Here is a 57,671-nt window from a genome sequence, read left to right as displayed (position 1 = left end):
AACCAAACTACAAAATTTAGTAAATGACATTCAGAACGATTATGACCCAAATGCAAGTACATATAGTCCAATTAACTGGTTCATTTCAAGGGCTTCTTTGTATGGTCAAAACTCTGGAGGAAGTGATAAGGTAAATTCCAATATTATCGGGGCTCAAAATTCCGCTTCATTCAATACCTCTTCTAAAAAGGATGGTATTTTTTCTGATATTATTACCTCTGCTCAGAGAGCACCAGTCCAAAGGGTACATTTCCATGACGAAAGCCTAAACACTGCCGCTGAATTATGGAAAAACAGACTCAGTTCGTCAATTATAGCTGGAACAAGTCCTAAAATACCAATGCAAGCAATTGGCCGGATAGCTTTCTCTAATTTAAATAATGGTTACATACGTTTAACTCGCGAAAATGACTTTCCCATAGATGAAATAAAATGGGTTAAAAATGAAGAGGGTATTTCGTCGGCAGTGGGAAGCGGAAACTCTATTGATGTACCCGCACTTCTTTAAAAACCTATTATACTGCCTATGTAAAACCAACAGTAAAGAAATATTACTTTATAACTTTTCCATATATATTAGCCAATGACGAGGATAGAAATCCGTTCGTGTCAATCAGAGGCGAAAAGTACAGTATCAACAGTACACCTCAAGCCCAAGTCAAAAATGCAGAACTCTTTTCTCAGAATATGCCTTGGTCGGCTTCGGTAACTAGTGGTCAAAGCTGGGCTTCTATTGTTCAAAATCCAAATGGTTCATCCGGAACTTATGAACTAAAGTTTCAACTTGCTGAAAATTCTACAAACTCATTAAGAACCGCAGAGGTCACCATCGTAGGAACCGGTGCAAGTAATACAATGACTAAAATAGTTCGCATCCATCAAACTGGTAGTTCTTCGTCGGGTGGTGGAAACAATGATCTAGCCTTAACATCCCTAACACCCGTATCCTATTCCCAAAGCTATCTAACAACTAACTTTAATGGAACAAATATCGCTGGCAATGATATGTATATTAACGGAATTCAATATACGCAAGGCATAGGAACTTCTGCCCAAGGTAGTGTTGTCTATAATATTCCTTCTGGCTATAGTTTTTTTAACGGTAAAGTTGGAAGAGATGATGGTTCTGACGATTGTGCTTGCGGGCCTATGAACTGTAGCTTTCAAATTAAACTGAATGGTTCTATAATTTGGTCTAGTGGAATACACAGTATAAATTCTGCTGCAGAAGATTTTTCAGTTAATGTATCTGGTGGCGGTACTTTAGAATTAATTTCTAATCAGACAGGAGATGGCCAATGGGGTGATTGGGCTGATTGGGCTAACGTCTATTTGAGTGGTTCTGGAGGAGGGGGCTCAAACAATGTTCCCGAACCCACTAATTATTTTGCAAATCCCACTTCTGTAACGGCCAATTCAGCCTCCGGTTTATCAGCCACATGTAGCCAAGGGACTGTAACATGGAGCACTAACCAGACAGGTTCTCCTGTGACTGTATACCCTAGCACAACTACAAACTATACTGTCAAGTGTGTAAGCGGTTCTCAACCAAGTGCCAATAGAACTGTAACCGTTACCGTTACCAATTCAACCAATTGTGCTCCTTTATCAAATAATCTTCCTATGGGAGTTTGGAATGTAACTGGAGATTCTTTCTTCGCTCGATATTTCAATAATCAGTATTGGTTAACCCAAAAGGTAAATGTGAATGGTTCACAATACGACGAGTTTGTTGTACGAGGTTCAGAAATGCTAAAGAGGACTTATGATTTTCAAACTTCGTACGCTGGTGAGTTTAATAACCCTTGTTGGGGCATGATTTATTCCCAATATGATGGACTTGAAGGGCCCAATAACGCTAATACGCCAACGTTTAATACGCCACCCGGCTACTATTTATATCAATCAAATGGCACACATTACTATTCTACGTATAACAACAACAGTTCTGGCCCAATAACGAATGGAGCATGTTACACAATTAAATCGACCATTAACAATAAGTACTTAACGGCCATTGGAGGTGATTTTAATGAATTTCAATCTGGAAATTCAGGTAGTACTAAAATCTGGAAATTTACCAGTTCGGACAATGTAAATTGGAAGGTGACTTCTGGTGAAGGAAGCGGCAAGTTTCTTTACGCTACAGACATGTATTGTGGAGCAAGAATTAAACGAACAACCTCAAGTGGTCAAGCCAACCAACTATGGCAGTTTGACATGAACGGAAATGATTTTAGGTTCTATGCTTCAAACGGTACTACTTGGGATCATGAAGGAGCTGGTTCTTTGAACAATCTTCAAATGTGTGGAGATAATACACAAGGGTTTCAGACTTATCGTTTGTTTTCTTTAGCAAGTGCGAGTTGCCCTTCTGGTGTAAGAATGGGCAATTTGGAAGAGGCTAGAGAAACAGAGGAGGAGGAATTACCTTTTATTACCGTAAGTCCGAATCCAAATTCAGGAAGGTTTAAGGTACATATTAACTTAGAACAAGAAGAGCTGGTTACGCTTAACCTATTAGATCTCCTTGGAAGAAAGCACTTTGAGCATGCCTTTATCGGACAAGCCGGACTGACTGTAGAGGATTTAAATATTAAAAACATTAATCCTGGGACTTATTTTATTCAAGCTGTTACAAATAGTAAAACAGGAAGTACAAGAGTGGTTATAGAATAAGATTGTAATTTAAATAGGTGAAAAGGACTACCTATTTTGAAAGAGTATTCAGAATATAATCTGAGCAACAAGAGGCTGTCTCTCTATTTTGAGGCAGCCTTTTGTTGTTATATACAACAACTACATTACTAGCCTTTTTACTCTAGCCATTTCTCAGCTAGTTCGTAAGAATATGGCTCTAAAATAATTAGTCTATTTAGCTACTAAGAGATTTGAACAAAAGTGGACATCGCCATTAACCGAAGTTTGACCATTCAACAATTAGCTAATAATTTTGGGTAGCGAATGACTTAAGTCTTGACTGACTGCCCCCGCTGGCTGAGCCCCTCTACAGAGTTTAATTTAGACTCTCGTTATTACCGTTTACAAAAAGACCTTAGACTTCCAAAGAAAGGCACTTCACCCTCGAGTTTACTTACCATCTTGCTTATTCAATTCCCACTATATTATCTAGGACTAAATATTCCCGTAAACCTTCACCTGGCACTTGTTTTCTTTCAAAACTTCCATTAACCCAGAGCACTACAGATCTATTAAAATTGTAATTAATATAATTAAAGTCCTCCTTTAAATTTGCCTGGTCAATCTTTGCATATAAAATATCATGATAGATTTGACCGTCTATTGAAATAGAATCTCCCTCACTGAATATTTCCTTACCTAGCCCACCCTGAATGCTAGAACATTGAATTAGATAATATTTGTCCTGTGCTTCTTTTAAGTAATATCCGAAAACAGTCAGGTCATGTTTAGGTGGTTTTTCAGCTTTGTCACAGCTAATCAGCATTATACTTATTAACACCGACACAATTAACTCTTTCATTACTCAATTATTAAATGATGTGAATCCCGATGATCAGAATAGATTACCTCAACTATGTACTTTCCAGCCGGGATCTTTTCCAACGCAATGTTAAACTTATTATTCTCTTTAATTAAATAAGAACTTACAATACTTGAGGAATAATGTACTCTGCCCTTGGAAGCTGAAACTATCTGTACCTTTCTGACTTCATCCCAATTAATTCCTTCAATAAGTGCTAAATTAACAGATCCCCTTGCTGTGTTAGGATATATTGTACTTGATTTAGCAACTCTATAGCTTCCTCCAGAGGGGTAAAAGAAAGTAGAGTTAGAACCACACGAGTTAGTTGCAGTAACACTGAAAGAATTACTTCCAGACCATGAGTAAACATTGACATCCGAGCCACTTGTACCACTATAACTCCAACCGATCGGAAAACTCCATGAAATAGAATTCACATAAGAAGTATTATTAAAATGAAAAGAATTCGTTCCCGTAGTATTTAAGTTTATTGAATAACCGCTACTTGTATGATTTGTTGTTTGATTTGTAACAGAAATAACTGGACCTCCTTGCCAAATGTTAATGCTATTTGAGACAGAATGTGTGGTGTTATTTTCAGCGTCTCTTGTAACAGTATATGTAGCAATTAGTGTTCCAGAAGTATTCGAGCCGTTGGCTTTAACCGTAACACTTTGTCCGGTGTTGCTTAAAATTTGGAGCCCCCCAATAACGCTCCGGTTACCGTTTCTCCAGCAAGTAAATTTGGCATTGTATATATCGAAGTAGAATTAGTACAAAGTATATCAGGCCCATTAATTTGCGTCGGCATTAAAGTTTCGAGCGAAGTCAAATTTTGACTATTAGATAAAAATGGTTTTAAAGGCCCACTTCCGGTTGACCATGCATTAGAAAGTTTAAAAAATTTATCAGGGTTTGTTCCATAGGATAAGCCACCAAGAATTTTATGTTCTCCGGTTTTAAATAGTGGACCTCCCGAAGCACCTTTAGGAGTTTCACCTATGTTCCAATATACGTTATATTTATCGGCTCCTTGCCCTGTAATATTTCCACTGCTGTAGTGTTGCCGGCCTTGGTAAACACCCCCTGGATGACTAAGGCTATAAATTGGAGTATTAGTCGAAGCGTCGAGCCGATTCCAACCCAAATAATTGATACTAAAAGGCAGAATATCATCTAATTCGACCAATAAATGATCGCTTGGCCATTGTGAAGCCAGGTACGTCGCCCCCGTACCCGTCCATCTTAGAGTTTCATTTGTAGTTGAACCACAATTGTATCTAATTGCAATTTGAAAGTTAGCATTCTCAATTGCTGCAATATCATTTTGTGTCAAGGGTGTTGGATCAATGCCATAGATCCCTGTAATACAATGACGAGCTGACAAAAGAAGAGGTCTTCGATCGTTATCTTCATTATTGATCACGCTGAATGAACAATTAAGTCTGTCATCAGTATAGAATTTTCCAACGGCAAAAGCTTGAGGATTTAACTCTGAATAACAATCTGAAGAGGGGGAAGTGCTTGAAACTTTTAGCTTCGCCTTTCCCTTGTCCACTTCTTTATATTTAAGGGCTGAGATATGAATGTTACTTTTTATTTTATCTGAGTCATTTTTTTCAATAAGGATGATAAAAATACCGGAAGAAGAAAATGTCGATGAATGCAATAAACGTTTTACACCTTCTTTGAAATTAGCCTAGGTAATAGGGCCTGCAAATTCATTAAAATCTTTAGACAAAAAATATAAATCCGAACCATCTGAAAGTACGACGTTATCAAGTACCAGATCAATTTCTTCAGTTTCTTCAGACTCAAACAAATATGCAAAAATATTCTTGTTTTTGAGTTTTTCCAACTTTACACTTTTGAAATCAAAATCGATCGTGTCCTTTTTTAGTTCAAATTTCAAGGAATCTTGTTTCTTGTAAGATTCGCTTTCCTTGTTTATATTGTGTTTGTAAGAATCAATTTTTGCGAGATCAATGGAATATTTTTCTATTAAATTTTTCGATAAAGAATCTGCCTTATTACCAGAAAGTACCCAAAATTGGGAATAACTTGAAAATGATAAAAAAAAGCAGAAAACTAAGAAAGCGAAACGGGCAGAGAGACAGAATGTGCTTCTGAAAATGGATTTTTTCATAATTGTAATGTTTTAGCAAATTTAGATTCGAAGACTATTCGAAATTAATCTTTTACCAAGAACTTGGCAACTAAAGTTATTTAACGGCGATTTATACAAAGTGCTCAAAACCAGGTAATTAAGAGGATACTTATCAACGAAAGAATGTTTCATGCATATGAAAAACCCGTAGTCTTGTGCCAGAATTTAAACAAGCACTTTGATACATTTGGGTTTGTCGAAATTTGCTCCAAAGGAAGAAGCTTTAAGAGCTCTGCCATACCTCCAGATATAGCTAAGAGCTTTGTAGTATGGCTAAAGAATAATTACTCAAAAGGTATACATGGCGACCCTGTAAGTTGGAAAGAACATCTTGAATAAGCAATGGGTAGAGTACCATTCAGTTCAATATAAGTTTCAATTAACTCTCAAAACCCATCAACAAACCCTGTAAAACACTCTCTATAAGATATATACGGACATTACATCTCAATTTACTTCTACTTATAACCTGTCCCAACCTCTGAAAAAATAATTCCATCAGTCCCAAATCCGAAATCAAATAAAATTTGAGAAAGAACAAATTCCGTCCTTACAAAGCAAACAACTATTTCACCTATTAAACAGTGTAATTTCATTACAATTTTTGATAAACCTTTGCTCTTAAAGTACTACTTATTCATCAAGTCTTTGTTTGAAAATTGTTTGAAAACAAAAAGACGTTAGAAAGTTAAACCTCCTAACGCCTTCTTTACTAAGTGATCCCAGCACGATTCGAACGTGCGACCGTCTGCTTAGAAGGCAGATGCTCTATCCAGCTGAGCTATGGGACCCTCAGGACTCAAAACAAACTTGTTTGCCTCAAATCGGAGTGCAAAAGTAGCACACTTATTATTTTTATGCAATAAGCCACCCCAAATAATTTTAAAAATATTTCAAAACGCTCTAAAAACCTCAGAATTTAACCTTTCACGTGATTAATTCAGCTATGAATGCTAGATTTGCATATCATCAAGCTAAAAAATATGAAACTATTCCCAAGTCTAACATATATAAACAGAAGAGCAAAACTAAAATCTTCTATGGGTTCTGGATTGATCTTATTCATGGGGAACAATGAATCTCCAATTAATTACCCAGACAATCATTTCAGATTCAGACAAGATAGCAGCTTCTTATACTTCTTCGGAATTAGTCAAACCGGCTTAAATGCCATTATTGACACCGATTCGGGTGAAGAAATATTATTTGGCAATGAATTTACCATTGAAGACATTATCTGGATTGGACAGCAAGAAACCATTAATGCCAAGGCCGAAAAAGTGGGTATTAGTGAGTTAAGACCTAGCTCCGCCGTATCTGGAATCATTGAAAAAGCGATAAATACCGGTAGAAAAATCCATTTCTTACCAATCTACAGACACGACAACATTATTCAGCTGTCTGAATGGTTAAAAACCTCTATCGCTGAAGTAAAAACTGGAGCATCAAAAGAACTTATAAATCAGGTCATAAACCTACGTTCTTATAAATCTGCTGAAGAAATAACCCAGATGACTCACGCTGTGAATATTTCGAGAGAAATGCACATTGCCGCTATGCAGAACGCCGCTCCTGGTAAAAAGGAATTTGAGGTGGTAGCCGAAATATATAAGGTAGCTAAAGCAAACAGCTGCTATCTGGCTTACCCAGCAATTTTCTCCATCAACGGCCAAACCCTCCACAATCATGGTCACGACAATACCATGAGCAGCGATCGAATGCTTTTAAATGATTCGGGTGCTGAAAATCAAATGTGCTATTCGGGCGATATAACGAGAACGATGCCTGTATCTGGGAAATTTACAGCTAAACAAAAAGAAATATACAATATCGTATTAGAGATGGAAGAGTCTTCCATTAATGCCTTGAAACCTGGAGTAAGCTACAGAGAAGTACACATTGCCAGTAACACACTTATGCTGGGCCGACTAAAAGACTTAGGCATCATCAAAGGAGATGCAGAAGAGCTTAGTCAGCAAGGGCTTGGAGGCCTTTTTATGCCACACGGTCTAGGTCATATGATAGGTATGGATGTTCACGATATGGAAGATTTAGGTGAAGATTTAGTAGGCTATGGAGAAGGCTTGGAAAGAAGCAAACAGCTCGGATTAAAATCTTTACGTTTGGCGAAAAAGCTAGAAGCTGGCTTCGTAGTTACTGTGGAGCCAGGGCTTTATTTCATTCCAGAACTGATAGAAAAATGGAAAGCCGACAAAATGTTTGCGGACAACATTAACTATGCTAAGCTGGAAGAATATTACGATTTCGGCGGCGTGCGTATTGAGGATGATGTTCTTATCACAGAAACGGGTCATCAAATTTTAGGAGATAAAATTCCTAAAACCGTATCCGAAGTAGAAACAACCATGGCTAAATAAGGAGATTTCCATACCAAGGTTTCTTTTCATCTTGGTATGGATTAACTTTAAAATCACAAATGACCAATAACGATATACTTAAACGCGTTAGATACGCTTTCGATTTCTCTGACGACGCCATGATGGAAATCTTCAAACTAGGTAACTACAGAGCCAGCAGAGCTATGGTGAGCGACTGGTTAAAGCATGAAGAAGAAGAAACCTTCGTCCCTATTGACGATTTTCTATTGTGCACTTTTTTAGACGGTCTCATCATTAAAAAAAGAGGTCCCAAAGATGGCCCAATCATTAAGCCTGAGCGATTATTAAGCAATAATAGTATTCTGAGAAAATTAAAGATTGCCCTTGATTTAAAATCTGATGAGGTTATGGCCATTTTCAAACTGGCAGGGGCTAACCTAAGTGAGCACGAAATCTCCGCTTTTTTAAGAAATCCTAAACAAGGTCAATACCGTCAAATGAATGACCAATACCTAAGAAATTTCCTAAACGGCATGCAAAAGAAATTTCGTCCATAATATTGGTTAGGCACACTTATACACCCTTGCTTCCTTATTATAGACCAACAGGTAAGTTCCATAATCTTGTAAGTCGTCGCCTACAAATAGTGTCAACTTTAGGTTACCGTTTTTTAAAATTTCACCAGAAACCCTAGCCTCAATGGCAGCATAAAAGGATTCATCGTCAAAGTACGCTCCAGATTCTCTAAAATACAGTGCCGCCACTTCAAATTTATTGTCCTTTAAATTTTGGGGATTTGGGAAGGTAGCATGGGCACAGTCAAACTCTAAATAATTACCGCTGGACGCCACCGTGAGCCAGGCATGTTCTGTTCCCCAGTTTCCAAAACTAAGACTTGTAACAGATTCTTTTTTGCAAGAAAAGAGGGATAAAATCACTAAAATGTAAGCTAGTTTCATCATCGTTTTTGTTTGCCATCTTATCAATAAACGTATATTAGTAACGACTTTATATACCTTTAAATAAGTATTTGTTTTCTTCAAAACCTTAAACCTTACAAATATGGATTTCTCGAACATTAACTTTCTAGCAGTTTTAGTAGGTGCTTTAGCCGGATGGATGTTCGGCTCGCTTTGGTACAGCCCCATTCTTTTCTCAAAAGCATGGCAAGCAGAACTTGGCATGACCGAAGATGACCTTAAAGATGCCAACATGGTCAAGATTTTTGGTGGCAGTTTTGTCATGATGTTAATCATGGGGTTTGGTATGGCCATCATGCTGCGTGGTCATGAAGATGGCGATATCAACTGGCAAGTTGGAGCCATGCATGGTCTTTATGTCGGTCTCATGTTTCTTGCTACTTCCATGGGTATCAATATGCTCTATGAAAGAAAATCCATCAAACTTTGGCTTATCAATGCAGGATACCAGATAATTATGTTGATAATTATGGGTGCCGTAATTGGAGCTTGGGCGTAGGATTTGACGTAAAAAGCCCCAAAACTGAACCGTTTTGGAGCTTTACTTTGAAAAATAACTCTACAGCTCAAACAATACCTTCCCTGCAGACATTTGGGTGGTATAGGTTTCTATTGCTTTGGCAAAATCCTTAATGTTAAACTTAGCATTAATATCTGTTTCAAAGCCATCTTTTAGCATCGCCTGTACTTTTCTGGTATCCATCAAGGTCTGAAAAAAGCTTTTTCTAGAAGCCGTTTTACTCAGCCAATATCCTGAAATCTCGTATTCCTTGAATATAAAATCACGACCATCTATAATATTATCATGCTCCAAGTCTAACTTTCCATAAATTACCATTTTTGACATGATAGGAAGCGTTCCTAAAATCTGACTTGGCAACATTCCTCCGCCAACTGCATCCAAAAAAAGCATTTTCCCCTGTGGTTTTGCCCAGTCAGCAAGTCCCTTTTGCCAATCTTCCTCGGAGGAGTTAGCAATATAGTCTACTCCTCTTTCTTTTAATTTATCTACTTGCTCTTTCCTACGTACTACGCCCGCAAAGCTCAAACCTTTTTTATTCGCTTGATACTGTACCATGCCACTTAAAGCACTGGCAGCGGCAGACATCACAATACCTTTGTATCCACCTTTTAAAGCATTTTCGGATAATTCAACGGCTGTAAGTGGATTTACGAAAGACATGGCTCCCTGTTCCATAGCTACATTTTTACCCAAAACCACACATTTGGTAGCGTCAGTTAACATGTACTCAGCATAGGTACCATCACCTTGTTCAGAGGCCACACAAGCCACCTTTTTCCCTTTAAGATAATTAGCGTAAAAACCTCCACCTGAAGCTATCACCTCACCACTACCTTCAAAACCTGGTACCACAGGAAAAGGTTTTTGAATACCATATTGACCCGTCAAAAAGGCTAAATCGGCTGGGTTTATTGGCGAATACGCCATTTTAATTAAAACCTGACCCTTTTTAGTGGCTTTCGGCGTTTCTAATTCCACCAATTCTAAAGTGTTCGGTGCTACTAAATGTAGTGCTTGCATGTTTTATTGTTTATTGAAAAGTGCTATTAGTTCTTCGTGAATCATTTTAGGATTTTGACGATTGTCAGTTAACGTGATAATCTCAATTTCTCTTCCCTTAATTCTGTAGTACTAGGTTGTTCTCCGAGTTACGACGCATTTATAAACTCCTGAAAAGCTAGAAAGTTTAATGGAAGACTCTGGCAAACGCTCTATTTTATCGAAAGAGACATATAACTTTTTTAAGAAGTTATTTTTAGTGGAAATACCCCAATTCTGTTCGATAAAAGGAATCAATCTTTCCAACTTCTCTGAAGCAAAAACAGAAAAATATACCCTGTATTTCATTTAAGAAAATTTCTGTAGAAATTCTCTTGCAGGTACTCTCATACCCTTATCTAATTGCTCTATCCCTATTTGAATTTCTTTTTCCTCAATTTCTGTCAATTCGAAAGCATCCTTTTCTTCTGACTTAAGCAAATCAAACATGCTTTGAATTAAAGATGGATTCTCAATATTCATGATTTCTTTGACCAATTCGATTTTTGATTTTGTATATCCATATTCAAAGCTAACAAATAATTTCGGTCAATCAGCTATACAAATCGCTGCTCAAATAACGGTCTCCTCTGTCGCAAACAATGAATACAATATTACCGTGTTCTAATTCCGAAGCAAGCTCAATGGCCGCTGAGGCTGCACCTCCACTGCTCATTCCAGCAAAAATAGACTCTATTTTTGCCAAGTCTCTTGCTGTTTTGGCAGCAATTTCCGTAGAAATATCAAAAACTCTATCAACACGTGACTCATCAAATATTTCAGGCAGGTATTCTTTTGGCCAACGTCTAATTCCAGGAATAGAAGAACCTTCTGTTGGCTGACAACCTACTATCTGGATATTTGGATTTTGTTCTTTCAGATACATAGAAGTACCCATAATGGTACCTGTAGTACCCATAGCACTCACAAAGTGCGTCACCTTACCATCCGAATCTCTCCAAATCTCAGGCCCAGTAGTCTTATAATGAGCCAAGTAATTATCAGGGTTAGCAAATTGGTTAAACTGAAAATAGCCATCTTCTTTGCCCTTTTCATCGGCATAGTCGCGGCATGTTTCTATACCGTCCAGCAGTGTAACTTTTGCTCCGTAGGCTTCCATGGTTTTGGCACGTTCCACAGTACTGTTTTCTGGCATCACCAGCTCTATCTCTAAATCATATTGACAGGCTATCATAGCCAAAGCTATTCCAGTATTGCCACTGGTGGCTTCTATCAACTTATCTCCAGGCTTTATGTCTCCTCTTTCCAAAGCAGACTGAATCATATTTAATGCCGCTCTATCCTTAACAGAACCGCCAGGATTATCACCTTCTAATTTGGCATAAATCTTAACCCTAGGATTCTCGCTATTTTTATAATGTGGGTTGAGCCTTTTTAACTCTACCAAAGGGGTGTTTCCTACTAAATCTACTATCGTAGCCATAATTAAACTAATTCTCTTTCTTTAACTTCTATTTCCGGTTTGTGGTAAACTATGCTGTTGGCTGGGACACTTTTCGTGAGCCAAACGTTACCACCAATGATACTGTTGGCACCTATAACCGTTTGACCACCTAAAATAGTGGCATTGGCATAAATTACTGTCCCGCTTTCAACCGTTGGGTGCCTCTTAACGTTAGCCAAGGCTTTGTCTACACTTAGTGCTCCTAAAGTTACACCTTGATATATTTTTACATTCTCCCCTATGACCGACGTACCTCCAATCACGATTCCAGAACCATGGTCAATAAAAAAATTCTCACCTATCACTGCTCCAGGATGAATATCGATTCCCGTTTGAGAGTGCGAGAACTCCGTCAAAATCCTTGGGATTAAAGGAATATCCATTTTTAAAAGCAAATGAGCCAACCTGTAAAAGGAAATGGCATGAAATCCTGGATAAGCTCTGATAATTTCAAACTCACTGGTAGCAGCAGGGTCACCAGCCATAATGGCTTTCACGTCCGCACTTAAAAGTCTGAAAAGTTCTGGAAGAGATTCTTTGAAAATATTTGCTCTTTCTCCATTATCACAATCTTTGCATTTATCTGTAGCATTCAAAATGAGTTTTAGTTCATTTCCTAAGTTCCAGATTTCCCCCTCTATCTCGTCAATACTTGGGAAGAAATCTTTTGCTTGTTCTGGAAATAAAAGATGAAAAACCTCCGTTGCCCACGCCCCTATTTTCTTGGTTTGTGGCACAGCTTCCGTTTTTTGATGCTTTTCGTAAATATGTTGCAAAAACTGCTTTTCCATTTATTTAGATTTTCATTTAACTTTTAACGAACAATTTGCCTGCCACGTTCAATTCCTAGGCCACCTTTTCAATAAAGTTTTACTTACTCAAAGGTAAAATTATACGCTAGAGAAACTATTGGAGCACCTAATATTTGAAGCTTATAGGCTTTTGTTTGGCTGTCCTTTGTCTTGAAATACACCGAATAAACATTTTTCTGGCCATATAAATTATATACAGAAAAAGCCCATCTGCCTTGCCACCTTTTTCCCTTCATAGAAGGATTGTAAATATTCCATGAGAAATCCAGACGGTGATAATCAGGAATCCTTTCATTATTCCTTTGATCATAAAAAGGATATAAACTATTCAAATAACTCACGAACCCCACCGCCTGTGTGTACGGTCTACCCGTACTGTACACAAAATTAAAGGAGAAGGAATTATGTTCGTCTACATGAAATTCTAATGAAGTATTAAATGTATGGGGTTTATCATAATTTGCGGCATACCAGTCGCCTCCATTAACCAATTCCAACTGATGCACACTAGCATCTACTCTATTAAATGTTCTGGCATAGGTATAATTTGCCCAACCAGTAAGCACTCCTTTTTTCTTGGACACCATAAGCTCTAAACCATAAGCTTTGCTTTGCCCCTGCACTAATTGGGTTTCCGGAAATTGCTGAAGCAAAAAATCCGCCCCGGGCTTATAATCCATGATATTTTGGGTAGTTCTGTAATAAGCCTCCATGGTAGCCTCGTAAATATCATCTTCAAAAGCATAATAATAACCTGCCGTAAAGAGATTACTGATTTGAGGTTTAATGTTGGTATCTGCCGTTTTCCATCTTGAAGTCGGAATAGGCGTAGTGGTGTTTGACACTATTTGAAGGTACTGTCGCATTAAATTATAACCAAATTTAATAGACCTCTTAGGACTGATAGAGTACCGCAGACCAAATCTCGGCTCTAAGCCGCCATAGTTTTCAATCTTTTCCCCTTTTCCATACTGCGTTACTTTTGCTACAGAAAAATCATCGCGAGGTTCCCCTGCTATATAAGTACGAACCTCAGCAGCCCCATAATTATAAAAATAACTATATCGTAAACCCATAGAAACAGCCAAATCATCATTTATAGCATACTCATCATCTAAATAGGCGGCTAGTTCATTGCCTTGCTCTGATGGCGTCACAATCTCATTGACACTGGTACTATTTCCTGGATTTAAGCGACCTGGATTAAGGGCATAATTGGTAAATATTAGCCCTCCCTCTGTCTTGTGTTTTTGATACTGATAATAGAGGTTTGTTTTGATTTGCTTTTGTAAAATGCCCGACTCTAACTTAATATCATTTTGGGTAGCGGCTTCTTTCGTAGCGATATTCGGTTGATAATCTGCCACAATGACCGCTGCTTGCAAGTCTAGCTTGTTATTGAAAATATGGGACCATTTAGCACTCCCGTTTAAAGTATTATGTTGAAAATAGGTGGTAGTACCGACTACGTTAGGCAAATTCGCCAACAAATCTGTTTCGAAATAATCAGTGCTATAATATCCCATTGCGGTAAATGTATTTTTATCACTTACCCTCCAAAATGCTTTCCCTACCAATTCTCCAAACTTGGTTTTGATATGCTCTAAATCATCTGAAATGATGGGCAAAATAACATCGTGATTAGAACCTCTTCCTGCCACATAAATACCCAATCTATCTTTTATTACAGGTACATTAAGCATCAGTTTTTCCGAAATCAGACTGATGCCACCTTTCGCAGTAAACTTTGTTAAATCTGGATTAAGTAAAGCCACATCCAATACAGATGCGGCTCTTCCGCCATACCTCGCAGGTACATTTCCTTTATATAAATCAAGATTTCGGACAGCATCAGGCGGTGTTACAGAAAATAAACCAAACATGTGCGTAGGATTGAACACTGGCGTATCGTCAATCAAAATGAGGTTTTGGTCGGTAGTTCCGCCTCTAATATTGACGCCATTGGATGCCTCTCCAACGCTTGTCACACCAGGCAACATTTGAATACTTCTAAAAAGGTCCACCTCACCAAAAGCCGCTGGAATTTTCTGAAGTGTTTTCATATTGATGCTATTGGCACCCAAAACGGGTTTCCGTACGTTTTGATCAAAACCTTTAGTGGACACAATAACCTGCTCCAGCGTATTAGAAACCTCCTCCATCCTAATAATTCCATCTATAAGGGACACACCTTTATCCAGATAAATCCAGCTTGACACATAACCTGTGTATCTAATCTGAATGGCATTATCGGCGTAAGGAAGTATAATATTGAATCTACCTTCGGTATCAGAAGTCATGCCGCTCTTTTTTCCTTCATGATTAAGGATAATGGACACCCCTTCTAGCGGTTGGCTTGTCAAAGAATCTAAAACCTGACCCGAGCAAAAAATCTGTGCGTAAGTACCCGAAAAACTACCAAGAAACAGGATTAAAAGTTGCACTTTTCTCATATTCCAAATTGCCAATTTCTCGGTGCGTCTGAAGTTCTAGTCGTAGCTGAAACACAAGGAGCTAGCGGCACCAAAGACCTAAATTCACCGTCTGACTCAAAAACCGTATCCCTATTATTTAAAATGCTAAAAATCCTATTAGGCAACAAATCCGGAACATCACTCCGGCTTAACATATGTCTTATTTCTTTTACTGCAGAAGCCGTAAAGTAGCCAAGCACTAACTCTTCTTTGGCATTCACGTTTAGAACATTACTTTTAATTGGAGCAGGCGGCGTATCCGCCAGCGAGCCCGAATGGACCGATTGGTCTTCTATTAGTTTCAAATACCTGAAGGCCCCAGCCGTAAGTGATTTCTGCTGTATGGCCACCAAGCAGCTATTTGATTGAAAAGCGGGAACTTGAGCTATTAATTTGTTTTTCTGAGGCTGCCCATTGGTAAACACATCCGAAAAAATAATGATATCATCGCCTTTATATATCTCCCAGCATAAGCTTTGACATTTATAATCATACTGGGTATTTACATTCAAACTGGTATTGGTAATACATCCTCCTGTGCTTCCAGCAGACTCATCCGCGGCATAATATAAACCTTGTTTACAAGTATGACATACATTCTGAATCTCATAATCTGTCCACGACCAACTATAAAAATTAGCCTCGTCTGCAGGATCATTAAAATCTAAATAGAAGTCATGTGAGGGTGTTTGAATATTGAAAAGCCTAGGTTTCGTCACACCCTCTGGATTAAACTTGATATTATAATTTGCAACATCTGCTACAGGTTTCATCCGTTCATTGCTAGATGCGTATGACTTGCCATCGCTCGTCTTAAAATTCAATTTATATTCATTGCCCACTTGAGCTAAGAAACCATTTGGCATTTTATAAATACCTGGAAAAACTTCTTTCAAAACATGAACTATATGATCATTCTCAATCACCTCTACTTTGGCATTTGAAACCGGAACAGCCTCATTATTTTTAGAAAAAATGGTTTTGGTAAAATCCGTACTAATAAAATCACTTTGGTCGTCCGTTTCAAAGATTCTGATTGTTTGTTCTTGATCAAAAACGTTTGTGATAGTTCCTTCTACTATGAGGTACTTCATGTTACTTTTTATACTTACGTCATAAGTATCTACACAAGCCAGAAATAGAAAAGCTAGGAAAAAAAACTGCCATGAGATTACTTTCATGAGGTGAGACCGTCTCTATTAACGGTAATTATTAGTACACGCGATATGACATAAAAGTACTCTTATTTTAAATAAATCTTATCTCCACAAATCAAAACTGTCAATCTGTCAGCCTTTTGGCAATTGGAATATCCTTTGTTCAGCCTTAAATGCCGAAAGGCAAATCACAAATAAGATTGTTTAAAACAAAAATATAAGATAACATGTCAACTGAAAAAGGTAGTATTTCCATTAATACGGAAAACATCTTTCCGATAATTAAGAAGTTTTTATACTCAGATAACGAGATCTTCCTAAGAGAACTTGTTTCTAATGCGGTAGATGCCACTCAAAAAATCAAAAAGCTCTCTTCAATGGGCAAATTTGATGGTGAACTGGGAGACTTAAAAATCAAAGTATCAGTAGACAAAGAAGCTAAAACCATCACCATTTCCGACAGAGGTTTAGGAATGACCGCTGATGAGGTTAAAAAATATATTAATCAAATAGCTTTTTCTGGTGCTAAAGATTTCCTAGAAAAATATAAAGATGTAGACGATAAGAATCCTATTATTGGTCAATTTGGACTTGGCTTTTACTCGGCTTACATGGTCGCTAAAGAGGTAGAAATTCATACAAAGTCTTACCAAGATGCTCCAGCCGTTAAATGGCTATGTGACGGTACCACAGAGTACGAAATCTCTGACATTGAAAAAACAGAAAGAGGTACAGATATTATCCTTCATGTGGCGGAAGACTCTGAGGAGTTTTTGGAAGATGCTAGAATTGAAACCATTCTTAATAAATACGGAAAATTCCTTCCTGTTGAGATTGAATTCAAAGAAGAAATCATCAACAATCCGAATCCAATATGGGTTAAATCTCCTTCTGATTTGACAGATGAGGATTACGTGAGTTTTTATAAAGAGCTTTACCCAATGGGCGAAGACCCACTTTTCTGGATTCACTTAAATGTAGACTATCCTTTCAACCTGACAGGCGTACTTTACTTCCCAAAAATCAAACAAGATTTCCAGCTAAGCAGAGAAGGCATTCAATTATATAGCCGTCAAGTTTTTATTACGGATAATGTGAAAGACATTGTTCCTGAATTCTTGCAATTACTTCACGGGGTTATTGACTCTCCAGATATTCCTTTAAACGTATCTAGAAGTTATTTACAGGCAGACGGAAATGTTAAGAAAATCAACAGCCACATCACTAAAAAAGTAGCTGATAAATTGGGAGAACTTTTCAATAATGACCGCAAGTCTTTTGAAGAGAAATGGGATAGCATTGGCCTGTTTGTGAAATACGGAATTATCTCTGACGACAAATTCTACGACAGAGCTCAAAATTTCCTATTGTTCAAAAACACAGAGAACGTGTACTTCACGGCCGAAGAATACAAAACTAAAGTAGAGGCTCTTCAAAAAGACAAAGACGAAAACACCATTCTTCTTTACACCACGGACACCGAGAAACAAGACGCCTTTATTAAAGGAGCTAAGAAAAGAGAGTTTGATGTATTGGTTCTTAACGATGTCTTGGACGCTCACTTCATTAACACTATGGAGCAGAAACTTGAAAAAGTAAGCTTCAAACGTGTGGATGGCGATTCTTTTGACAAATTAGTTGACAAAGGTTTAACGACAGAGTCTGTTCTTGGCGAAAAAGAAAAGGAGAAAGTAGAAAGTCTTTTCAAAGAATTAGCTGGAAATAACGTGGTTCAGATAGAAGCTCTTCCTGCCGATGACGCCCCAGTAAGTATCGTTCAGCCTGAATTTATGCGTAGATGGACGGACATGAACAAACTTAACGGCCAAGCGGGCATGATGGGCAATATGCCAACCATGTATAATTTGGTAGTAAATGGAAACAGCCCAATCATTGCGAAAATGCTTAAAATGAAAGGTGAAGACAGAAGACAAGTTTATGCGAAACAATTGCATGATTTAGCTCTTCTTTCTCAAGGAATGCTTTCAGGAGGTCATTTGACAGACTTTGTGAATAGAACTTTTGAGGAGATGGCTTAATTCTTATCGATATTATTTTTTTTGATATTGGATATTAGTTATTGTTCTTCTATAACTGTAGTTCGATATTAGGGGCTTACGCCTTTTTATTAGACCTCGTGGATTTGTTCTGCGAGGCCTTTTTTGTTCTACATACATGGAGCGTTATTTCATCAAAATTATCTACTCCTTCAACAACTCCACCTCAACTTCATAATCTTGATACTGATTCACATATTGAAATGCCTCGTTATACTTTTCGTCTGAAATCCAGGCTTTGTTCTTCTCTAAACCTGCCAAGAATAAGCGATTTATCTTGGTCTAACCTTAACATTTCTTCGTTCACTGTTTTTACCTTAAACAATTCAAATTCGGTATGTCCTTCCTTCTCCATTTGGAGCTCTAATATATCTCCATTTACAGTATAGGCTCCTGCATAATTATTTTTGGAGAAAAAATCAAAACTGGCTTCTGATAGTCCTAACTGCCTCAAACTACATGAACCAACAGCATTTAAAGTAAGGAATCTTCCATAAGTTGAGTTAATAGATGCTTGCAAAGGGCTTATGCCTGCTTTCTCTTTATTGGTATAAATAAAGTCTAATTGCCAGTTACATCCTTGGCAGGAGTGGACTCATCAGAATCGCCGCCACAAGCAAATGGAAAAGATGCATAAACTATAACGCTAGATTCAGGTTAAGACTAAACTAGTTGAAATAATAATCGACCAAGTTTCCAAGCATTACTTTTGTCATGGGTTTGTTTTCTATAACCTTCACAAAAGGATTAGATTTGGCTTTTTCAAAATCATCTGGATTTTGAGAGGTGGTTAGAATAATAATAATCGTTTCCTTCTTTTCTTCATTATCTATTTTGCCGTAGGCTTCTAAAAACTCCCAACCATTCATTTTGGGCATATTAATGTCTAAAAATATCAGGTTTGGAAACCCTAACGAGCTTTCTAAAATTAAATTTATAGCCTCTAAGCCATTGTTAGCTACTTGTACCTCTTCTGCACAGTCTAGATTGCTAATAATTTTTTTATGTATAAAGTTAGTGATGTGGTCATCATCCACTAGCAAAATACTGTTTACCTTCTTTTTTTTCACAAACTCATTAGTTAAGGTTCTTATTTATCGTAAAATAAAATGTAGTGCCGACGCCCAATTCTGATTCGAACCAAATGGTACCACCATGTAGTCTTACTATTTTCTCGCAATGGGCTAATCCTATCCCTGTTCCTTCAAAATCTCTTTTATCATTTAATCTAGCAAAAATGGCAAAAACTTTCTGGCTATGCTCCGCTTCTATTCCTATGCCATTATCAGCTATCTTAAACTCCCAATAATCTAATTTATCTTCTGCTGAAATCTTGATTTCAGGTGTTACTCCTTTCCTGTTAAACTTAGCAGAGTTACTGATAAGATTTTGCAACAACAGCCTAAACTCTACGGGATAAACCTGTAAAACAGGCAATTTTTCTACTAAAACATTCGCTTTATTCTGACCAATAACATAAGAAAGGTCATCAAAAACCTGCGATACGACTTCCTTTGTATTTACTTCTAACAATTCCCCATCCCTCCCTAATCTAGAATAATCCAACAAGCCTTTTATCAAATCCTCCATTCTAGTAGAAGTTTGGGTCATAAACTCCATGTACTTCTTAGCATTATCGTCTAGTTTATCTCCATATTCTTCCTCCATAAGACCTAAAATTGACCTGAGTGTATTTAACGGCTCTTGAAGATCGTGTGAGGCTATATATGAAAACTGCTCTATCTCGGCACTTTTAAGTTTTAGGTTTTCATAATCTTCTGCGAGAACTTTCTGCGTGGTAATGTCCTGAAGAATGGCTAAATTCTGATAGTTATAACCCATGTCGTCATGAAATGGTATTATAGCGGCATGAACCCAATAGATACTGCCATCTTTGGCTCTTCTCTTTATCCCTCCATACCAAACTTTTCTATGCTCCAATTTCTTCCTGATTTCTGCATAGAATTCTTCATTATAAAAGCTCGTTGACACGTTGCCATAATGCCTCCCTATAATCTCTTCTTTAGAATATTGAGACACCTCACAAAACTTATCATTGGCGTATTTGACTATTCCATCGCCATCAAATATGGTAATCAATGAACTTTGGTCTAAGGCATACTTAAACTGTTTGAGTTCCTGATTTGAATCCCTAAAAAACTGTTCAAGTTTCTTTTTTTTGAAATCCACCTTATTCAGCTTCACGCCAAGATAAAATACATAAATAATACCCGAAAAAGTGAGTAGAACCGTGTAAATAATTATACCAAACTGAAAATCAATTAATCCACTATTGGTAAAAAAAAGAAGCAGATAGCTTAAGATTAGTGGAAATAACATGACAAAAAATAGTAACGAGTTTACCATTTTATTTCCAGCCAAATCTTTGAGGTACGGCCTAGCCAAACCGTAGGAATCGTTCTTCTTAAATTGAGCCAGAGAGAGTAACAAAAACAGCACCGAAGTACTTATAGACATAGTGTCTATGAGAAATAACCGTATCCCTAGCGGTATTTGTAGAACAAAAGTAATGATAGAAAGAAAGCAGATAAATACAATAATTGACAAAAAATATAGGGCCTTTCTTTTCTCTCTAACAGCCCTACGACTGGAATAAAACATGGCCATAGCCAAAAGAATAAAACAAATGGCCGTCCCTAAAGACATCCTGCCTGGAAACCTTATGGAATACTTGTCTTGGAGAAAAAGGTTGTCAATGGTGAAAGAAGGTAGAAAGATGTATTCTAAAACGGTGATTAGTCCTATTCCTAAAATAACGCCTAAAACTATTTTCCTAACAATATTCAAACTGGAAGGTGGCATAAGAAGACATAAACCACAAAGCCAAAGGCCTAAGGCGGTATTAAACTTCATGGTAGCTGTCTCAGAAAAAACAGTAATGATTTTAAAGGAATCTATCAGCCAGCCAAAAATAGCCAAAGAACTAATACAAAGTACAGAGATAGAAACCGCCTGTACAATCCAGATTTTATTTGAGCCTAATTTTCTGAGCATTTAATTATATAGCCATTTATAGGAAGACCTTTCTGTCTGATAAAATAAAACCTATTACTTCATCTGATTTCTGTCAGCTATTCACTTTGTAGTCAACTATTCAGTTAACCCAAAATCGACACGTCAGAAAAACAGATCGTCAAAACACCTATTTCCTAGAGACTAAAAATACCAAAAGAATACTTAAGAAACTGTCATGTATGCGAATTCTTAATTTTTCTTAATAAAAAATCAAGGAGCCGGTGGCAAAGAATTCAATTGTAGTGAAGAAGAATTCTCAAAATCCATTTCAAAACAAAAGGTTTTAAATCCATTTGTTATGGATACATAAGGAGCTTTTAATGTCTTATTATATATTGATGCTTGACCAATGGTTTTTTTAGTCAGCGAAACCTCAGGGGCTTTACATTCCACTAATAAATATGGCTTAGCGTTTCTGTCAAAAACCAAAATATCAGACCGTTTATCTAAGGCATGATAGGACAAGCCACTTTCTATTTTCAGAAGGGTTTTAGAATATCCCAAATGCTCAATCAAAAGGTGTATGACATGCTGACGTACCCATTCCTCGGGAGTTAAGACGACATATTTCTTTCGAACGGGATCAAAAATCCTCTTTTTCCCTTCAATTTCAGTAATTTTGCAGTCGAAAGACGGCAAGTTTAGACTTTCCATTTTCATTTCATCAAACATAACATATTATTGAAAAACAAAGAAGACATCGTTAAAAACTGGCTCCCAAGATATACAGGAACCGAACTAAGTGAATTTAAACCTTACGTATTATTGACAAATTTCGGTAATTACGTAGAGATGTTTGCAGAACAATTTGGCGTGGAAGTCAAAGGGAAAGACCGAGCCATGCAAACGGCCTCTTTTGGCAATATTACCATCATCAATTTTGGAATGGGAAGTGCCATGGCAGCTACTGTTATGGATTTACTTTCTGCCGTGATGCCAAAAGCAGTTTTGTTTTTAGGTAAATGTGGTGGCTTAAAGGAAATCACAAACTTGGGCGATTTCATCCTGCCAATAGCTGCTATTAGAGGGGAAGGAACCAGTAATGATTACGCTCTCCCAGAAATACCTGCTTTACCATCTTTCAGACTACAACGTTCTGTATCTGAAATGATTATCAAACACAACATGGACTACTGGACGGGTACCATATATACCACTAACAGACGAGTTTGGGAGCATGACGAAAAATTCAAGGACTATCTTAGAGATATCAGAGCATTGGGTATTGACATGGAAACTGCCACTATTTTTATAGTAGGATTTGTGAATTCTATCCCTCATGGAGCATTGCTTTTAGTATCAGATAACCCTATGACTCCAGATGGCGTAAAAACTGAAGCGAGTGATAAGAAAGTCACCACAAATTTTGTTCAAAAGCATATTCAGATAGGCATAGATGCCCTAAACGAACTTTGCGAGTCTGGAAAGTCGGTAAAACACATGCGTTTTGAGACCTGATCTAGAAATTAGAAATAAGCAGCTCTGTTAAATGACCTCTTTTAGCAGCGTCTACATTTATTCTTCTGTTTGCGTTTACCCTCTTTATGACGTAATCGGCGTATAAATCGTCAAAAAAATGGTCGTCTGAGTTATAATTTTTTACGTCAGAATTACTCAGCATCCATTTGTGACCTTTCTTTTCTAGAAGGTCACAAAATTCTTTTAACCTCACCTGCTGGTCATCACCAAATACTTTTTGGGCATAGGTGTTAAAACTGGATGTGCTATTTATTGGTTTATAGGGTGGATCCAAATAAAAAAAAGCCTTCTCTTCTATATACTGCATGGCCTCTTGATAATCTCCATTTAAGATTGTCACCTTCTCAAGTAACAAAGAGACTTCCCTTAAGTTTTTCTTGTTACAAATTTTCGGTTTCTTATAACTGCCAATGGGCACATTAAACTCATTCCTCTTATTGACCCTAAAAAGACCGTTAAAACACGTTTTATTCAAAAAGATAAAGAGAGCACTTTGTGAAACTTGGTCGGAATTCCTTTGATTAAAAAGCTCTCGTTTGGCGTAAAAAAAAGCTTTTTTCTTCTTTTCATTTCCTAAAACAGCATAATACTCTTGCTCCCATCTACTTAGAACAGAAATCAATTCTTCCACGTCATTTCTCACCACTTCGTAGCAACCACATAAGTCTAAATTGATATCATTTATTACCACTTTTTTTACCCATGGAAAATGCTGCAATACCCAAAACAATACCGCTCCACTTCCCACAAAAGGTTCGACGTAAACAAAAGGCTCATGTTTTACTAAGTCTGGCAATCTTGCCTCTATTTCGGGAAACAATTGCGTTTTTCCGCCCGCCCATTTTAAAAAAGGTTTTGCCATTTATTATGCTCCAAAAAAAATAAACTGTTAGAAAGCGTCAGTATGTCTTCAAAAACTGCGAATAATTGCCACCAAGGTTCACACCCAATTTTCTCTTTCAATCCAAATACCTAAATTCACCACTAAAATAAACTTTATTTAAATGTTAAGACTCTCCTCTTTCCTAATATGTCTGGTGGTTTTTGCTAGTTGCACCAAAAAATCTGGCGTAAACAACGTCAATAATAATCAAAATGACTTCACAGACTCTAGGGCTATTTATGCTAAATATTGCTCATCTTGCCATGGCGAAAAAGTAGAAGCTTTTGTAGACCGACAATGGAAACATGGTAACACTAAAGATTCCATTATTGCCAGTATTAGCAACGGTTACATAGACTCAGGTATGCCAATCTGGAGAAGCACTATTCAGCCACAGGATATCGCAAAATTGGCAGATTTAATAGTGAGCAGCTTAAGTACTGTGGATCAATACGACTTTAAAGAAATTGAAAAAACAGACACCTATAAGTCTAAAGGTATAACGGTCAAATTGGAAACCATGATTGAAGGCTTAAGCAGCCCTTGGGGAATGGTTACATTACCCACAGGCGAACTTTTGGTAACGGATAGATCAGGGGAATTATGGAAAGTAGCTTCTGATAAAAGTAAAATCCAAATTTCTGGTATACCCGATGTTTTGGCCGTTGGTCAAGGCGGGCTTTTTGATATTAAACTACATCCCAACTATGCGGAGACGGGCTGGTTATACCTTACCTATGCAAAACATAAAAAAGAAAATGGAAGAGTGGTGGCCACCACTGCCATGTTAAGAGCTAAACTTAAAGGCAACGCCCTGACAGAGCAAGAAGAAATTTTTGAAGCTCTACCCTATTTCCCAACCCGCCATCATTATGGAGCCAGAATGATTTTTGATAACGATGGATACTTATATGTTTCTGTTGGAGATAGAGGAATGAAAGATCAGAACCCTCAATCTTTGGAAAATCACTGTGGTAAAATTCACAGAATAAAAGACGACGGTAGTATCCCTGAGGATAACCCTTTCTACAACACGCCTAATGCTGTAAAATCTATCTGGAGCTTTGGCCACAGAAATCCACAAGGTTTGGATCTCGATCAAGCAACAAATACCCTTTGGGAGCACGAGCATGGCCCAAGAGGCGGAGACGAATTGAATATTATTAAGAAAGGAGAAAATTATGGTTGGCCTGTTATCTCTTATGGTATAAATTACGACGCCACCACATTTACCGATATTACAGAGAAAGAAGGTATGCTTCAGCCAGAATTATATTGGATTCCTTCTATTGCACCCTGCGGTATGGCATATGTAACATCAGATAAATATAGTGCTTGGAAAGGAGATATTTTAGCCGGTTCTCTTCGTTTTAAATACGTGAACAAAGTGGCCATCAAGGAAGGAAAAGTTGACAGTGAAGAGAAACTTCTACCTAATATCGGTCGACTAAGAAATGTAACCCAAGCTGCAGATGGTTTTATATATGTAGGAATAGAAGACCCAGGCACTGTTTATAGACTATTACCCCAATAATATCGAAAGGCCTGCTCTGTTCCCAGTTCAGGCCTTTTTTTAAAACTCAACCCTAGAATGTTAACAAAGAAAATTTTAACCTTACTTTTCTTGGCTATTAGCTTCCAAGTGTCGGCTCAAAACTGGCATATAATGGAAACCATTGGCGAAAGCACTCCCCGTGGTGAAAACTCCATGGTGGCCATTGGCAAAAAACTATACCTTTTTGGCGGTAGAGGTATGAAACCGATGGAGGTTTTCGATACCAAAACCAATACTTGGGAGAAAAAAGGAGAATTACCTTTAGAGATACATCACTTTCAGGCCGTTGCATTTGGCGGTGAAATTTACGTTTTAGGAGCATTAACGGGTCCTTTCCCGCATGAAACATCTATCCCGAATGTTTATATCTACAATCCCAAGAAAGACGAATGGAGAATGGGTCCTAAAATCCCGAGAAAAAGAGGTTCTGCCGCATGTTTTGTTTACAAAGACAAAATCTATGTGGTCAACGGAATTATAGACGGACACTGGGATGGTCATGTAGCTTGGTTTGACGAATATGATCCAAAAACCGGTGCTTGGAGAGAACTAAGCGACTCACCAAATGCAAGAGACCATGTAGCTGCCGGTGTAGTAAAAAACAAAGTGGTAATAGCTGCCGGCAGAAAATCCAGACATAAAACAGGCGAAGTAATGACGCTCACAGTGCCTTTTACAGACATTTATGATTTCAAAACCAAAACTTGGACTACCGTAGAGGGTTCCAACATCCCTACTTTAAGAGCTGGTCCTGGCGTGGCAACTTTGGGCTCGAAAGTCCTTTTTATAGGTGGTGAAGCCGCTGACCAAAAATTGGCTCATAATGAGGTAGAGGCCTTTGACCTGAAAACCATGAAATGGACTACACTCCCGCACTTGGTTAGAGGAAGACATGCTATAGGTGCAGCCAAAGTGGGTAACAAAATTTATATCTCGTCTGGTGTCGGTAATAGTGGTGGAAGTCCAGAATTAAACAGTTTAGAATGTTATGGTTGTAAATAAAATAGCTTTTCTTGTTTTACTTTTTAGTTTATCCATAACGCTAAAGGCTCAAAAAAACAATAACGAAGAACAGCTAAAAAGCTTGATTCAAAACTCTTTTGATGACATCTTCAGTAAACAAAATAAGGAGACGGTAACACAATACTATACAGAAGACTTCCTTCTTCTTGAAGCTGGTGTGGTATGGAATCTTGATTCTGTCTATTCTTATATTGACAGAGCAAATGCCAGAAAAATAAAACCAGAAAGAATAAACACCTTTGACTTTTTAGAAATAAAAGTCGAAGGTAAAACCGCTTGGATAGCCTATCAAAATTATGCTGATATACGGATTGATGGTAAATCCGTGGTGAAGCTTCATTGGCTAGAAAGTGGCTCTGCCATTAAAACAAAGGAGGGTTGGAAACTTGCCTTACTGCATTCTACGATAGTCCCGAAATAACCCAATTGGTATCATTTGACTTTATGATGATGTCACAAACCAAACCGGAATTTCATACTTAACTCCTTTTAATATCCTTGTTCCCACCTTTTCTAAAAAAATAAGACATTTCCATTTCTCTAAAAGAAGGCTATCACTAAAAATGAAAATGGCTAGAAAAGGCACAAAATAGGCTTTCTAGCTTATTTTACCCGGATTATGCGTTGGTGAATCGTTATGAGAAGTTAAAGTGCAATAAATCAGACAATTAAAGGAATTTAGCATTGCACCGCTATGGTGATTGAGTTTAATTGGGTTTACGAACTGATTTGAAGCAATTTAGCTACGGTCCCGATAAAACCGGGAGATTGCCTAATGCATAAAGCGGATTCAATAGTAAAAACTCCGATATGACATCAATTCCATCCGCTTACAATCTTATAAAATTCAACTGTTGATAAGTTTATTTGCCCACCGAGGCGTTGCTGATTAATTTCGGAGTTTATAAAACCATCAAATGAGGTTTAATCTGTTTTAAACCTAGCTTTTTTGATAATGAAGGTATCTACCTCTGAGCCATTTAAAATGGTTTACTCTCTTTACCAGCATCAGTACCTCGGATATCTATTTGAATCCTTTGTGGTTCAGTTAGACCATAGAGAACAGCTGACTTTTGCTCATCAAAATGTTTCCTCCAAAAACATCAAAGAATTCTCCGTCGGGATAGATGATGTAGACATAGAATTAGTAAAACTGATGGATGCTATTCATCAAGATACAATTTTATTAAAGTTCAACCCCAAGAGACTTAAACCGTTCGATTACTTCACCAAGGTATATGCTGGAGAAAGGCCCGATTTGGGGATGCAAGCGGCTATAGAAGAATATCTGAATAAATACAGATCTCTTATTCTTCCAAAGCTCGTAGGTAAAAGATTCTTCATCATGGGAGAAGATGGAGACCCAACCAGGCAAGAAGTGCAGGTAATGGGTGAAAAAACCAAAGTCTTCATGAACTTTGATCGTAAGGAAGACCATACCATCTATTTCCCAGTACTAAAATGTGCTGGCGAAAAAGTCAGACTACAACATGTTGGGGCTCAAATGCTCAGCGATTCGCCTGCCTTTCTTTTAAGCGAAAACAGACTTTACTATTTCGACAAACATATTGATGGCAAAAAACTCCGACCATTCTTTGACAAAAACAACATAAGAATAGAGCGAAGAATTGAAAAAACTTATTTCCGGAAATTTGTAGGTCCGCTGATAGCCCATTTTAATGTTTTTGGGCATGGAGAAGGTTTTGTCATTAAAGACGAAAATGCTCCCGCTTCACCGGTATTACTCATCAGTGAAGTGGGTGGAACAAAAAACCAGCCCCTATCCCTTTTTGATACGCCAGCGAAAGCTTTGGATTCACCGGAAAAAATAAACTTTGACCTTAGTTTTACTTATGGCGACTCTACTTTTAGGTTTGACAGCCTAGCGGCTAATGCTTATGTAAGGGTGGAAGAAGTAGGCGACGGATGGGTTTTTCATAAGGTCAGGAGAAATCTTGAATTTGAAAAAGAGATTATTAATACCATAAGAGAGCTCGGTCAGGACTTAGTTCATGGCAGAAAAACCGTGATTAAAAACGAAGGTTTTACATGGCTTCAAAAAAATGCCATACAACTGGAAGAAGCCGGTATAAATATAAAACAAGCGGAAAACTCTGAGAAAAAATACCACCTAGGTACTTCTTCCATAGAAGTAAGCATTGAGGAAAACAGCGATTGGTTCGATATTAAAACAAAAGTCCAATTTGGTTCTTTTGAAGTACCGTTTCTTAAATTACGAGAGCTGGTATTGGCTAATATTAGAGAATTTAGATTGCCAAACGGTCATATTGCCGTTATTCCCGAAGAATGGTTTATCAGATATCACGAGCTATTTACGCTTACAGACATCGGAGAAAACGACGAACTTATACTTAAGAAACACCATCTTAATTTAGTTCAAAATCTGGAAGAAGAAGGTTTAGCCAACACTGTTATTGGAAGAAAACTTCAAGGTCTAAATAATTTTGAAGAAATAAAGTCATATAAAATCTCTCCAGGTTTTCAAGGAGAATTAAGGCCTTATCAAAAAGCTGGCTACGATTGGATTAATTTCTTAAGAGACTTTAATTTAGGTGGCTGCCTAGCCGATGACATGGGTTTAGGTAAAACGGTAATGACCTTAGCTTTTTTACAATCTCTAAAAGACGATGGCGTAAAGAATCCTACGCTTCTGGTAATGCCTACTTCTCTTATTTATAACTGGCAAAAAGAAGCCGAGCGATTTACCCCAGAACTAAAATTACTTGTACATACGGGAGGACAAAGAATAAAAAAAACAGAGCATTTTGCAGATTATGACTTGATTCTTACTTCCTATGGAGTCTTAAGACTTGACATCAAATTTATGGAAAAGTTTAGGTTTGAATATGTCATTTTGGACGAATCTCAGGCCATTAAAAACCCAACTTCCAATATTTCTAAATCTGTCAGGCTTTTAAACTGCCGAAATAGACTCATTCTTACGGGTACACCTCTGGAAAACAGCACCATGGATCTCTGGAGTCAGATGACCTTCATTAACCCAGGGCTACTAGGATCGCAGGCATTTTTTAAAGAAAACTACCAATTACCCATAGAAAAAAAGAGGGACGAAGAAGCTTCCAAGAGGCTTTATAGCAAGATAAAACCCTTCATGCTTCGGAGGCATAAATCTCAAGTAGCTACAGAGCTTCCTGAGAAAATAGAAAGCGTACAATACTGTGACATGTCTGAGGCTCAGGAAAAACTCTATGAGGAAACCAAGGCGTATTACCGTAATATGATTATTGACCATATTCAAGAAAAGGGTATTAATAAATCTCAGTTGGTGGTACTTCAGGGACTTTCTAAACTGCGTCAAATGGCTAACAATCCACTGATGGTGGATCCAGAATATGCTGGAGACTCAGGAAAAGACTCCGATGTTATCCATAAACTCAAAAGCATTATAGAAAGTGGCTCAAAGGTTTTGATATTTAGTCAGTTCGTAAAACATCTAACTATCATCAGAAAATACTTAAATGACAATAAAATCAGTCATTCTTACCTAGATGGAGCTACCAAAAACCGAGAAGCGGAAGTAAACAAATTCCAAAACGACGACAGTATTAAAGTCTTCTTAATATCTCTGAAAGCTGGTGGAGTGGGCTTAAATCTTACAGCCGCAGAATATGTATTTTTGCTAGACCCATGGTGGAACCCTGCCATAGAAGCTCAGGCCGTAGATAGAGCCCACAGGATAGGTCAGAAAAATACCGTTTTCACCTATAAGTTTATAAGCCGAAATACCGTAGAAGAGAAGATTTTAGCTCTCCAAAATAAGAAAAAGAGATTATTTGACGAACTCATAACCACAGAAGAAACATTCATGAAATCTCTAAGTCAGAATGATATTCTGAATTTGCTGGACTAGCCCTTTAGAATCAGAATATAATTTGGGTTAATTATATTCCTGCTTTAGCTTTAGAGCCTACAATTCTTAAAGAATGTTTTGATTTTTGAATCGAATTAATACGTAAAATTGTGTCTAAATATTGACAATAATTTAAAGGTTAAAATGATTCATCCTCATACAAAATTAGTTTTCGTAAGCGAACAAATTGGATACGGTGTTTTTGCCACAAGATTCATCCCAAAAGGTACCATCACCTACGTTAAAGACACCCTAGAAATATGTATTTCTGACCTTGATTATCAAAGGCACAACCCAGATGTTCAGGCGATTATAGAGAAATACTCTTACCGCGACCAATTTGGAGAAAGAATTGTAAGTTGGGATTTTGCCAAATACGTAAATCACTGCTGCAACTGCAACACCATCAGCACAGGATATGGTTTCGAAATAGCCATTAGAGACATTTTTCCAGAGGAACAAATCACCGATGAATACGGTATTTTTAACCTAACAGAAGAAATGGAACTGAGCTGCGGAGAATCCTGCTGTAGAAAAAAGATTTCACCAGATGACTTCCTGAAGTATCATGAAAAGTGGGACTCAAAAATCAAGCAATCTATCTCGCATCTTTTTGATGTTGAACAACCGCTTATTTCGCTCTTGGATGAAGATACCAAACAAGATTTAGAACTATTAAAGGCAGAACCTGAACGTTATAAATCTGTTGCCCACCTTATGCTCAAAACTGCCGCATAAAAAAATCCCAGAAGGCTCAACTTCTGGGATTCTCATTTTTTTAATCTGGTAATTCTTAAAATACCAATTTCTTCATAAACTCAGCATCATTTGCCATACTGGTGATGCTGTCTTTTGGGTATTGCTCTTGCTCTACCAAATAGTATTTCATGCCATTATCTTTAGCCACTCTTAAGAGTTTTTGGTAATCTATTACGCCGTCTGCCAAATCTGTCTGAACCGGTCTTTTTTCACCTTCTTTAGGCTCTATTGAAACCAGCTGCTTAACATGGCACAATTCATATCTTTTCCCGTGTTGTTTTAAATGAGCAATGGTATTTTCTCCTGCAGCCTCAGACCAGCACATGTCTAGCTCAAAGCATACTTTTTCAGGGTCTGTATTTTCTAATAATACATTCTGCCCTTTCATTCCACTTACAAAAGCAAAAGAATAAGAGTGATTATGATACCCAAACTTCACACCATGCTTATTACAAATGTCGCCAGCTTCATTGAATTTCTGAGCTACCCTCTTCCAAGCATCCATATTTGGCTGCATGCCTATAAAAGGACACATGACATACTTTAAACCAGCTTCTGCGGCGTTGGCTGCCAACTCGTCTGTAATGCCATCCATGCCCATATGCGTGCTAATCATTTTCACACCCATATCCTTCAAGAAGCCCTTACATTCTTTAGGGCTCATCCCCCAAAATGGGTCTGCCGAATAACTTTCAAATAATTTATAGCCCATATCCGCCAATTTGGTCATAGTGCCTTTGGCGTCTTTTGGCATAAGGTCACGCACACTGTACAACTGGCATCCAAAATTCTTTACAGTTCCGGCATTTGAATTTGCCAGCAAATTGCCAGACATCATGGCTAGGCCTAAAGCGGCACTACCTTTAGCTATAAAATCTCTTCTTTTCATGGGGTTTCAAATATTTAAACTAATTCAATTATTTCTTTCGATTAGTAAAGGTATTGAATTATTAAGAGTATTTTACACGCTCTCAAATTGCCTCATTTTAGAAAATTAGTCCAATATTTATTCTTTAAGTTTATAAAACACTGAGGCATCAAACCCTATTGCTAGATAAGGATAAGGGCCAATTGGACGCCCAACAGTTCCTGAAAGCCTAAGACCAACTTTATTTATGTTTATATTTAACGCGTTTTGCAGATTAAAACCGATCTCATATGAACTGTAATCTGGAATCAATGTTAAATACGGCCCAACACCCACACTCCATGCAAAAAGTTTATCACTTCCAAATGGATAAGCATTTAGCAAGGGTCTAAATTGAAATTCCGGAATATTTTCATCCTCGAGAAAAATATCTACCGGAAGAAAAATTGACAACTTATTATTTTTAGTTAATCCAAACTCGTAATAAATCCCAAAACCACGCAATAGTTCTTCATCGATGTTCGAAAAACTTAATGGCCTAAGACCTATAATTTTAAACGGTTCATGATTGACATCATTTATTGAAGACTCCTTTTTGGCTTTCTTTTTCTCTGACTAAGGCTTATTCCTTTCCCTAAGTTTGTACTCTAAACCTACATTAAAACTTAAAAACACATCGGGTTTATCCCTTCCTCTTACAGGGATATAATCAGTTAAAAGCAATGGATCTATTTCTTTTAACTTACCAATCATCAAATAATCCTCGTATATCTCAAGCACCTGTTCTTTTCTACTTTCTCCACTCAGAATATGCACATTTTCCCAGCCTCTATCAGACAATTCTTTCTGTTCAATCAGAGCGTTGGAATTTCTCTTAAAAAAATCACCCGGACCAACATCATCCAACCACGGAGTATTTGTAAATCGAAAATTTAAAATAGAGCTCACTTTAAGTCTATCAGAAAGGCTGTAGGCCAATCCTAGCTTAAAGGGGAAAACTAAAGCATATCTAGAATAATTAGTTTCTCTTTCAACTATGTCATAATCCGTTCTTGTAGTCACCACTTCCCTTAACTTAACCCATTCGTTTTCTGACGTATTGGGGTTATGATACAAAGCCTTAGGCTCATGAATTATAGCCCCAAAGCCAAGTCCTGCGTTGAGTGAAAGCCTTTTCTTATTTAAGGATTCAGCATTTATTAAAAGAGAAAATTCTGAAATGTCATTTCTGAAATGCAGGTTCCTGAGATAAAGTTGATAAAATTTGTCTATGTTTCTCTTTCCCAATGTAAAATCATCCCCAGCAATTCTTAACTGACAATAGCTAAGTTCTATATCTAGAACATTGTTCACCTTTTTTTTAATCGAAGTAGCAAAATTCCATCGAACATTAGAGCCTAATGTTGCACCGAGAAAGTGAAAAGGACCCAGACTTCCAAAATATTGGGTAGCACCGCTAGAAAATGTTACAGAAGTACTTTTGTCTATTGTAGAATCGCTTGGATTAGCGAAAGAGTTTGATATAAAACAAAGAGACAGAACAAACACCTTTATCATTGTATTAGATTTTTCTAGCAAGTAAACTAAAAAACTAACAATATCAATAAGCTGAAATTGTTAGTTTTTACTTACCTCTCAAACATATCCGTTATCCCTCCTAAAACAGAGCCGCTTTCTTTATTGGCATTTCCACCTGCGGGAGATAGTCTTCTTATAAGTTTAGAGATTGGTAAGGACTGAATCCAAACTTTTCCTGTACCCGAAAGCGTCGCTAAAAACATTCCCTCACCACCAAAAACCATAGATTTCAATCCACCAGCACGCTGAATATCGAAGCTCAATTGAGGTTCGTAACCCACAACACAGCCCGTATCTATTCTAAGGGTTTCATTATTAAGCGTACGCTCCATCACTACACCCCCAGAGTGAATAAAGGCCAATCCGTCCCCCTGAATTTTCTCCAGAATAAAACCTTCGCCGCCGAAAAGACCCGCACCAAAACGCTTATTAAAATGAATAGAAATTTGAGTTCCCATGGCCGCACATAAGAAAGCGTCTTTTTGTACTATCAGGGTATTCCCGTTTATCTGAGACAAATCCACCGCCTTTATAGTACCAGGATAAGGTGCTGCAAAAGCCACCTTTCTTTTACCGTGCCCTCTGTTGGTAAAGTGTGTCATAAAAAGAGATTCGCCCATCAAAACCCTACTTCCTGCTTTAAAAAGCTTGCCTAAAATGCTTTCATTGGCATTGCTACCATCTCCCATTTTAGTTTCAAACTGAATGCCGTCTTCCATAAAAAGCATGCTTCCAGCTTCAGCGATAACGGTTTCGCTTGGGTCTAATTCGATCTGAACGACTTGGATATCTTCACCCAAAATCTCATAATCTATTTCATGACTTCTCATTTCTTCTTGCTTTTTGGAGGTTCCAGATCTTTTAGTTTTTTGTCGTCCACGTTGTCGTTTAAAAAATTATTAATTTTCTCTACATCGTATGACATCTGAATTTCACCAAAGGTGTTGATTTTGATATCGAAACCATCAAGGTCTTTGTGCACCTTTGGCTTATCGTCGTTTAATTCTTTTTTCTTTCCCATAATCTTGTTTTGAATAATGTTAAGACTAAAATATAAAAAAACTCACCGACATAACATAAATTATGATGGTGAGTTCCTTTTGGTTGATGAGTGGGAAATTATATCCCAAATTATTTTAAAACTCGAACTAGAGCCGTATTTGTCATTATCCTACAGTACGGGCATTCATTGTTATAGCAAAAAATCGAGAGTCATTCCTCCAAAAAAAGCTACAAAATTTATTCTCGATCTATCAAACAGCAAATTATGATATAAGGATTTATTCTACTTTCTGTTTTTAAGCTCCTAGTTTATCCAATGCAGTCTGAATTCTTTCGACTACCTCTTCTTTGCCTAAAATTTCTAACATCAGCATCAAATCTGGTCCCTTTCCTTCGCCAGTTAAAGCCAACCTTAGTGCTTGCATTACTTTACCTGGCTTGATTTCTTTGGCGGCTAAGCCTTCCCAAAGCGTATTATGAATCGCTTCTGACTTAAAGTCTGCCACTGACATACCGTTCACTAATGCTATAATTACAGGCATTCCTTGCTTCGCTATATCATTCCAAGCTTTGCTAGCCACTTGCTCATCAAAAACAGAAGGAGCTTCAAAAAGGTAAGGAACTAGCGTCACTATTTCTTCCACAAAAGTGACTCTATCTTTATTTAACTTGACCAAGTTAGCGGCCAAACTTTCATCATTCAGCTTTTCGTTTACCTTGGCTATCAAATCGGCATCATTCATCTCTTTAATGTAAAGCTGATTAAACCATTTGGCTTTAGCCACATCAAAACGAGCACCTGATTTATTAATTCTATCTAAAGAAAAGGCTTGAACCAGTTCATCCAAACTGAAAACTTCTTGCTCTGTCCCTGGGTTCCAACCTAATAAAGCCAAGAAATTCAGTACAGCCTCTGGCAAATATCCATCTTCTCTAAATCCTCGAGAAACCTCTCCTTTTCCATCATTCCACTCCGTAGGGAATACAGGAAAGTCACCTAAATCACCATCTCTTTTACTTAATTTTCCTGGACCTTCTGGTTTAAGTAATAATGGTAAGTGAGCAAATTTAGGATGCTCCCAACCAAATGCTTTATAAAGTAAAATATGAAGCGGTGCAGATGGCAACCACTCCTCTCCTCTAATAACATGGGTGATTCTCATTTCATGATCATCCACAATATTGGCCAAATGGTAAGTAGGCATACCGTCGGCTTTTAAAAGCACCTTATCGTCTATGGTAGAAGAATGCACTACCACCCAGTCTCGAATGGCATCCTGAAAACGAATTTCTTCTTTCAAGGGCACCATAAGACGTATAACATAAGGAGTACCACTATCAATCAATGCTTTGCTAGCTTCAGCCCCAAGGGTAATTGAATTTCTCATCTTCATTCGAGTAACCGAATTATAAGATGGGTTATCCACTTTTGCATCTTCCAATTCTTTACGCATTTCGGCCAGCTCTTCCGCCGTGTCAAATGCATAGTATGCTTTACCAGAATCTATTAATATCTGAGCGTGTTTTTGGTAAAGGTCTTTTCTTTCAGACTGTCGGTACGGAGCATCTGGGCCTTCTTTTGGACCTTCGTCAAAGTTTATTCCTAACCAAGCCAAGCTCTCAACAATGTACTCTTCTGCACCTTCCACATATCTTGCTTGGTCGGTATCTTCTATTCTAAGGATAAGCTGACCACCATTTTTCTTGGCAAAAAGATAATTATAAAGGGCTGTTCTTACGCCACCAATATGAAGTGGGCCTGTAGGACTTGGAGCAAAACGTACGCGTACTGACATCTATTTTCTTGATAATTTTTGGGCTGCAAAAGTACGTATTTTTTAGCTTATTATTTTAAGACTCCTGTTAATCAAAAGCTAAATTCTGCAAGAACAGAATCATACGCAACAAGGTCTCGATGAATCATCGAATCATTCTATCCTCGCAACATTGAAACATTCCATCATTGAGCTTTGAATTATTCTATTCATTACATCATTGTATCATCGTTGAGCGATTGAATCATTGACCAAGTTAAAACTTCCATATCAACTTCTCCTTGCTTAAATTGCCACATACTTCAACCAAACCCAAAAAATGAAAAAACTTCTTTTCTTACTTCCCATCGCATGTTTACTTCAGAGTGCGGTTTCATTCAAAGCTCCAAAAACACCGAATATTGTCCTGATTTTTATGGACGACATGGGCTATGGTGACCTCAGTTGTTACGGTGCCAGCACTTATCGCACCCCAAACATTGACCGCTTAGCGGCAGAAGGCATTCGATTTACTAATTTCTTGAGTGCTCAGGCCGTTTGCTCAGCATCTAGAGCGGGCTTAATGACTGGGACATATCCCAACAGAATAGGTGTTTCAGGAGCGTTTTTCCCCAATGCTGGTGTAGGAATAGCCGACCAAGAGACGACTATGGCAGAAATGCTAAAACAAAAAGGCTACGCCACTGCAATTTTTGGTAAATGGCATCTAGGACATGAAAAACAGTTTTTGCCTTTGCAACACGGTTTTGACGAATACACAGGCTTAGCCTACTCTAATGACATGTGGCCAATTTGGTATAATGGAAAACATGAGACAGGAACTTTTAAGGAACACTGGCCTACGCTCCATTTGATAGAAGGAAACGAAGAAGTTAAAGCGATAGAAACCTTGGAAGCTCAGGCAGAGCTAACCACCCTTTACACTGAGAAGGCGACCGATTTCATCAAAAGAAATGCTAAAAAGCCTTTTTTCCTATATGTACCGCACACCATGCCGCACGTGCCCATAGACGTATCTTCTAAATTTAAAGGTAAAAGTGGTCAGGGTTTGTATGCCGACTTAATGATGGAAATCGACTGGTCGGTAGGTGAAATAATGAAGGAATTAAAAAATCAAGGATTGGACGATAACACCTTGGTGATTTTCACGAGCGATAATGGTCCATGGATAAATTACGGGAACCATGCAGGATCTACCGGTGGCTTGAGAGAAGGAAAAGGCGTGAGTTACGAAGGCGGTCAAAGAGTACCAGGCATCATGAGATGGAAAGGTCAAGTGCCTGCCGGAATGATATGTAATCAACTAAGCTCTACCATTGACATTTTCCCTACCCTTGCTTCAATAACGGGAGCCTCACTTCCGAAGCACAAGATTGACGGCGTCAACTTATCTGAAATTCTAGCGGGAAATATGGACGCTAAACCTAGAGAGTTCTTCGCCTACTATTATCGTAAAAATAATCTAGAGGCAGTGAGAAAAGACCATTGGAAGTTGGTTTTACCACATACAGGAAGAACTTACGAGGGATTTTTACCTGGCAATGACGGCTACCCAGGACCAAACACAGAGCAACATGAAGAACCTCTAGCTCTCTATGACTTAAGAAGAGATGCTGGAGAAGAATACGACGTACAGCGACAGCACCCAGAAATAGTGAAAGAACTACAAGCGTATGCTGAAAAAGTAAGGGCGGACTTGGGTGACGAAATTACCGGCATAGAAGGAAGTGGGAGAAGGCCTTTAGGGAAATTGAGGTAATCTCAATATTGGATATTTGTTTTTAGATATTAGGTTTAATGTTAGCCTTTCGAACTTTGCTAACTGCTAATCACTAATCGCAGTCAAAAGGAACTAATATCAAATATCTGTTATTCTAATATAACTAGACATTAATACTCACAAACAATTATGATGAAAACAGCACTTATAACAGGCGGAAGTAAAGGAATAGGATACGGCGTGGCCGAAAAACTAATCAATGACGGCATCAAAGTAGCCATCACCGCCAGAACGGAAACAGATGTAAAAGAAGCTACTGAAGCTCTAAACAAGATAAAAGAAGGATTTGCTATTGGTATAGTTTCTGATGTAAAAGATTTTGCTTCTCAGGAGGCGGCTGTGAAACAAGTTTTAGACACTTGGGGACAGCTAGATTATTTTATTGCAAATGCAGGTGTAGGACATTTTGCTCCAATCCAAGAAATGACTGCCGAACAATGGCAAGAAACCATTGACATTAACCTTACGGGTTTATTTTTCTCCGCCAAAGCCAGCTTGGATGCTTTAAAAGCTACCAAAGGATATTTCATTACCATTTCCAGTTTAGCTGGAACAAATTTCTTTGCTCAAGGAGCAGCATATAATGCTTCAAAATTTGGAGCGGTTGGTTTCTCCCAAGCTATGATGATGGATGTAAGAAATGACGATATTAAAGTAACTACCATTATGCCGGGTTCTGTGTCTACGTACTTTGCGGGTCATACACCATCTGAGGCAGATGCATGGAAAATACAGCCAGAAGATATTGGTCAAATTGTTTCTGACCTAATCAAAATGCCAGCTAGAACACTGCCGAGTAAGATTGAAGTTAGGCCAAGTAAGACTGCTAAGGGGTAGAATCCACTTTGGATTGCTTAAACCCTCCATTTTCTGAGTCTCGGTCAGTGGGACTCAGAAAATTTTGAAACTCTAAGACTATTCTCGATATGTAGCTTCAGTTGAGCCGACCTAAGAAACAACCTCTATTTAAGCAAAAAGACAAACGCTCTAAGCCAAAAAGAATACGTTATTACCATACAATCGTAGCTATTTTGTATTTAATTCAAGTTTACATTTTCACAACAAACGAAACCTATAAATACAGATAAATGACAGCCACTATCCTGATTGCGTTTTGCTCGATATTGTTGATTGCCTATTTGTTTGACATCACCTCGGCAAAAACCAAAATACCATCGGTTATATTTTTATTGCTTTTAGGCTGGGGAATCAAAGAAGTAACCATCTTCTTAGGCTTTAGCTTGGTGGACTTTTCCACACTCTTACCCGTTCTGGCCACTATTGGGTTAATCCTCATCGTTTTGGAAGGTTCCTTAGAACTAAAACTAAATTCGTCCAAGATTGGCTTGCTTAAGAAATCAGTCCTTGGTGCATTTATACCCATGATTTTACTGGCTTTCATATTAGCCTACGGCTTTCAATATTTTGGTGACTACTCTTTTAAAACTGGACTCATTAACGCCATTCCGTTATGCGTTATCAGCAGTGCCATTGCCATTCCTAGTGTTATAAACTTGGATTCAGGAGAAAAGGAATTTGTGGTTTATGAGAGTAGCTTTTCTGATATCTTAGGTATTCTATTTTTCAATTTCATTGCTTTTAACGAAACCATAGGACTTGCTTCCGTAGCCAACTTCGGACTGCATTTGTTAATCATGCTTGTGGTGTCTATCATTGGAACTATAGGCCTTTCACTTTTACTAAGCAGAATAGAGCATCATGTCAAGTTTGTTCCTATCATTCTTTTGATAGTACTGGCATATGCTGTTCTGAAATCATACCACCTTCCAGCTCTGCTCTTCATTCTTTTATTTGGTTTGGCCATAGGAAACCTTCAGCAATTCGAAAAAATAAAATGGTTTAAGAATGTTAAAACTGACAACTTAAAAAATGAGATTAAAAGGTTCGAAGAACTTACTATTGAAGGTGCTTTCTTAGTTAGATCCCTGTTTTTTATACTTTTTGGTTACATGATTAAAACCTCCGAAATCTTGAACCCAGATACGATATATTGGGCTGCTGGCATTGTGGCCATAGTATTTCTACTTCGGGCTGTTCAGCTTAAAATATCAAAGTTTGATTTAACTCCCTTGGTTTACATTGCCCCTAGAGGACTTATTACCATACTTTTGTTCATTTCTATTAAGCCTGAGAATACCATTGTTTTCGTCAATAATTCCTTGATTATTCAAATCATCATTTTGACGGCCATCATTATGGCTATTGGTCTAATGGCTAAACCCAATGCTCCAAATATTGAGGAATAAATGAGTGAGGTTTGCTTGAGTTTTTATAATTTACAGAAATAATCTCCCCGAAACATGAACCCCATTCTTAAAAATATCTTGGGCGTAGTAGCTGGCGTAATAGTAGGCAGTGCCATAAATATGGGTCTGGTGATGGCGGGCCCTATGCTTATTCCATCTCCAAACGGTACAGACATCACCACCATGGATGGCTTAATGTCTACCATGCCATTCATGCAGCCAAAACATTTTATATTTCCTTTTTTGGCTCATGCACTAGGAACGCTGGCAGGAGCTTTTGTTACTGCCAAAATAGCCGCTACTCGTCAGACTCAAATGGCCATGACTATCGGTTTTTTCTTTCTCATTGGCGGTGTCATGAACATTCAAATGCTGCCGGGTTCGCCTATGTGGTTTAATGCTTTAGACGTAGTTCTAGCTTATTTGCCTATGGCTTGGATCGGTGCGAAATTGGCCAAGAAATAAACTTATTTCTTAAAGCATGCCAAAAGTCACTTACCAAGTTTACGTCATAGAATTAAACAAAAAGGTATTTACACTTAACGCTAAGTTTCGTGAAGCCAATCCTCAGTTCAATGGGGTGTTGGAATGTTTATATGTAGGTATGACTAGCAAAACACCCAAAGAGCGATTTCTTCAACATAAAACGGGCTTTCGAAACAAAAAGGGGCACAAACTATCAGCCAACATTGTTCAGAAATACGGCATGTATCTTAGGCCAAGCCTTTACAATCATATTGAGCCTGTAAATACACGTGCCGAAGCTTTGAAGCTTGAAGAAAATGTAGCTTTGAACTTAAGGAGAGAGCGGTATGCGGTTTGGTTTAATTAGCATCTTATAAATTAAAACTTATGTACAAAGACATCATTACTTACGAATTAGCAGAAAACGTTTCTGAAGAGCAGCTCTTAAAAGTGGCAGGACAAATAGTGAACGACTGGATGAAAATGCAGCCGGGTTTTATCCAATGGGAAATTAATACCAATAGCAATGGTAGCTATACCGACATCGTTTCTTGGGAGTCTAAAGACGCCGCAAAAGCTGCCGAAAAAGATATGGTGAATATCCCAAACGCTGGTGACTGGTATGCCTGTTACAAAGAAGGGAGTATTTCTAGTCAAAATTTAACATCGTTGGTGATATTTTAATTTACTCCTCTGTCAGCTCGAGCGATAGTCGAGAACCTATTACTTGGAATTGGTGAGACTGTTCTCGCCTACGCTCGAACTGAAAAGATTCATGGGTTCAAACTCGTAATGGAGTAAATAAAACTACCATTCCTCAAATCGAATTCGTAATTTCCCGCCATGAATTTGAATCTGAAAAATAAGTACGCTTTGGTCTGTGGTAGTTCAGACGGAATTGGTTGGTCATCGGCCGTAGAATTGGCAAAAATGGGAGCCAATGTTTGGTTGTTTGCTCGTAATAAAGAGAAGCTAAAACAAAAAGTTGCTCTTTTAGATATTTCTAAAGGACAAAAGCATAGATTTCTAGTAGCAGACTTTACAGACAGAAAAAGTGTGGAAGCCGCATTGGCTACTAATAAATGTCAGTTTCATATTTTAGTAAACAATACTGGCGGTCCGAGTGGCGGAGCTATTTTAGAAGAAGCCCCAGAGAAGTTTCAAGAGACTTTTGAGCAACATCTCGTTATCAACCAAATTATTACTCAGGCCGTAGTTCCTTTCATGAAAGCCGAGAAGTTTGGTAGGATTATCAACATTATCTCTATTTCTGTAAAACAGCCTATCATAGGCTTGGGTGTTTCAAATACCATCCGTTGGGCAGTGGCGGCATGGGCCAAAACTTTATCAAAGGAATTAAGTCATACCGGCATCACGGTCAATAATGTTTTACCTGGCTACACCAAAACGGGTAGACTAGCTCAAGTAAATGAAATGCGAGCTAAAAATGAAAACAAATCCATTGAAAAATTAGAGCAAGAAATGGAAGCTAATGTTCCTTCTGGGCGTTTTGCGACACCTGAAGAAGTAGCCGCTGCAGTGGCGTTTTTAGCCTCTCCGGCAGCTTTCTCTATCAATGGCGTGAATTTACCAGTGGATGGTGGTTTGGCGGCTACGCTATAAGTTTATATTAGGTATTTGTTTCGAATCGGTCAAATGCCAGTCGACCTGCAGGTGTTATAGGAGATTTAGACAATCTCCATACATCGAAAGGTCAAATTAACCCTTGGGGTTTTAATTTTCTTGGATTTAGGCAAGGCGTGATGCCAGTACGTTTGCGTATTACCCGCCATGACCAAAAGGCTGCCTGATTCCAAGAATATTTGAACTTTCTCTTTGGTAGCAATATGCCTCAAATCAAACCTTCTTTCTGCTCCAAAACTCATAGAAGCTATTGGAGCGTCTAATACTAAGGTTTTCTCGTCGTCCCGGTGCCATCCCATCCCTTCGTCACCATCGTGATAAAGATTCAGCAAACATGAATTAAATTCCACACCACATTTTGCTTCCGCTAGCTGTTTCAAAGTCAATAATTCTGGCGTCCATCTTAGAGGCACTTTTGTGGTGTTTGAATACTGATAAGGGTAATCGACATCGGCATACCAAGCTACTTTCCTTTTGGTGATGATATGTTTTCCGAATATGATAGCCTCGTCGTTTTTCCAAGGAATTTCTTCTAATAGGTATTTTAGTAGTTCAACGCTCTTTTCTTCGGCAAGCACTTTACCGTGGTAGTTTACTATTCCTTCTTGGGGTAAAAAATTTATGGAAGCATCCATTATTTTCATTTTAACATGGTCTAATATTAGTTCTTCATTGTACTGCCCTACGGGCATTACTTTTTTGTTGGGCAAAATAGTAATCAAAAAAGCCAACACCCCATAAACTCGTACTTTTAAAAGCTTAGCATTTTTTGTTACAAATAACATCGCCCTTCTTTTAACAGTACTCCGACAGTATGGGGCGATATAAGGATTTATTGCCTCCTATTTTAATATACTACTCCACTTCTCTTTGGGCTGCTTCCCAGCCTATGATGGCCGTTTTTCTGTTTGGCCCCCACATGTATCCTCCGAAAACGCCGCTTGACTGAATAACTCTGTGACATGGTATCAAAAACGCAATTGGGTTTCCACCTATTGCGGTTCCTACTGCTCTGGCAGCTTTTGGTTTGTCTATTTGATGTGCTATAATACCATAGGTTGAAAGCTTACCTGCTGGAATCTTCAATAAGGCTTCCCAAACTTTTAACTGGAAAGCTGTTCCTTTTAAATGAAGTTTTACCTTATTCATTTTTGACCAATCTTCTTCAAAAACCCCTAAGGCACTTTCTTGAAAACCATCCCTCTCATTTTGGTAAGCAGCATTTGGAAATCGGTCTGTCAGTTCTTTAAAAGCCGAATTACTTTCATCCGAAAACCCCATATAACACAGTCCTTTTGAGGTAGAGGCCGTTAGCACTGGGCCAAATTTAGAATTGGCGTAGCTATAATTTATAGTAAGATTTTCACCCCCATTCTTATATTCGCCAGGCGTCATACCTTCAATATTGACAAACAAATCGTGGAGCCTTCCTGTACCAGATAAGCCTAGATCTTCGGCGGTATCAAACAGACTTTGGCTATTTGCTGCTAATATAGATTTAGCGTGATTTACAGATATATACTGAAGAAACTTCTTTGGTGTAACACCCGCCCACTCTTTAAAAAGCCTTTGAAAATGAAATGGACTTAGGTTGACTTTTTCCGCCACCATGTCTAAACTTGGCTGAGATTTGAAGTTTAGCTGAATGTAACCAATAGCCTCTGCTACCCTTTTGTAATTTAAGTGCTCTTGTTCTCTCATATGATACTGCTATTATGGAAACAAAAGTAAACGCTAAGACGAGAAGAAAGAACCCGATTATTGCTCTTCTGTATCTACCTCTTTCTTTTTAAGAGGCCTATTGGTCATCTGGATGATGGGTTTCTGAATGGCGACATTATTAGGATAAGACACCAAGTCACCATCTTCTAACTTAATCTGAATAGCAAAAAAAGTTATATCCTTTACAATTCCCGTTACAGAGTTATCGCCATCTAGGATTTTTATTTTAGAGCCGATTTTAAAAGGGAAATTAAAAAATAATAAGACCGATGCCGTGATGTTACTCAGCATAGACCAAGAGGCAAAAAGAGCTACCCCAGCTACCGCAAAAAAAGATGCGAAAATTCCTTTAAACGAAACATTCCAAATAAAGCCGAATGCTAAAAGCAAAAAAGCCAGCCAAGAAATGTCAAAAAACTTATTGGCATAAATAGACCTCGCTCTATCTAAGCCATGTTTTTTTTCCTGTTTTCTAATTAAGCCTCTTGATATCACTCTTAGAACAATAAATCCCATTATGGCAATTATAGAAACCGAAAATTCAAAGAAGCGGCTATCAATTATTTTTTCAAAATCCATAACGCAAAATTAGAATATTGATTTGATAATTGAACCAAATAGACAGAAGCTTCCCATTTTATTTATTCATTTAAATGGAATCCTTATTTTTGATAAAAGAAGAATTTATGGCACGCACAGAATCAAAAATGTTGCCGATTGGCACTATCGCTCCCGACTTTACATTACCAGATACTGTGTCTGGCGAAAAACTATCTCTCAGTGATTTAAAGTCTGATGTGGCTACCGTGATTATGTTCATCTGCAATCATTGTAAATACGTAAAGCACGTGAACCCTATGATTGTAGAAATAGTGGCAAAGTTCAAACCACAAGGCGTGAAATTTGTGGGTATCAGTTCCAATGACATCGTCAATTTTCCTGAAGATGGCCCAGAAGAAATGACTAAAACAGCAAATGCCCTAAGTTATAATTTCCCTTATCTGTACGACGAATCTCAGGAAATAGCAAAGGCCTATGATGCCGCCTGCACGCCGGATTTCTATATTTTCAACAAAGACCTGAAGCTGGTTTACAGAGGGCGGCTAGATGGCTCCACCCCTGGCAATGACGTCCCGCTAACGGGTACAGACTTAAGAGGTGCTTTACGTGCAGTGGTGGCTGGAGATTATGTGTCCGAGATTCAGTACCCAAGTATGGGCTGCAATATTAAATGGAAACCCTAGATATAAGAAAACCCAAAAACTGATAATTGCTCTTGGGTTTCAATGCTTGCTCAATAAAAGTTTATTTAGCTCCTAAAATTTCTATGTCAAAAACCAAAGGAGAGTTTTTTGGAATAGAACCTTGGTTTTGATTTCCGTAGCCTAAGCTAGAAGGAAAAATAATAGTGGCTTTTTCTCCTACTCTCATTTTAGCTATTCCTTCATCAAAACCTTTTACTACCCGACCTACTCCCAGCTGAAAGCTAAAGCTACCAGCGTCAAACTCATCATCATTCAAAAGTCTTCCGGCATACTTAACGGACACTGTTTGTCCAGTAAGCAAAGCTGCACCAGTAGGATTCTCTTTAACCATAATATATACCAATCCTGAGCTTGTAGTCTCTGTTGGAATTATATTCTTTGCCTCTAAATATTGCTCTATTTGGCTTGCTTCTGAACCTGAGAAACCGTCTTTATCCTTATCACAAGAAATAAGGAATAGAGAAGAAAGTACTATTACTAAAGTGGAAATTCGTATCATTAATTTTATAAATTTTGAGAACCGCAAATATATAACAATGGTACAAGCTTTCGCCTGCACCATTGAAATTATAGCCTTTAAAAAAGATTCAACACCGCTTAATCCTTTTCTTCAGGAACATGCTTACGCCAATTATCATAGCTTAAGCCATGCTTCTTTAAAACTTCCTCTGGAGCTCCATCCCAAGAATTGGGTGTGTTTCCTCGGTAATCCAAATCTTTCACCCCTATTTCTGATGTGAAGAAACCTGTAGCTGTCAAGTCACGCATTTTATTAAAAAAAGCTACCCCTTGAGACATCTCCGGTTTTGCCTCTTGCGGATAGGCTATCTGATCCAACATCTTGGTTTTATCAGATTTAGATAATTTAATAAACTTTTTACCAAACTGCTTATTGCATTCCAGATCTAACCACATCAAACCACCTCTCATTGGAATTTGATGGTGAGGCATATCCTTCACAATAAACTCGATAAAAGCCGGTACACCAGAATCTGTGGCACTACCAGATTTACCATCTGCAGGAATAATAATATCGGCCAAAACAGCTATGGTAGCCATTTCGTGTTTATCAAAAAAGGTTTCTGCTTTGAGTTTTCGCTCATACAGAATTTCTTCTTTCAGCTGACCGTTTTTGGAGTCAGGCAGTTCTTCAATAATTTTCTTTGGTTCACTCTGGGCCATTACTTTCCCAGAAACCGCTACTCCAGCAGTTCCTAAACCTATATTTTTTAAGACATCTCTTCTTTTCATACTTTTATCATTTCAATTCTTAAATATCAAGGAAATTATAAACCACCGCTTTTAACTCCCTTCATGATATACTCAGATGCTCTCATAGAAAGAGCCAAGATAGTCCAAGTAGGATTTTTATCTGCTTGAGATACAAAAGCACCGCCATCTACCACAAATAGATTTTTAACATCATGAGCTTGGTTATAGCCATTCAATACAGATTTGCTTGGATCAGAACCCATTCTCACTGTACCTACTTCATGGATAATTTCACCTGGGTTTGCAAGGCCATAGTCTTGGCTTGCATCTGGCTTATTTCCTATTGCTATTCCTCCCATAGACTCAATAATCTGCTCAAAGGTCTCGTGCATGTGTTTGGCCTGCTTACGCTCGTAATCGCTCCACTTATAATTAAATTTCAAAACAGGAATACCCCATTTATCCACCACATTAGGGTCAATTTCACAGTAATTATCTATAGACGCCACCGCTTCACCTCTACCAGCCATATGAATCATAGAGCCATAAAACCTTCTGTAGTCGTCTTTCAAAGAAGCTCCATAACCTCCACCTCTTTTCATGTTTCCATCCCTATCCGGAAATTTGCCATTGATATTTTCCATACCAAAACCAAAACCATAGGATGGCTGTGTCATACCTCCACCGTATTCAATATGGTAACCACGAGGGAAATCCAATTTGGAGTTATCTAACCACCATGGCGAGTAAACGTGAAGCCCACCTACACCATCTTCATTATATCTTTGTCTATCTGTAAGGCCTGGCACAAAACCACTTCTAGATGCTCCTGTAGAGTCATGCAGATACTTCCCAACCACCCCAGAAGAGTTGGCTAGTCCGTTTTGGAACCTTGAAGATTTAGAATTAAGTAACAACCTAGAAGACTCGCAAGCACTGGCTGCCAAAATAACAATCTTAGCTTTAATGGTTACTTCTTCTTTTGTATGCTTATCCACATAAGAAACGCCTATTGCCTTTCCGTTTTCATCTGTCAATACCTCTCTGGCCATGGCATTATTAATCAATGTCAGGTTTCCGGTTTTAGCAGCAGGAATACATAAAACAGAACTCGCAGAGAAATCTGCATAGGCTTGGCAACCACGGTTACACTGACGGCAATAAAAACACTGACCACGCTCATCGTTTATCGGTTTAGTCAGAATCGACAACCTAGAAGGAATAGTGGTTACGCCTATTTTTTTATTGGCCTCCATAAACATCAACTCGTGCAAACGAGGCTTTGGAGCTGGCAAGAAAATACTGTCTGGGTCGTCTTTCAAGCCTTCATAGCTCCCAAAAACGCCTACAAGTTTTTCTACCTCATCGTAATAAGGAGCCACATCTTCATAAGATATCGGCCAGTTTTCACCAAGACCATCGATATCTTTTCTTTTAAAATCCTTTGGGCCAAACCTTAGTGAGATTCTTCCCCAGTGGTTTGTCCTTCCCCCAAGCATCCTTGAACGAAACCAATTAAATTTAGATCCGTCTTTCTGTGTGTAAGGCTCTCCTTCTAACTGCCAGCCACCCCAGGCAGCGTCAAAGTCTCCAAAGTTCCTGAACTTACTACTCGCTCCACGTCTTTCAGATTCCCATGGATTCTTTAACTGGGTGATGTATTTCGGATCTGCTGGGTCATAATATCCACCTGCTTCAAGCATGCAGACTTTGGCTCCAGCCTTGGTGAGTTGATGAGCGGCCATGCCGCCTCCTGCTCCAGAACCTACGATCAATACATCGTATTCTTTGGCAGTTTCTTTAATGTGAAAGGATTCCATTCTTTTATATGATTGAATAATTTCATCCAATCTAGGCAATTATTGCAAAAAATAAAAGATTATTTGATTAGCCTTGCCAATTGAAGAGACGTATCGAGAAAAACCATCTTTGCTCGCACGTTTCTCTCTATGTGAAAGATGCCTTCATCTATAAGCTCACACATCTTTTGGAGATTATTCACATTAAAAACTTTAGAAAAGTTCCTAACAAAGTCTAACTGGTTCTGTTGAAGTTTCACCATATTTTCGTTGCCACCTGCCATTAAGAAAATCTCTCTAAATATGGTCAATGAATATTCTAACATGTTTTTCTGCTGCTCTTTAGAAAAAGCGTCAAACTCCTCGGAATAAGCAACTAACTCCATCAAATTGAATGCATAGCAATACCGCATCCAGTTCGCAAACCATTCTTGCTCACTTCCACCGCTGGTATTTGACAATTTTAAAGCTTTGTTAAGATTGCCATTGGCCAATAAGGCTATTTCGTTGGCTCTATTTTCTGTAACACCTTTATTTAACAAAAAGGATTTAACCTCTTCATCTTTAAATTTTGGCACTGAAAAACGCTGAACTCTAGAAAGAATAGTGGTCAATAGGGTTTGAGCATTATTGCAAACCAACAAAAAGAAAGTTTTCTCTGGTGGTTCTTCTAAAATCTTCAAAATGGCATTGGCCGTGGAGATACTTAATAACTCTGGCAACCAAATGTAAACCAACTTATATCCTCCCTCATAAGATTTAAGAGACAGGTTCTGAATCAATTTTCTAGCTTCTTCTACAGGTATATTACCTTGTTTTATCTCTATCCTCTCCAACCAATCTGTCAAATTACCATAGACATTCTCTTGTGCAAAAGAACGCCACTCCGCCATAAAGTTTTCCGACAGCACTTTTTTCCCACCAGCTGTAGGAAAAATATAAGAGACATCAGGATGTGCCAGTTTATCTATTTTAGAACATGTAGGGCATTTGCCACAAGAGTCTGTTTCTGTGGGGTTTTGACAATTGACATAGGTTCCAAAAGCCAAAGCCAGAGCCAAATTACCCGAACCTTCTGAACCATGGAATAGCTGAGCATGTGCTACATGATTTTTTTTCACAGCAGCAATCAAAGTAGCTTTTTGCTCGTCAAGGCCAATTATGTCAGAAAAACGCATGTATTAAATTTCGGAAGGTTTGTTTTTCAAAATGTGTTTTAAAATTTTTTCATCTTCAGAAGAAAGTTTAATCCCCCTTCTTGCCATGGTGGCATTCATTACTTCTTTGGCTTTCTCGTATCTGTACTCAGAATAACCTTCTGCTTTCCCTCCCCAGGTAAACGACGGGATGAATTTTTCTTGAAAACCAGAACCAAATACATTGGCACAAACACCTATTACCGTACCCGTATTAAACATAGTACCAATGCCAGCCTTGGTAAAATCTCCCATAAAAGTACCACAAAATAGCTCACCCGTTTCCACTATGGATTTCTTATCATAATTATAAAGTTTCACTTCTTTATAATCATTTTTAAGGTTAGAGTTATTGGTGTTGGCACCTAAATTACACCACTCTCCAATATAAGAATTGCCCAGAAAACCATCATGGGCCTTATTACTGAAACCATAGAAAATACTATTGCCTACCTCGCCTCCTACCCTACTCAATGGACCCAATGTAGTATTTGGCCTTATTTTAGCACCAAAAGCCACCATGCTATTTTCACACAATGCCACAGGACCTATCAAAATAGCCCCCTCCTGTATTGTAGCATTCTTTCCTATATAAATAGGTCCGTTTTCAGCATTTAGAATACACGCTTTAAGGTCAGCTCCTTTTTCTACAAATATGTTTTCAGGAGCATATACTTTGGTATAGGGATCCTTTATTTTCTCCGACTTCCTGTTTTTAGTAACTAAAGTGAAGTCGTGGGTTATCTCAGGTTTATTTTTAATAAAAAGATCTGGCAAGCTCCTAATCACGCTGACGTCTTTAGGCTTTATCTTCTTCACCCTATCTGTATCAAAATCCCCAAATCTATCTGATGAATATGCCACTATTTCATCTTTAAATTTAATACACTCACCAAAAGACAGTTCTTTGATAAGTTTTACTAAACCAAAAGTTGGAAGAAAGGACGAGTTCAAATAAATATTTTCTTTAACCGCAAAGTATTCAAATTTCTTTTGCAGATATTTTTCTGTTAAAAAGGAGACTTTGGCTTCAAAAATCTTTTCCCACTTTTCGTTAATGGTCAAAATTCCTAAACGGAGATTGCCAATGGGTCTAGTGAGCGTAAGTGGCTTTAGCTGATTACGGTATGTTGCGTCTTCAAAAAGTATAATGTTCATAGTCCGCAAAAATAAAGCCTCATTGGCATAGCACCAATGAGGCTTCACATTAAATTATTTTAAACTATTGTTGTGATGTCATTTCAATCGCCATTTTTACAGCCTCATAAGCGTTAACAACACCACCCGTTTTACTCAAAGTACTAAAAAGCCCTATACCCGATTCGCCAGGAAGGACTACCTTTTTATCTCCCAATTTAATGGAAGAGTCTAGTATAATTTGTTTTAACTGAACCGCGGTTAAAGAAGGGAAATAAGACTTTAATAAGGCTGCCACTCCGGCTACTGCAGGAGCCGCCATACTGGTACCTTGTTTTTCAGCATACTTAGAGTTCGGCTCTGTACTATAAATAGCAACGCCAGGAGCAAAAACATCTACATTATTTTTACCGTAATTGCTGAAGTCTGCCACCAACTTAGGAGCATCTTCATAAGACGAAGCACCCACACCTATCCAGTTTGATGCGACACCACCATTTTTGTAGTATTTAGTGGGGTAATGAATATTGACATCTATATCCGAATTATCATTCCCAGCAGCAGAAATCAAAAGAACCCCTTTAGATTCCGCATATTTAATGGCATCGTCCACCCACTCCTTCTCAGGGGAATAAGGTTTTCCGAAACTCATGTTAATTATTTGAGCTCCATTATCTACCGCATATCTGATACCATTGGCCACATCCTTGTCTCTTTCATCTCCGCCAGGCACAGCTCTTACCACCATTATTCTAACATCATTCGCCACTCCTTTTACTCCTAAATCATTATTCCTGTTGGCTCCTATTATCCCTGAAACATGCGTACCGTGCATGGCTCTAGGGCCCACCACCTCACTATTGCCATATTTACCATATTCCAGTTTGTCTGGGTTATCTCCTACAATGGATCTGGCGTCAAACTCGGTATTATAATTATAGTTAAGCTGCTCTTTAAAATGATCTATCCCCTCTTGAATACCAGCGGCATTTGCACCCATCTCATTCATTCTTAGCCAATATTGCTTTGCTTGGCGAACTCTTAAATCTACATCTGCCTCATTTATTCCTTCTACTTGACTTTTGGTGACGGTTTCCGTACCGAGAGCATCAGAAAGAATTTCTTCCGTAATGGCAAAGTTCTCTTTTAAGCCCTCATACATAGGAAGATATTGCTCAGCTTCCTTCCTTTTCTCGTCTATCTCGGATTTTATTTTCTTAAAAGTGTTGTATTCTTCTCTATATTTTTTCAACAAGCGTTTTTTGGGATTTTCACCAAAGAGCTTACTGTATTTCACATACAATCTAGCGGACTCCAACTGCTCTTGAAGCACGTCTTGACCATCTGCTCCACCAATAAAATCCCATCCATTGATATCATCAATGAATCCATTATTGTCATCATCCTTTCCGTTGTTTGGGATTTCGCCTTCGTTGACCCAAATTCTATCTTTGAGATCCTCGTGAGCTATATCCACTCCTGAGTCTACTACCCCTACAATAACCGTTTTGGAAGTTCTACCTTTCAAAAGCTCTTCATAGGCTTTCTCTACACTCATACCCCTTACCCCATCTTTCTCAAAATCGAGATTAAACCAGTTTGCTTTCGTTGTCAGATCCTGAGCGAACGCTCCAATAGAAAGCAAAAGCCCCATAAAGGCTAAAAAAGACTTCCTCATTCCGTATTTTAGTTTGTTTATTTAACGAGTTGCGAATTACGGAATAAACCATTAAGAATAAAAAATATTGCTTATATCCAATAAAATAAAAGGACTATATAACTCCATAGACGTTGCAAATCTGTGGTAAAATCATGCTAATAAGCTAAAGAAGCTCTCGATTTTCATCGAGAGCTTCTGTTAATTTTATTGAAATGTATCCTTATTTTATTTTTACCACGACAGGCCCATCTCCTTTTCTAGTACCTGACAGCACTTCTATCCTAGAAGCACTTATGCCGAGTTCATATAAAGCCCCCTGAACACCATATGCTCTATCTTCTGCCGTTCTGGAAGAAGAGCTGGTTCCTGCCACTTGAATTTTGGCTTCCGGATTTTCTTTTAAATATTTTACCACATCGGTAAGAGCACCTTTACTAAGCACTTCTGCACCGTTATTTCTGAAACTTAGGCCATTGATACCTACAAAAGAATTACGGGAATTAAGTTTTACAGACATAGGTCTGGTGTCGGTCACCACGCTTTCTTCGCGTACTGCTTGCTCCTGAACAGGAGTCCTTGAAACGACATTTTCCTTTGGCGAAACCGCAGATGGCTTTGGGGCTTCTCTTTTCTCTACCACCGTAGGTTGTGGTATCCTTTCCGTTTTAACCGTAGCGGCAGATGCCTGCTTATTAGGACTTTGGGTGGCGTCTGCGTTGATACCATCATTTTTTGATGAACCAAAAGCATCAGCATTATCAGCGTTAGAATTTTCGGTAGAATTAAGATTATCGAAGATATCGCTCTCTGTCTTATAAAAAGCAGAGTCTTTAAGACTTAGTACTTGCTCATTTTCTGAATCAGATAAATATCTATCTTTTAAAGAATAGTAAATAGCCGCTAAACCCAAAACCGCTAGAAATATCCAAGCTACCCAGTTGAAAGAACTATCAGAATTTTCTTCTCTAATTTCTTTGTCTTTGGATCTTCCTCTTTTTTTCCTCACCCTCACTCTTGGAGTTTCTTCTTTAACCTCAGCTTGCGGAAGATTAATAATTGGTGCTGTAACCACCGGGGCCGTAAACCCTAAGCTGTTCATCATAACTTTGGATGTTTCAGGATCTAAGCTCAAAGGCTCTTGTAGCAATTTAGCATTAAAGCCTGAGGCATTAAGTTCTTCCACCTTTATGTGTTTCCCTAGAACCCCTAATATTAAAGGAGCCGATAAACTCAATAAAGATGATGCAGAAGTCTTGCTAATAGAACCTAACTCAGCAATTTTATCAGTTAAAACTCCAGATCCGCTATTAAAGAAGTGATTATTAATATTTTTACCAATCGTGATCAATAACTGAACCTTATCAGGATTGCTGAAAAGCCTTGGCAAATCATCTGTAAGGTCACCAGAGTGCCCACCATCATTGATTACTTTTAAAATTCTTGTGGCATCTCCATCCTTTAGAGCAATCTCTTTCAAACCGCCCAGCATAGCATTTAGAGACAGTCCCAAAGAACGATTAACAGCCTCCGTGGATTCCCCAAGAAACTTGCTAATCTTATCTTCTTCTACTCCGCCAATCCTTGATTTTAAGCTACTTATAATTTCCATTATACTATTAAAGTTCTTATACTTTGTTTATCGCCACATAGTTACATTCTATAGAAAAACAATAATTATGCCTAAAACAATATACCAACTCAATATTAAATTTACTTAAAGTACTTTATTTAGTTCTTCTAAAAGCTGGCAATACTTATCTACGCCCTGTCTTATTTCCGTCAACCTTATAAATTCGTCTGCTGAGTGAGATCTAGCAGAATCTCCTGGACCTAATTTCACCGTTTCAAAAGGCATTAAGGCCTGATCTGAAAGGGTGGGTGACCCATACATTTTATAATTAAGCCTTTTTGCCACCTGAATTAAAGGATGATTAAGAGCTATTCCTGAAGAATTTAATCTTACCGATCTAGGCTTCACCTCGCACTGAACATTATCCTTAATAATATCCAACGTTTCGTGTAAAGTATAGGCATCCGTAACCCTCACATCTACTGTAAACTTGCATTCATCAGGCACCACGTTATGCTGGGTTCCAGCATTAATTATCGTAAGCGACATTTTCATTTCTCCAAGGGTTTCAGATATTTTAGCGAATTTATAATTCTTAAACCAAAGCATATCTTCCATGGCTTTATAGATCGCATTCACGCCTTCTTCCCTTGCTGCATGCCCTGGTATTCCTACACTAAGGCAATCCAAAACCATCAAACCTTTCTCAGCCACAGATAAATCTAAGCTCGTGGGCTCTCCCACAATACCAAACGAAATCTCAGGCAATTTTGGAAGCAATGCTTCTATACCATCCTTCCCAGAAATCTCTTCTTCAGCAGATGCTGCCAACAGCAGATTAAAATGTAAATCAGATCTATGATAAAAATACTCAAAAGTAGCCATCAATGAAACCAAAGGCCCTCCAGCATCATTACTGCCTAAACCATACAGTATATCCTCTTCTAGATCAGGAGAAAAAGGGTCTCTGGTATAAGATGCGTTTGGCTTTACGGTGTCATGATGACTATTTAAAAGGATGGTTGGCTTTTCTTTATCAAAGCATTTATTCTTTGCCCAAACATTATTTAAATGTCTAGAAAAGGGAATGTTTCTTTCTCTAAAAAATTCCTCAATTAAATAAGCTGTATTTTCCTCCTCTCTACTTAAAGAAGGTGTCGCAATTAGTTTTTTGAGCAGTTCTATTGCTCCATCTGAAAAAGTATTATCAATTAGCATAAAACAAATGTAGGATGTTTCTAATTTCCAACCATCTTATTGAACCAGGAGTCCTATAAGTACTATGAAAAAGTTAACTTTTATGTTTTTTTTGATGTTTATTGTATGCCTTTTGGCATGCCAGACAGAAACGCCACAGCCACAAGCTATTGAAGGGCTTTGGCAATGGGAAAGTGCTAGCGGAGGAATAGGAGGTGTTACCATCAAAGCCGATGAAAACAATCAAAAAACGATAAGCTTTGGTTCAAACGGAATGTTTCAAGAAGTAATTAACAACGAACTGAAATTTGAATCCAACTATATTATTGTAAAGGGTAAATCCATCACTTCTGTGGACTCCATTCCACTCATCAAATACACCAATGGAGCTAGGTTTAATCAATCTTTCATAATTAATGGAAACTCACTCCTACTTTTTGACGAGGTGTACGACGGTTTCACGCATTCCTATGTAAGAATACTTTTAGACTAAGCTAAAATTTGAGTGCCCGTCTCTCCTCTTTCCACAGCTGCAAGAAGCTCATCTGCTTCGCAAATAATAACTTTCTTAACGCCTTTGTTTATAGCATCAAAAGCATTGTCTAATTTCGGAATCATTCCCTCGTAAATTACGCCACTTTTCTTATACTCCTCATAAAGAGCTGGCTTTAACACCCTTATGACAGAATTCTCATCTTCAGGATCAGAAAGGACACCTTTTTTCTCAAAACAATATATCAAATTCACAATCCTCTTTTCTGCCAAAGCCGTAGCAATTGCCGAAGCTTGCGTATCGGCATTCGTATTTAACATTCCATGTTCTTTATCAAAAGTTAATGGGGCAAAAACCGGTGTAACTTTCTGACCTAAAAGCGTATCTATAAAATTTGAATTTACGCTTTCAATGTCTCCCACAAAACCATAATCAACACTGTTTACCTCTCTTTTTTTAGCCGAAATAAGATTGGCATCTGCACCAGAGAGTCCAATGGCATTGCAGTCTTTAGATTGAAGAGATGCCACTATTTTTTTATTCACTAAGCCTCCATAAACCATGGTCACCACATCTCTCATAGGAGCATCGGTTATTCTCCTCCCTTCCACCATTTTGGTTTCAATACCTAAATCATTGGCTATTTTAGTGGCTATTTTACCACCACCATGTACCAAAACTTTATCGCCCTTGAGCTGAGCAAATGAGGAAAGAAACTTTTCTAATTTGGCGTCATCATTGATAACATTGCCACCTATTTTAATAATATTTATTGGCATAATTAAGCTTCAAATAAATCTACAAATTCAAATTTTTGACCATTAAATAGTCCTTTATCAGAAAGTTTTAAAGATGGAATAACCAATAAAGCCATGAAAGATAATGACATGAAGGGAGCTTTCAATGTAGCACCCAAAACCTCTTTCGAAAACCTATCAATCTGCTGGTAGTCTTGGGCTACCTCCTCTGCACTTTTATGACTCATTAAACCCGCAATTGGTAGTGGCAAAATACCCATTTTCTCGGCAGAAACAGCAGAAATACCTCCACGCTCTCGTATCACCAGATTTACGGCGTCTGCTATGGCTGCATCATCTACTCCTACGGCAATAATATTATGTGAATCGTGGGCCACAGAAGAGGCGATAGCCCCAGCTTTTAAGCCAAATCCATGAATAAATGCCACAGAAACCTTACTTTTCTGATATCTATTATAAACTACAAGTTTTAAAACATCTCCTTCCACATCGCATATCACTTCTTTCCCCTCTAGGGTTACATCCTTTTTAACAGAATCCGTAATAAGCTGACCATCATTTACTCTTATGACCCGAAGTCTTTTAGAAGGGTCTTTGCAGAACACTTTTAAATCTTCTTTATTCAGATTTTCAGCATTGAAATTATTGACAATTTTACTCTTTGTCTCAGGAAGATGACTTTTCCCATTCTCAGCTACTAAAGTACCGTTAAGATAGGTCTCCATAACATGAAAATCTCTTAAATTTCCTACCCGAATAAAATCTGCAGGATCACCTTCTAAAAGTAAACCGATAGGCAGCGAATAATGCTTGACAGGATTTAAAGATGCCATCCTTAAAACATCAAAAAGACCTACTCCAGCATCAATGGCTCTGGCTACTAAAGCATTTATATGGCTAGTCAAAAGTTCGTCCGGATGTTTATCATCAGAGCAAAACATCATTTGATGCGACCACTCTTTTGCTAAGGGAATCAAGGCTTCGAAATTCTTTGCTGCACTACCTTCTCTTATTAATATCTTAACCCCTAACTTAAGCTTTTCTTCGGCTTCTTCAAAAGTGAAACACTCGTGATCTGTACTAATACCATGACTAAAATACTGCAAGGCATCTTTACCCCTAACTGCGGGAGCATGGCC

At 38.1% G+C, this 57,671-nt stretch carries 57 protein-coding genes and 1 tRNA gene (2 of these 58 only partly in view); 21 read left to right on the top strand and 37 right to left on the bottom strand.

What is annotated here, in order from left to right:
- Both ACSBFT_RS22375 and ACSBFT_RS22370 read left to right on the top strand, forming a co-directional pair.
- On the top strand, positions 1 to 508 hold the end of the coding sequence (locus ACSBFT_RS22375; RefSeq protein WP_489602503.1) for a sialate O-acetylesterase. 992 nt of this gene lie to the left of the window's left edge; the window shows 508 of its 1,500 coding nt (coding positions 993–1,500); its start codon lies beyond the left edge, outside the window; the stop codon is at positions 506 to 508.
- A gap of 98 nt (positions 509 to 606) precedes the next feature.
- Positions 607 to 2,679, top strand: coding sequence for an NPCBM/NEW2 domain-containing protein (locus ACSBFT_RS22370; RefSeq protein WP_489602502.1), 2,073 nt, complete (start codon positions 607 to 609; stop codon positions 2,677 to 2,679).
- Between the two features lie 427 nt (positions 2,680 to 3,106).
- Here ACSBFT_RS22370 and ACSBFT_RS22365 read toward each other — a convergent pair whose 3' ends face one another.
- From ACSBFT_RS22365 to ACSBFT_RS22345, 5 genes are all read right to left on the bottom strand, one after another.
- Positions 3,107 to 3,502: a hypothetical protein gene (locus ACSBFT_RS22365; protein ID WP_489602501.1), complete on the bottom strand. Its 396-nt coding sequence runs from the start codon at positions 3,500 to 3,502 to the stop codon at positions 3,107 to 3,109.
- The gene (locus ACSBFT_RS22360; RefSeq protein WP_489602500.1) at positions 3,502 to 3,942 is read right to left on the bottom strand and encodes a T9SS type A sorting domain-containing protein; all 441 of its coding nucleotides are present in this window, start codon (positions 3,940 to 3,942) and stop codon (positions 3,502 to 3,504) included. Before ACSBFT_RS22360 ends, ACSBFT_RS22365 begins: the two co-directional genes overlap by 1 nt.
- 251 nt (positions 3,943 to 4,193) lie before the next feature.
- Entirely contained in the window at positions 4,194 to 5,174 is a 981-nt protein-coding gene (locus ACSBFT_RS22355; RefSeq protein WP_489602499.1) for a trypsin-like serine peptidase, read from the bottom strand.
- Positions 5,175 to 5,204: 30 nt separating this feature from the next.
- Positions 5,205 to 5,651, bottom strand: coding sequence for a hypothetical protein (locus ACSBFT_RS22350; RefSeq protein WP_489602498.1), 447 nt, complete (start codon positions 5,649 to 5,651; stop codon positions 5,205 to 5,207).
- A 738-nt stretch (positions 5,652 to 6,389) separates the two neighbouring features.
- Positions 6,390 to 6,463: transfer RNA gene (locus ACSBFT_RS22345), tRNA-Arg, on the bottom strand.
- Positions 6,464 to 6,655: 192 nt separating this feature from the next.
- On the opposite strand from ACSBFT_RS22345, the gene ACSBFT_RS22340 reads away from it, so the two are divergent.
- Both ACSBFT_RS22340 and ACSBFT_RS22335 read left to right on the top strand, forming a co-directional pair.
- The gene (locus ACSBFT_RS22340; protein WP_489602497.1) at positions 6,656 to 8,050 is read left to right on the top strand and encodes an aminopeptidase P family protein; all 1,395 of its coding nucleotides are present in this window, start codon (positions 6,656 to 6,658) and stop codon (positions 8,048 to 8,050) included.
- A gap of 59 nt (positions 8,051 to 8,109) precedes the next feature.
- Complete coding sequence (locus ACSBFT_RS22335; RefSeq protein WP_463048845.1) at positions 8,110 to 8,568, top strand: YehS family protein; 459 nt, start codon at positions 8,110 to 8,112, stop codon at positions 8,566 to 8,568.
- Positions 8,569 to 8,574: 6 nt separating this feature from the next.
- On the opposite strand, the gene ACSBFT_RS22330 is transcribed toward ACSBFT_RS22335, so the two are convergent.
- Positions 8,575 to 8,973 (bottom strand): hypothetical protein, encoded by a 399-nt coding sequence (locus ACSBFT_RS22330; RefSeq protein WP_489602496.1) that lies wholly within the window; start codon positions 8,971 to 8,973, stop codon positions 8,575 to 8,577.
- A 100-nt stretch (positions 8,974 to 9,073) separates the two neighbouring features.
- Between ACSBFT_RS22330 and ACSBFT_RS22325 the strand changes: the two genes are divergently transcribed.
- On the top strand, positions 9,074 to 9,490 hold the full coding sequence (locus tag ACSBFT_RS22325; RefSeq protein ID WP_489602495.1) for a DUF1761 domain-containing protein: 417 nt from the start codon (positions 9,074 to 9,076) through the stop codon (positions 9,488 to 9,490).
- 60 nt (positions 9,491 to 9,550) lie between these two features.
- Here ACSBFT_RS22325 and ACSBFT_RS22320 read toward each other — a convergent pair whose 3' ends face one another.
- The 7 genes from ACSBFT_RS22320 to ACSBFT_RS22290 all read right to left on the bottom strand — a co-directional run bounded on the left by ACSBFT_RS22320 (position 9,551) and on the right by ACSBFT_RS22290 (position 16,484).
- Entirely contained in the window at positions 9,551 to 10,534 is a 984-nt protein-coding gene (locus ACSBFT_RS22320) for an alcohol dehydrogenase catalytic domain-containing protein (protein WP_463048842.1), read from the bottom strand.
- 111 nt (positions 10,535 to 10,645) lie between these two features.
- Positions 10,646 to 10,861: a hypothetical protein gene (locus tag ACSBFT_RS22315; RefSeq protein ID WP_489602494.1), complete on the bottom strand. Its 216-nt coding sequence runs from the start codon at positions 10,859 to 10,861 to the stop codon at positions 10,646 to 10,648.
- Complete coding sequence (locus ACSBFT_RS22310; protein ID WP_489602493.1) at positions 10,862 to 11,035, bottom strand: hypothetical protein; 174 nt, start codon at positions 11,033 to 11,035, stop codon at positions 10,862 to 10,864.
- A gap of 70 nt (positions 11,036 to 11,105) precedes the next feature.
- Positions 11,106 to 11,996 carry a cysteine synthase CysM gene (cysM, locus tag ACSBFT_RS22305; protein ID WP_489602492.1) on the bottom strand — a complete coding sequence of 297 codons (891 nt, stop codon included), beginning with the start codon at positions 11,994 to 11,996 and terminating at the stop codon, positions 11,106 to 11,108.
- 2 nt (positions 11,997 to 11,998) lie between these two features.
- Positions 11,999 to 12,808 carry a serine O-acetyltransferase EpsC gene (gene epsC / locus ACSBFT_RS22300; protein WP_489602491.1) on the bottom strand — a complete coding sequence of 270 codons (810 nt, stop codon included), beginning with the start codon at positions 12,806 to 12,808 and terminating at the stop codon, positions 11,999 to 12,001.
- 83 nt (positions 12,809 to 12,891) lie between these two features.
- Complete coding sequence (locus ACSBFT_RS22295; RefSeq protein WP_489602490.1) at positions 12,892 to 15,282, bottom strand: TonB-dependent receptor; 2,391 nt, start codon at positions 15,280 to 15,282, stop codon at positions 12,892 to 12,894.
- On the bottom strand, positions 15,279 to 16,484 hold the full coding sequence (locus tag ACSBFT_RS22290; RefSeq protein ID WP_489602489.1) for a DUF4249 domain-containing protein: 1,206 nt from the start codon (positions 16,482 to 16,484) through the stop codon (positions 15,279 to 15,281). Before ACSBFT_RS22290 ends, ACSBFT_RS22295 begins: the two co-directional genes overlap by 4 nt.
- 203 nt (positions 16,485 to 16,687) lie before the next feature.
- Here ACSBFT_RS22290 and htpG point away from each other — a divergent pair, with 203 nt between their 5' ends.
- Positions 16,688 to 18,499: a molecular chaperone HtpG gene (gene htpG / locus ACSBFT_RS22285; RefSeq protein ID WP_489602488.1), complete on the top strand. Its 1,812-nt coding sequence runs from the start codon at positions 16,688 to 16,690 to the stop codon at positions 18,497 to 18,499.
- 229 nt (positions 18,500 to 18,728) lie between these two features.
- Here the strand turns inward: htpG and ACSBFT_RS22280 are convergent, their stop codons facing one another.
- The 4 genes from ACSBFT_RS22280 to ACSBFT_RS22265 form a co-directional block, all read right to left on the bottom strand.
- Positions 18,729 to 19,037, bottom strand: coding sequence for a hypothetical protein (locus tag ACSBFT_RS22280; RefSeq protein WP_489602487.1), 309 nt, complete (start codon positions 19,035 to 19,037; stop codon positions 18,729 to 18,731).
- Positions 19,038 to 19,185: 148 nt separating this feature from the next.
- Entirely contained in the window at positions 19,186 to 19,587 is a 402-nt protein-coding gene (locus ACSBFT_RS22275; protein WP_463048834.1) for a response regulator, read from the bottom strand.
- A gap of 7 nt (positions 19,588 to 19,594) precedes the next feature.
- Complete coding sequence (locus ACSBFT_RS22270; RefSeq protein WP_489602486.1) at positions 19,595 to 21,532, bottom strand: PAS domain-containing sensor histidine kinase; 1,938 nt, start codon at positions 21,530 to 21,532, stop codon at positions 19,595 to 19,597.
- Positions 21,533 to 21,763: 231 nt separating this feature from the next.
- Entirely contained in the window at positions 21,764 to 22,207 is a 444-nt protein-coding gene (locus tag ACSBFT_RS22265) for a type I restriction enzyme HsdR N-terminal domain-containing protein (RefSeq protein WP_489602485.1), read from the bottom strand.
- Between the two features lie 27 nt (positions 22,208 to 22,234).
- Between ACSBFT_RS22265 and ACSBFT_RS22260 the strand changes: the two genes are divergently transcribed.
- Entirely contained in the window at positions 22,235 to 23,011 is a 777-nt protein-coding gene (locus ACSBFT_RS22260; RefSeq protein ID WP_463048831.1) for an AMP nucleosidase, read from the top strand.
- Position 23,012: 1 nt separating this feature from the next.
- Here ACSBFT_RS22260 and ACSBFT_RS22255 read toward each other — a convergent pair whose 3' ends face one another.
- Positions 23,013 to 23,894: a DNA adenine methylase gene (locus ACSBFT_RS22255; protein ID WP_489602484.1), complete on the bottom strand. Its 882-nt coding sequence runs from the start codon at positions 23,892 to 23,894 to the stop codon at positions 23,013 to 23,015.
- A gap of 142 nt (positions 23,895 to 24,036) precedes the next feature.
- On the opposite strand from ACSBFT_RS22255, the gene ACSBFT_RS22250 reads away from it, so the two are divergent.
- From ACSBFT_RS22250 to ACSBFT_RS22230, 5 genes are all read left to right on the top strand, one after another.
- Complete coding sequence (locus ACSBFT_RS22250) at positions 24,037 to 25,449, top strand: PQQ-dependent sugar dehydrogenase (RefSeq protein ID WP_489602483.1); 1,413 nt, start codon at positions 24,037 to 24,039, stop codon at positions 25,447 to 25,449.
- A gap of 57 nt (positions 25,450 to 25,506) precedes the next feature.
- Positions 25,507 to 26,472 (top strand): Kelch repeat-containing protein, encoded by a 966-nt coding sequence (locus ACSBFT_RS22245; RefSeq protein ID WP_489602482.1) that lies wholly within the window; start codon positions 25,507 to 25,509, stop codon positions 26,470 to 26,472.
- Positions 26,459 to 26,914 carry a nuclear transport factor 2 family protein gene (locus ACSBFT_RS22240; RefSeq protein WP_489602481.1) on the top strand — a complete coding sequence of 152 codons (456 nt, stop codon included), beginning with the start codon at positions 26,459 to 26,461 and terminating at the stop codon, positions 26,912 to 26,914. The genes ACSBFT_RS22245 and ACSBFT_RS22240 overlap by 14 nt, the downstream gene beginning before the upstream one ends.
- Positions 26,915 to 27,448: 534 nt before the next feature.
- The gene (locus tag ACSBFT_RS22235) at positions 27,449 to 30,385 is read left to right on the top strand and encodes a DEAD/DEAH box helicase (RefSeq protein WP_489602480.1); all 2,937 of its coding nucleotides are present in this window, start codon (positions 27,449 to 27,451) and stop codon (positions 30,383 to 30,385) included.
- 144 nt (positions 30,386 to 30,529) lie between these two features.
- On the top strand, positions 30,530 to 31,123 hold the full coding sequence (locus tag ACSBFT_RS22230; RefSeq protein WP_489602479.1) for an SET domain-containing protein: 594 nt from the start codon (positions 30,530 to 30,532) through the stop codon (positions 31,121 to 31,123).
- 55 nt (positions 31,124 to 31,178) lie between these two features.
- Here ACSBFT_RS22230 and ACSBFT_RS22225 read toward each other — a convergent pair whose 3' ends face one another.
- The 6 genes from ACSBFT_RS22225 to gltX all read right to left on the bottom strand — a co-directional run bounded on the left by ACSBFT_RS22225 (position 31,179) and on the right by gltX (position 36,388).
- Positions 31,179 to 32,033 carry a sugar phosphate isomerase/epimerase family protein gene (locus ACSBFT_RS22225; RefSeq protein WP_489602478.1) on the bottom strand — a complete coding sequence of 285 codons (855 nt, stop codon included), beginning with the start codon at positions 32,031 to 32,033 and terminating at the stop codon, positions 31,179 to 31,181.
- A gap of 117 nt (positions 32,034 to 32,150) precedes the next feature.
- A complete protein-coding gene (locus ACSBFT_RS22220) occupies positions 32,151 to 32,465 on the bottom strand; it encodes a hypothetical protein (RefSeq protein ID WP_489602477.1) in 315 nt (104 codons plus the stop codon).
- A gap of 162 nt (positions 32,466 to 32,627) precedes the next feature.
- Positions 32,628 to 33,569, bottom strand: coding sequence for a hypothetical protein (locus ACSBFT_RS22215; RefSeq protein WP_489602476.1), 942 nt, complete (start codon positions 33,567 to 33,569; stop codon positions 32,628 to 32,630).
- A 71-nt stretch (positions 33,570 to 33,640) separates the two neighbouring features.
- On the bottom strand, positions 33,641 to 34,420 hold the full coding sequence (locus tag ACSBFT_RS22210) for a TIGR00266 family protein (RefSeq protein WP_489602475.1): 780 nt from the start codon (positions 34,418 to 34,420) through the stop codon (positions 33,641 to 33,643).
- On the bottom strand, positions 34,417 to 34,611 hold the full coding sequence (locus ACSBFT_RS22205; RefSeq protein WP_463048822.1) for a hypothetical protein: 195 nt from the start codon (positions 34,609 to 34,611) through the stop codon (positions 34,417 to 34,419). The genes ACSBFT_RS22210 and ACSBFT_RS22205 overlap by 4 nt, the downstream gene beginning before the upstream one ends.
- Before the next feature lie 277 nt (positions 34,612 to 34,888).
- Positions 34,889 to 36,388, bottom strand: coding sequence for a glutamate--tRNA ligase (gene gltX, locus ACSBFT_RS22200; RefSeq protein ID WP_489602474.1), 1,500 nt, complete (start codon positions 36,386 to 36,388; stop codon positions 34,889 to 34,891).
- A gap of 298 nt (positions 36,389 to 36,686) precedes the next feature.
- Between gltX and ACSBFT_RS22195 the strand changes: the two genes are divergently transcribed.
- The 7 genes from ACSBFT_RS22195 to ACSBFT_RS22165 all read left to right on the top strand — a co-directional run bounded on the left by ACSBFT_RS22195 (position 36,687) and on the right by ACSBFT_RS22165 (position 42,502).
- Complete coding sequence (locus ACSBFT_RS22195; protein ID WP_489602473.1) at positions 36,687 to 38,126, top strand: sulfatase family protein; 1,440 nt, start codon at positions 36,687 to 36,689, stop codon at positions 38,124 to 38,126.
- 150 nt (positions 38,127 to 38,276) lie between these two features.
- Positions 38,277 to 38,984, top strand: a complete 708-nt coding sequence (locus tag ACSBFT_RS22190) for an SDR family oxidoreductase (RefSeq protein WP_489602472.1) — start codon at positions 38,277 to 38,279, stop codon at positions 38,982 to 38,984.
- 251 nt (positions 38,985 to 39,235) lie between these two features.
- Positions 39,236 to 40,414 carry a cation:proton antiporter gene (locus ACSBFT_RS22185; RefSeq protein WP_463048817.1) on the top strand — a complete coding sequence of 393 codons (1,179 nt, stop codon included), beginning with the start codon at positions 39,236 to 39,238 and terminating at the stop codon, positions 40,412 to 40,414.
- Between the two features lie 54 nt (positions 40,415 to 40,468).
- On the top strand, positions 40,469 to 40,879 hold the full coding sequence (locus tag ACSBFT_RS22180; RefSeq protein WP_463048816.1) for a hypothetical protein: 411 nt from the start codon (positions 40,469 to 40,471) through the stop codon (positions 40,877 to 40,879).
- A 16-nt stretch (positions 40,880 to 40,895) separates the two neighbouring features.
- A complete protein-coding gene (locus ACSBFT_RS22175; protein ID WP_463048815.1) occupies positions 40,896 to 41,246 on the top strand; it encodes a hypothetical protein in 351 nt (116 codons plus the stop codon).
- A gap of 20 nt (positions 41,247 to 41,266) precedes the next feature.
- The gene (locus tag ACSBFT_RS22170) at positions 41,267 to 41,563 is read left to right on the top strand and encodes a hypothetical protein (protein ID WP_463048814.1); all 297 of its coding nucleotides are present in this window, start codon (positions 41,267 to 41,269) and stop codon (positions 41,561 to 41,563) included.
- 159 nt (positions 41,564 to 41,722) lie between these two features.
- The gene (locus tag ACSBFT_RS22165; protein ID WP_463048813.1) at positions 41,723 to 42,502 is read left to right on the top strand and encodes an SDR family oxidoreductase; all 780 of its coding nucleotides are present in this window, start codon (positions 41,723 to 41,725) and stop codon (positions 42,500 to 42,502) included.
- Between the two features lie 65 nt (positions 42,503 to 42,567).
- On the opposite strand, the gene ACSBFT_RS22160 is transcribed toward ACSBFT_RS22165, so the two are convergent.
- The 3 genes from ACSBFT_RS22160 to ACSBFT_RS22150 all read right to left on the bottom strand — a co-directional run bounded on the left by ACSBFT_RS22160 (position 42,568) and on the right by ACSBFT_RS22150 (position 44,824).
- On the bottom strand, positions 42,568 to 43,308 hold the full coding sequence (locus ACSBFT_RS22160; RefSeq protein WP_489602471.1) for an alpha-ketoglutarate-dependent dioxygenase AlkB family protein: 741 nt from the start codon (positions 43,306 to 43,308) through the stop codon (positions 42,568 to 42,570).
- 70 nt (positions 43,309 to 43,378) lie between these two features.
- The gene (locus ACSBFT_RS22155) at positions 43,379 to 44,224 is read right to left on the bottom strand and encodes a bifunctional helix-turn-helix domain-containing protein/methylated-DNA--[protein]-cysteine S-methyltransferase (RefSeq protein WP_489602470.1); all 846 of its coding nucleotides are present in this window, start codon (positions 44,222 to 44,224) and stop codon (positions 43,379 to 43,381) included.
- A gap of 57 nt (positions 44,225 to 44,281) precedes the next feature.
- Positions 44,282 to 44,824, bottom strand: coding sequence for a mechanosensitive ion channel domain-containing protein (locus tag ACSBFT_RS22150; RefSeq protein ID WP_463048810.1), 543 nt, complete (start codon positions 44,822 to 44,824; stop codon positions 44,282 to 44,284).
- A gap of 107 nt (positions 44,825 to 44,931) precedes the next feature.
- Here ACSBFT_RS22150 and ACSBFT_RS22145 point away from each other — a divergent pair, with 107 nt between their 5' ends.
- Positions 44,932 to 45,489 (top strand): thioredoxin family protein, encoded by a 558-nt coding sequence (locus ACSBFT_RS22145; protein ID WP_463048809.1) that lies wholly within the window; start codon positions 44,932 to 44,934, stop codon positions 45,487 to 45,489.
- A gap of 61 nt (positions 45,490 to 45,550) precedes the next feature.
- Here ACSBFT_RS22145 and ACSBFT_RS22140 read toward each other — a convergent pair whose 3' ends face one another.
- From ACSBFT_RS22140 to ACSBFT_RS22105, 8 genes are all read right to left on the bottom strand, one after another.
- Positions 45,551 to 46,009 (bottom strand): FKBP-type peptidyl-prolyl cis-trans isomerase, encoded by a 459-nt coding sequence (locus ACSBFT_RS22140; RefSeq protein WP_463048808.1) that lies wholly within the window; start codon positions 46,007 to 46,009, stop codon positions 45,551 to 45,553.
- Positions 46,010 to 46,107: 98 nt separating this feature from the next.
- Positions 46,108 to 46,761, bottom strand: coding sequence for a gluconate 2-dehydrogenase subunit 3 family protein (locus ACSBFT_RS22135; protein WP_489602469.1), 654 nt, complete (start codon positions 46,759 to 46,761; stop codon positions 46,108 to 46,110).
- 35 nt (positions 46,762 to 46,796) lie between these two features.
- Positions 46,797 to 48,542 (bottom strand): GMC family oxidoreductase, encoded by a 1,746-nt coding sequence (locus ACSBFT_RS22130; protein ID WP_463048806.1) that lies wholly within the window; start codon positions 48,540 to 48,542, stop codon positions 46,797 to 46,799.
- Positions 48,543 to 48,601: 59 nt separating this feature from the next.
- On the bottom strand, positions 48,602 to 49,699 hold the full coding sequence (locus ACSBFT_RS22125) for a DNA polymerase III subunit (RefSeq protein WP_489602468.1): 1,098 nt from the start codon (positions 49,697 to 49,699) through the stop codon (positions 48,602 to 48,604).
- A gap of 3 nt (positions 49,700 to 49,702) precedes the next feature.
- Positions 49,703 to 50,875, bottom strand: a complete 1,173-nt coding sequence (locus ACSBFT_RS22120; protein WP_489602467.1) for a putative sugar nucleotidyl transferase — start codon at positions 50,873 to 50,875, stop codon at positions 49,703 to 49,705.
- 64 nt (positions 50,876 to 50,939) lie between these two features.
- The gene (locus tag ACSBFT_RS22115; protein WP_489602466.1) at positions 50,940 to 52,532 is read right to left on the bottom strand and encodes a S8 family peptidase; all 1,593 of its coding nucleotides are present in this window, start codon (positions 52,530 to 52,532) and stop codon (positions 50,940 to 50,942) included.
- 202 nt (positions 52,533 to 52,734) lie between these two features.
- Positions 52,735 to 54,123, bottom strand: a complete 1,389-nt coding sequence (locus tag ACSBFT_RS22110; protein ID WP_489602465.1) for a DUF937 domain-containing protein — start codon at positions 54,121 to 54,123, stop codon at positions 52,735 to 52,737.
- Positions 54,124 to 54,228: 105 nt separating this feature from the next.
- Complete coding sequence (locus ACSBFT_RS22105; protein WP_489602464.1) at positions 54,229 to 55,302, bottom strand: M20 family metallo-hydrolase; 1,074 nt, start codon at positions 55,300 to 55,302, stop codon at positions 54,229 to 54,231.
- Between the two features lie 64 nt (positions 55,303 to 55,366).
- Here ACSBFT_RS22105 and ACSBFT_RS22100 point away from each other — a divergent pair, with 64 nt between their 5' ends.
- Positions 55,367 to 55,774, top strand: a complete 408-nt coding sequence (locus tag ACSBFT_RS22100) for a hypothetical protein (protein ID WP_489602463.1) — start codon at positions 55,367 to 55,369, stop codon at positions 55,772 to 55,774.
- Here ACSBFT_RS22100 and argB read toward each other — a convergent pair.
- Together argB and ade are read right to left on the bottom strand one after the other, a co-directional pair.
- Positions 55,771 to 56,553 carry an acetylglutamate kinase gene (gene argB / locus ACSBFT_RS22095; RefSeq protein ID WP_463048799.1) on the bottom strand — a complete coding sequence of 261 codons (783 nt, stop codon included), beginning with the start codon at positions 56,551 to 56,553 and terminating at the stop codon, positions 55,771 to 55,773. The two genes, ACSBFT_RS22100 and argB, sit on opposite strands and share 4 nt — an antisense overlap.
- Positions 56,554 to 56,555: 2 nt before the next feature.
- Positions 56,556 to 57,671 carry the 3' portion of an adenine deaminase gene (ade, locus tag ACSBFT_RS22090; protein WP_489602462.1) on the bottom strand. It continues 525 nt past the right edge of the window, so only the last 1,116 of its 1,641 coding nucleotides appear in the window; the start codon falls outside the window, past its right edge — the gene reads right to left on this strand; its stop codon occupies positions 56,556 to 56,558.

The organism is Arcticibacterium sp. SM2516, assembly GCF_057914865.1.
This window is presented reverse-complemented; position numbering and strand designations above follow the sequence as displayed.

What these genes read in the sequence shown, in the direction of transcription:
- ACSBFT_RS22125 (WP_489602468.1), bottom strand. Translation starts at nt 49,699, where the DNA reads ATGCGTTTTTCTGACATAATTGGCCTTGACGAGCAAAAAGCTACTTTG.
- ACSBFT_RS22245 (WP_489602482.1), top strand. Translation starts at nt 25,507, where the DNA reads ATGTTAACAAAGAAAATTTTAACCTTACTTTTCTTGGCTATTAGCTTC.
- epsC (WP_489602491.1), bottom strand. Translation starts at nt 12,808, where the DNA reads ATGGAAAAGCAGTTTTTGCAACATATTTACGAAAAGCATCAAAAAACG.
- ACSBFT_RS22250 (WP_489602483.1), top strand. Translation starts at nt 24,037, where the DNA reads ATGTTAAGACTCTCCTCTTTCCTAATATGTCTGGTGGTTTTTGCTAGT.
- ACSBFT_RS22100 (WP_489602463.1), top strand. Translation starts at nt 55,367, where the DNA reads ATGAAAAAGTTAACTTTTATGTTTTTTTTGATGTTTATTGTATGCCTT.
- ACSBFT_RS22140 (WP_463048808.1), bottom strand. Translation starts at nt 46,009, where the DNA reads ATGATACGAATTTCCACTTTAGTAATAGTACTTTCTTCTCTATTCCTT.
- ACSBFT_RS22150 (WP_463048810.1), bottom strand. Translation starts at nt 44,824, where the DNA reads ATGGATTTTGAAAAAATAATTGATAGCCGCTTCTTTGAATTTTCGGTT.
- ACSBFT_RS22290 (WP_489602489.1), bottom strand. Translation starts at nt 16,484, where the DNA reads ATGAAAGTAATCTCATGGCAGTTTTTTTTCCTAGCTTTTCTATTTCTG.
- ACSBFT_RS22230 (WP_489602479.1), top strand. Translation starts at nt 30,530, where the DNA reads ATGATTCATCCTCATACAAAATTAGTTTTCGTAAGCGAACAAATTGGA.
- cysM (WP_489602492.1), bottom strand. Translation starts at nt 11,996, where the DNA reads ATGGCTACGATAGTAGATTTAGTAGGAAACACCCCTTTGGTAGAGTTA.
- ACSBFT_RS22330 (WP_489602496.1), bottom strand. Translation starts at nt 8,973, where the DNA reads ATGATGAAACTAGCTTACATTTTAGTGATTTTATCCCTCTTTTCTTGC.
- ACSBFT_RS22225 (WP_489602478.1), bottom strand. Translation starts at nt 32,033, where the DNA reads ATGAAAAGAAGAGATTTTATAGCTAAAGGTAGTGCCGCTTTAGGCCTA.
- ACSBFT_RS22110 (WP_489602465.1), bottom strand. Translation starts at nt 54,123, where the DNA reads ATGGAAATTATAAGTAGCTTAAAATCAAGGATTGGCGGAGTAGAAGAA.
- ACSBFT_RS22350 (WP_489602498.1), bottom strand. Translation starts at nt 5,651, where the DNA reads ATGAAAAAATCCATTTTCAGAAGCACATTCTGTCTCTCTGCCCGTTTC.
- ACSBFT_RS22215 (WP_489602476.1), bottom strand. Translation starts at nt 33,569, where the DNA reads ATGATAAAGGTGTTTGTTCTGTCTCTTTGTTTTATATCAAACTCTTTC.
- ACSBFT_RS22340 (WP_489602497.1), top strand. Translation starts at nt 6,656, where the DNA reads ATGAAACTATTCCCAAGTCTAACATATATAAACAGAAGAGCAAAACTA.
- ACSBFT_RS22120 (WP_489602467.1), bottom strand. Translation starts at nt 50,875, where the DNA reads ATGAACATTATACTTTTTGAAGACGCAACATACCGTAATCAGCTAAAG.
- ACSBFT_RS22135 (WP_489602469.1), bottom strand. Translation starts at nt 46,761, where the DNA reads ATGAAAAGAAGAGATGTCTTAAAAAATATAGGTTTAGGAACTGCTGGA.
- ACSBFT_RS22255 (WP_489602484.1), bottom strand. Translation starts at nt 23,894, where the DNA reads ATGGCAAAACCTTTTTTAAAATGGGCGGGCGGAAAAACGCAATTGTTT.
- ACSBFT_RS22295 (WP_489602490.1), bottom strand. Translation starts at nt 15,282, where the DNA reads ATGAGAAAAGTGCAACTTTTAATCCTGTTTCTTGGTAGTTTTTCGGGT.
- ACSBFT_RS22205 (WP_463048822.1), bottom strand. Translation starts at nt 34,611, where the DNA reads ATGGGAAAGAAAAAAGAATTAAACGACGATAAGCCAAAGGTGCACAAA.
- ACSBFT_RS22165 (WP_463048813.1), top strand. Translation starts at nt 41,723, where the DNA reads ATGAATTTGAATCTGAAAAATAAGTACGCTTTGGTCTGTGGTAGTTCA.
- ACSBFT_RS22195 (WP_489602473.1), top strand. Translation starts at nt 36,687, where the DNA reads ATGAAAAAACTTCTTTTCTTACTTCCCATCGCATGTTTACTTCAGAGT.
- ACSBFT_RS22270 (WP_489602486.1), bottom strand. Translation starts at nt 21,532, where the DNA reads ATGCTCAGAAAATTAGGCTCAAATAAAATCTGGATTGTACAGGCGGTT.
- argB (WP_463048799.1), bottom strand. Translation starts at nt 56,553, where the DNA reads ATGCCAATAAATATTATTAAAATAGGTGGCAATGTTATCAATGATGAC.
- ACSBFT_RS22180 (WP_463048816.1), top strand. Translation starts at nt 40,469, where the DNA reads ATGAACCCCATTCTTAAAAATATCTTGGGCGTAGTAGCTGGCGTAATA.
- ACSBFT_RS22315 (WP_489602494.1), bottom strand. Translation starts at nt 10,861, where the DNA reads ATGAAATACAGGGTATATTTTTCTGTTTTTGCTTCAGAGAAGTTGGAA.
- gltX (WP_489602474.1), bottom strand. Translation starts at nt 36,388, where the DNA reads ATGTCAGTACGCGTACGTTTTGCTCCAAGTCCTACAGGCCCACTTCAT.
- ACSBFT_RS22365 (WP_489602501.1), bottom strand. Translation starts at nt 3,502, where the DNA reads ATGAAAGAGTTAATTGTGTCGGTGTTAATAAGTATAATGCTGATTAGC.
- htpG (WP_489602488.1), top strand. Translation starts at nt 16,688, where the DNA reads ATGTCAACTGAAAAAGGTAGTATTTCCATTAATACGGAAAACATCTTT.
- ACSBFT_RS22320 (WP_463048842.1), bottom strand. Translation starts at nt 10,534, where the DNA reads ATGCAAGCACTACATTTAGTAGCACCGAACACTTTAGAATTGGTGGAA.
- ACSBFT_RS22190 (WP_489602472.1), top strand. Translation starts at nt 38,277, where the DNA reads ATGATGAAAACAGCACTTATAACAGGCGGAAGTAAAGGAATAGGATAC.
- ACSBFT_RS22155 (WP_489602470.1), bottom strand. Translation starts at nt 44,224, where the DNA reads ATGAGAGAACAAGAGCACTTAAATTACAAAAGGGTAGCAGAGGCTATT.
- ACSBFT_RS22325 (WP_489602495.1), top strand. Translation starts at nt 9,074, where the DNA reads ATGGATTTCTCGAACATTAACTTTCTAGCAGTTTTAGTAGGTGCTTTA.
- ACSBFT_RS22310 (WP_489602493.1), bottom strand. Translation starts at nt 11,035, where the DNA reads ATGAATATTGAGAATCCATCTTTAATTCAAAGCATGTTTGATTTGCTT.
- ACSBFT_RS22170 (WP_463048814.1), top strand. Translation starts at nt 41,267, where the DNA reads ATGTACAAAGACATCATTACTTACGAATTAGCAGAAAACGTTTCTGAA.
- ACSBFT_RS22105 (WP_489602464.1), bottom strand. Translation starts at nt 55,302, where the DNA reads ATGCTAATTGATAATACTTTTTCAGATGGAGCAATAGAACTGCTCAAA.
- ACSBFT_RS22130 (WP_463048806.1), bottom strand. Translation starts at nt 48,542, where the DNA reads ATGGAATCCTTTCACATTAAAGAAACTGCCAAAGAATACGATGTATTG.
- ACSBFT_RS22240 (WP_489602481.1), top strand. Translation starts at nt 26,459, where the DNA reads ATGGTTGTAAATAAAATAGCTTTTCTTGTTTTACTTTTTAGTTTATCC.
- ACSBFT_RS22265 (WP_489602485.1), bottom strand. Translation starts at nt 22,207, where the DNA reads ATGGAAAGTCTAAACTTGCCGTCTTTCGACTGCAAAATTACTGAAATT.
- ACSBFT_RS22145 (WP_463048809.1), top strand. Translation starts at nt 44,932, where the DNA reads ATGGCACGCACAGAATCAAAAATGTTGCCGATTGGCACTATCGCTCCC.
- ACSBFT_RS22175 (WP_463048815.1), top strand. Translation starts at nt 40,896, where the DNA reads ATGCCAAAAGTCACTTACCAAGTTTACGTCATAGAATTAAACAAAAAG.
- ACSBFT_RS22160 (WP_489602471.1), bottom strand. Translation starts at nt 43,308, where the DNA reads ATGTTATTTGTAACAAAAAATGCTAAGCTTTTAAAAGTACGAGTTTAT.
- ACSBFT_RS22335 (WP_463048845.1), top strand. Translation starts at nt 8,110, where the DNA reads ATGACCAATAACGATATACTTAAACGCGTTAGATACGCTTTCGATTTC.
- ACSBFT_RS22185 (WP_463048817.1), top strand. Translation starts at nt 39,236, where the DNA reads ATGACAGCCACTATCCTGATTGCGTTTTGCTCGATATTGTTGATTGCC.
- ACSBFT_RS22115 (WP_489602466.1), bottom strand. Translation starts at nt 52,532, where the DNA reads ATGAGGAAGTCTTTTTTAGCCTTTATGGGGCTTTTGCTTTCTATTGGA.
- ACSBFT_RS22235 (WP_489602480.1), top strand. Translation starts at nt 27,449, where the DNA reads ATGAAGGTATCTACCTCTGAGCCATTTAAAATGGTTTACTCTCTTTAC.
- ACSBFT_RS22210 (WP_489602475.1), bottom strand. Translation starts at nt 34,420, where the DNA reads ATGAGAAGTCATGAAATAGATTATGAGATTTTGGGTGAAGATATCCAA.